This window comes from Bradyrhizobium sp. LLZ17, from assembly GCF_041200145.1.
Classification (GTDB): Bacteria; Pseudomonadota; Alphaproteobacteria; order Rhizobiales; family Xanthobacteraceae; genus Bradyrhizobium.
Map to the genome: position 1 here is coordinate 3,354,379 of NZ_CP165734.1, position 57,228 is coordinate 3,411,606.

At 62.4% G+C, this 57,228-nt stretch carries 42 protein-coding genes, 1 tRNA gene and 17 pseudogenes (1 of these 60 only partly in view); 23 read left to right on the forward strand and 37 right to left on the reverse strand.

Going from position 1 to position 57,228, the window contains the following annotated elements:
• Positions 1–71, reverse strand: a pseudogene (locus tag AB8Z38_RS16470) (xanthine dehydrogenase family protein subunit M); it reaches 990 nt to the left of the window's first position.
• The gene (locus AB8Z38_RS16475) at positions 68–565 is read right to left on the reverse strand and encodes a (2Fe-2S)-binding protein (RefSeq protein WP_369726128.1); all 498 of its coding nucleotides are present in this window, start codon (positions 563–565) and stop codon (positions 68–70) included. Before AB8Z38_RS16475 ends, AB8Z38_RS16470 begins: the two are co-directional and overlap by 4 nt.
• Positions 566–807: 242 nt before the next feature.
• Between AB8Z38_RS16475 and AB8Z38_RS16480 the strand changes: the two genes are divergently transcribed.
• Together AB8Z38_RS16480 and AB8Z38_RS16485 are read left to right on the forward strand one after the other, a co-directional pair.
• Positions 808–1,446: a TetR/AcrR family transcriptional regulator gene (locus tag AB8Z38_RS16480; protein WP_369726509.1), complete on the forward strand. Its 639-nt coding sequence runs from the start codon at positions 808–810 to the stop codon at positions 1,444–1,446.
• Between the two features lie 66 nt (positions 1,447–1,512).
• Positions 1,513–1,917, forward strand: a complete 405-nt coding sequence (locus AB8Z38_RS16485; protein WP_369726129.1) for a DUF4864 domain-containing protein — start codon at positions 1,513–1,515, stop codon at positions 1,915–1,917.
• Here the strand turns inward: AB8Z38_RS16485 and AB8Z38_RS16490 are convergent.
• Positions 1,914–3,179: an MFS transporter gene (locus AB8Z38_RS16490; protein ID WP_369726130.1), complete on the reverse strand. Its 1,266-nt coding sequence runs from the start codon at positions 3,177–3,179 to the stop codon at positions 1,914–1,916. The genes AB8Z38_RS16485 and AB8Z38_RS16490 overlap by 4 nt on opposite strands.
• A gap of 123 nt (positions 3,180–3,302) precedes the next feature.
• On the opposite strand from AB8Z38_RS16490, the gene AB8Z38_RS16495 reads away from it, so the two are divergent.
• The 8 genes and pseudogenes from AB8Z38_RS16495 to AB8Z38_RS16530 all read left to right on the forward strand — a co-directional run bounded on the left by AB8Z38_RS16495 (position 3,303) and on the right by AB8Z38_RS16530 (position 10,657).
• Entirely contained in the window at positions 3,303–3,776 is a 474-nt protein-coding gene (locus AB8Z38_RS16495; protein ID WP_369726131.1) for a hypothetical protein, read from the forward strand.
• Positions 3,777–3,855: 79 nt separating this feature from the next.
• Positions 3,856–4,134, forward strand: a complete 279-nt coding sequence (locus AB8Z38_RS16500) for a hypothetical protein (protein ID WP_369726132.1) — start codon at positions 3,856–3,858, stop codon at positions 4,132–4,134.
• A gap of 9 nt (positions 4,135–4,143) precedes the next feature.
• Positions 4,144–5,585: pseudogene (locus AB8Z38_RS16505) on the forward strand (TolC family protein).
• A 13-nt stretch (positions 5,586–5,598) separates the two neighbouring features.
• Positions 5,599–6,936, forward strand: a complete 1,338-nt coding sequence (locus AB8Z38_RS16510; protein WP_369726133.1) for a copper oxidase — start codon at positions 5,599–5,601, stop codon at positions 6,934–6,936.
• A gap of 32 nt (positions 6,937–6,968) precedes the next feature.
• Positions 6,969–7,424: a cupredoxin domain-containing protein gene (locus AB8Z38_RS16515; RefSeq protein ID WP_369726134.1), complete on the forward strand. Its 456-nt coding sequence runs from the start codon at positions 6,969–6,971 to the stop codon at positions 7,422–7,424.
• A gap of 16 nt (positions 7,425–7,440) precedes the next feature.
• On the forward strand, positions 7,441–7,740 hold the full coding sequence (locus tag AB8Z38_RS16520) for a copper-binding protein (protein ID WP_369726135.1): 300 nt from the start codon (positions 7,441–7,443) through the stop codon (positions 7,738–7,740).
• Between the two features lie 280 nt (positions 7,741–8,020).
• Positions 8,021–10,162: a flagellar biosynthesis protein FlhA gene (flhA, locus tag AB8Z38_RS16525; RefSeq protein WP_369726136.1), complete on the forward strand. Its 2,142-nt coding sequence runs from the start codon at positions 8,021–8,023 to the stop codon at positions 10,160–10,162.
• 294 nt (positions 10,163–10,456) lie between these two features.
• The gene (locus tag AB8Z38_RS16530; RefSeq protein ID WP_369726137.1) at positions 10,457–10,657 is read left to right on the forward strand and encodes a hypothetical protein; all 201 of its coding nucleotides are present in this window, start codon (positions 10,457–10,459) and stop codon (positions 10,655–10,657) included.
• Positions 10,658–10,837: 180 nt separating this feature from the next.
• Here the strand turns inward: AB8Z38_RS16530 and AB8Z38_RS16535 are convergent, their stop codons facing one another.
• From AB8Z38_RS16535 to fliI, 6 genes and pseudogenes are all read right to left on the reverse strand, one after another.
• A complete protein-coding gene (locus AB8Z38_RS16535; protein WP_369726138.1) occupies positions 10,838–12,055 on the reverse strand; it encodes an NAD(P)/FAD-dependent oxidoreductase in 1,218 nt (405 codons plus the stop codon).
• Positions 12,056–12,168: 113 nt separating this feature from the next.
• Positions 12,169–13,128 (reverse strand): AraC family transcriptional regulator, encoded by a 960-nt coding sequence (locus tag AB8Z38_RS16540; protein ID WP_369726139.1) that lies wholly within the window; start codon positions 13,126–13,128, stop codon positions 12,169–12,171.
• Between the two features lie 237 nt (positions 13,129–13,365).
• Positions 13,366–14,411, reverse strand: a pseudogene (locus AB8Z38_RS16545) (anti-sigma factor domain-containing protein).
• A gap of 74 nt (positions 14,412–14,485) precedes the next feature.
• Entirely contained in the window at positions 14,486–15,031 is a 546-nt protein-coding gene (locus AB8Z38_RS16550; RefSeq protein ID WP_369726140.1) for a sigma-70 family RNA polymerase sigma factor, read from the reverse strand.
• Positions 15,032–15,219: 188 nt separating this feature from the next.
• Positions 15,220–15,639 carry a flagellar export protein FliJ gene (gene fliJ, locus AB8Z38_RS16555; RefSeq protein WP_369726141.1) on the reverse strand — a complete coding sequence of 140 codons (420 nt, stop codon included), beginning with the start codon at positions 15,637–15,639 and terminating at the stop codon, positions 15,220–15,222.
• A gap of 121 nt (positions 15,640–15,760) precedes the next feature.
• Entirely contained in the window at positions 15,761–17,086 is a 1,326-nt protein-coding gene (gene fliI / locus AB8Z38_RS16560; RefSeq protein WP_369726142.1) for a flagellar protein export ATPase FliI, read from the reverse strand.
• 408 nt (positions 17,087–17,494) lie between these two features.
• On the opposite strand from fliI, the gene ctrA reads away from it, so the two are divergent.
• Positions 17,495–18,196: a response regulator transcription factor CtrA gene (gene ctrA, locus AB8Z38_RS16565; RefSeq protein ID WP_007600544.1), complete on the forward strand. Its 702-nt coding sequence runs from the start codon at positions 17,495–17,497 to the stop codon at positions 18,194–18,196.
• Between the two features lie 112 nt (positions 18,197–18,308).
• On the opposite strand, the gene AB8Z38_RS16570 is transcribed toward ctrA, so the two are convergent.
• Together AB8Z38_RS16570 and AB8Z38_RS16575 are read right to left on the reverse strand one after the other, a co-directional pair.
• The gene (locus AB8Z38_RS16570; RefSeq protein ID WP_369726143.1) at positions 18,309–19,892 is read right to left on the reverse strand and encodes a hypothetical protein; all 1,584 of its coding nucleotides are present in this window, start codon (positions 19,890–19,892) and stop codon (positions 18,309–18,311) included.
• Positions 19,893–19,963: 71 nt separating this feature from the next.
• Positions 19,964–21,775, reverse strand: coding sequence for a CHAT domain-containing protein (locus tag AB8Z38_RS16575; protein ID WP_369726144.1), 1,812 nt, complete (start codon positions 21,773–21,775; stop codon positions 19,964–19,966).
• A gap of 274 nt (positions 21,776–22,049) precedes the next feature.
• Between AB8Z38_RS16575 and AB8Z38_RS16580 the strand changes: the two genes are divergently transcribed.
• From AB8Z38_RS16580 to AB8Z38_RS16595, 4 genes are all read left to right on the forward strand, one after another.
• Entirely contained in the window at positions 22,050–22,454 is a 405-nt protein-coding gene (locus AB8Z38_RS16580; RefSeq protein WP_369726145.1) for a DUF350 domain-containing protein, read from the forward strand.
• A gap of 1 nt (position 22,455) precedes the next feature.
• Positions 22,456–22,860 (forward strand): hypothetical protein, encoded by a 405-nt coding sequence (locus tag AB8Z38_RS16585; protein ID WP_369726146.1) that lies wholly within the window; start codon positions 22,456–22,458, stop codon positions 22,858–22,860.
• 65 nt (positions 22,861–22,925) lie between these two features.
• Positions 22,926–23,165, forward strand: coding sequence for a hypothetical protein (locus tag AB8Z38_RS16590; protein ID WP_369726147.1), 240 nt, complete (start codon positions 22,926–22,928; stop codon positions 23,163–23,165).
• Between the two features lie 3 nt (positions 23,166–23,168).
• A complete protein-coding gene (locus tag AB8Z38_RS16595; RefSeq protein WP_369726148.1) occupies positions 23,169–24,329 on the forward strand; it encodes a glutathionylspermidine synthase family protein in 1,161 nt (386 codons plus the stop codon).
• A gap of 164 nt (positions 24,330–24,493) precedes the next feature.
• Here AB8Z38_RS16595 and AB8Z38_RS16600 read toward each other — a convergent pair.
• From AB8Z38_RS16600 to chpT, 6 genes and pseudogenes are all read right to left on the reverse strand, one after another.
• Positions 24,494–25,365, reverse strand: a pseudogene (locus tag AB8Z38_RS16600) (protein-glutamate O-methyltransferase CheR).
• Positions 25,362–26,561, reverse strand: coding sequence for a chemotaxis response regulator protein-glutamate methylesterase (locus AB8Z38_RS16605; protein ID WP_369726149.1), 1,200 nt, complete (start codon positions 26,559–26,561; stop codon positions 25,362–25,364). The pseudogene AB8Z38_RS16600 and the gene AB8Z38_RS16605 overlap by 4 nt, the downstream one beginning before the upstream one ends.
• 75 nt (positions 26,562–26,636) lie before the next feature.
• Positions 26,637–27,002, reverse strand: coding sequence for a PleD family two-component system response regulator (locus AB8Z38_RS16610; protein ID WP_008138864.1), 366 nt, complete (start codon positions 27,000–27,002; stop codon positions 26,637–26,639).
• Between the two features lie 72 nt (positions 27,003–27,074).
• Positions 27,075–27,545: a chemotaxis protein CheW gene (locus AB8Z38_RS16615; protein ID WP_369726150.1), complete on the reverse strand. Its 471-nt coding sequence runs from the start codon at positions 27,543–27,545 to the stop codon at positions 27,075–27,077.
• 28 nt (positions 27,546–27,573) lie between these two features.
• Positions 27,574–30,372 carry a chemotaxis protein CheW gene (locus tag AB8Z38_RS16620; RefSeq protein ID WP_369726151.1) on the reverse strand — a complete coding sequence of 933 codons (2,799 nt, stop codon included), beginning with the start codon at positions 30,370–30,372 and terminating at the stop codon, positions 27,574–27,576.
• Between the two features lie 192 nt (positions 30,373–30,564).
• Positions 30,565–31,218 (reverse strand): histidine phosphotransferase ChpT, encoded by a 654-nt coding sequence (gene chpT, locus AB8Z38_RS16625; protein WP_369726152.1) that lies wholly within the window; start codon positions 31,216–31,218, stop codon positions 30,565–30,567.
• 184 nt (positions 31,219–31,402) lie between these two features.
• Between chpT and AB8Z38_RS16630 the strand changes: the two genes are divergently transcribed.
• Entirely contained in the window at positions 31,403–32,230 is an 828-nt protein-coding gene (locus AB8Z38_RS16630) for a 3'(2'),5'-bisphosphate nucleotidase CysQ (protein ID WP_369726153.1), read from the forward strand.
• Here the strand turns inward: AB8Z38_RS16630 and AB8Z38_RS16635 are convergent.
• Positions 32,224–32,708 (reverse strand): annotated as a pseudogene (locus AB8Z38_RS16635) (YHS domain-containing (seleno)protein). The gene AB8Z38_RS16630 and the pseudogene AB8Z38_RS16635 sit on opposite strands and share 7 nt — an antisense overlap.
• Before the next feature lie 140 nt (positions 32,709–32,848).
• Between AB8Z38_RS16635 and AB8Z38_RS16640 the strand changes: the two are divergent.
• The 3 genes from AB8Z38_RS16640 to AB8Z38_RS16650 all read left to right on the forward strand — a co-directional run bounded on the left by AB8Z38_RS16640 (position 32,849) and on the right by AB8Z38_RS16650 (position 35,105).
• Positions 32,849–33,457: a DUF1134 domain-containing protein gene (locus AB8Z38_RS16640; RefSeq protein ID WP_369726154.1), complete on the forward strand. Its 609-nt coding sequence runs from the start codon at positions 32,849–32,851 to the stop codon at positions 33,455–33,457.
• Between the two features lie 120 nt (positions 33,458–33,577).
• Positions 33,578–34,876 carry a hypothetical protein gene (locus AB8Z38_RS16645; RefSeq protein ID WP_369726155.1) on the forward strand — a complete coding sequence of 433 codons (1,299 nt, stop codon included), beginning with the start codon at positions 33,578–33,580 and terminating at the stop codon, positions 34,874–34,876.
• A gap of 154 nt (positions 34,877–35,030) precedes the next feature.
• Positions 35,031–35,105: transfer RNA gene (locus AB8Z38_RS16650), tRNA-Val, on the forward strand.
• A 513-nt stretch (positions 35,106–35,618) separates the two neighbouring features.
• Here AB8Z38_RS16650 and AB8Z38_RS16655 read toward each other — a convergent pair.
• Positions 35,619–38,062: pseudogene (locus AB8Z38_RS16655) on the reverse strand (S8 family peptidase).
• An 18-nt stretch (positions 38,063–38,080) separates the two neighbouring features.
• Positions 38,081–39,067 (reverse strand): AAA family ATPase, encoded by a 987-nt coding sequence (locus AB8Z38_RS16660; RefSeq protein ID WP_369726156.1) that lies wholly within the window; start codon positions 39,065–39,067, stop codon positions 38,081–38,083.
• Positions 39,068–39,689: 622 nt separating this feature from the next.
• Here AB8Z38_RS16660 and AB8Z38_RS16665 point away from each other — a divergent pair.
• Entirely contained in the window at positions 39,690–40,166 is a 477-nt protein-coding gene (locus AB8Z38_RS16665) for an Lrp/AsnC family transcriptional regulator (protein ID WP_369726157.1), read from the forward strand.
• A 132-nt stretch (positions 40,167–40,298) separates the two neighbouring features.
• Here AB8Z38_RS16665 and AB8Z38_RS16670 read toward each other — a convergent pair whose 3' ends face one another.
• The 4 genes and pseudogenes from AB8Z38_RS16670 to AB8Z38_RS16685 form a co-directional block, all read right to left on the reverse strand.
• Positions 40,299–40,799 carry a hypothetical protein gene (locus AB8Z38_RS16670; protein WP_369726158.1) on the reverse strand — a complete coding sequence of 167 codons (501 nt, stop codon included), beginning with the start codon at positions 40,797–40,799 and terminating at the stop codon, positions 40,299–40,301.
• Positions 40,800–41,121: 322 nt separating this feature from the next.
• Positions 41,122–41,526, reverse strand: a pseudogene (locus tag AB8Z38_RS16675) (hypothetical protein).
• A 19-nt stretch (positions 41,527–41,545) separates the two neighbouring features.
• Complete coding sequence (locus tag AB8Z38_RS16680) at positions 41,546–41,746, reverse strand: hypothetical protein (RefSeq protein ID WP_369726159.1); 201 nt, start codon at positions 41,744–41,746, stop codon at positions 41,546–41,548.
• Positions 41,747–42,883: 1,137 nt separating this feature from the next.
• On the reverse strand, positions 42,884–43,723 hold the full coding sequence (locus AB8Z38_RS16685) for a TauD/TfdA dioxygenase family protein (RefSeq protein WP_369726160.1): 840 nt from the start codon (positions 43,721–43,723) through the stop codon (positions 42,884–42,886).
• A 962-nt stretch (positions 43,724–44,685) separates the two neighbouring features.
• On the opposite strand from AB8Z38_RS16685, the pseudogene AB8Z38_RS16690 reads away from it, so the two are divergent.
• Positions 44,686–44,979 (forward strand): annotated as a pseudogene (locus AB8Z38_RS16690) (aldehyde dehydrogenase family protein); the annotation flags it as partial.
• 109 nt (positions 44,980–45,088) lie between these two features.
• On the opposite strand, the gene panC reads toward AB8Z38_RS16690, so the two are convergent.
• The 8 genes and pseudogenes from panC to bioB form a co-directional block, all read right to left on the reverse strand.
• Entirely contained in the window at positions 45,089–45,937 is an 849-nt protein-coding gene (gene panC / locus AB8Z38_RS16695) for a pantoate--beta-alanine ligase (RefSeq protein WP_369726161.1), read from the reverse strand.
• Positions 45,938–46,163: 226 nt separating this feature from the next.
• Positions 46,164–46,211 (reverse strand): annotated as a pseudogene (locus tag AB8Z38_RS16700) (hypothetical protein); the annotation flags it as partial.
• Positions 46,211–46,822, reverse strand: a complete 612-nt coding sequence (locus tag AB8Z38_RS16705) for a 3-methyl-2-oxobutanoate hydroxymethyltransferase (RefSeq protein ID WP_369726162.1) — start codon at positions 46,820–46,822, stop codon at positions 46,211–46,213. The gene AB8Z38_RS16705 and the pseudogene AB8Z38_RS16700, both read right to left, overlap by 1 nt.
• A 1,229-nt stretch (positions 46,823–48,051) precedes the next feature.
• Positions 48,052–49,307 (reverse strand): annotated as a pseudogene (locus AB8Z38_RS16710) (adenosylmethionine--8-amino-7-oxononanoate transaminase).
• Positions 49,304–49,940 (reverse strand): annotated as a pseudogene (gene bioD, locus AB8Z38_RS16715) (dethiobiotin synthase). The pseudogenes AB8Z38_RS16710 and bioD overlap by 4 nt, the downstream one beginning before the upstream one ends.
• Positions 49,937–51,080: pseudogene (locus tag AB8Z38_RS16720) on the reverse strand (8-amino-7-oxononanoate synthase). Before AB8Z38_RS16720 ends, bioD begins: the two co-directional pseudogenes overlap by 4 nt.
• Positions 51,081–51,135: 55 nt before the next feature.
• Positions 51,136–51,489 carry an aspartate 1-decarboxylase gene (gene panD / locus AB8Z38_RS16725; protein ID WP_369726163.1) on the reverse strand — a complete coding sequence of 118 codons (354 nt, stop codon included), beginning with the start codon at positions 51,487–51,489 and terminating at the stop codon, positions 51,136–51,138.
• Between the two features lie 47 nt (positions 51,490–51,536).
• Positions 51,537–52,536, reverse strand: a pseudogene (bioB, locus tag AB8Z38_RS16730) (biotin synthase BioB).
• A 282-nt stretch (positions 52,537–52,818) separates the two neighbouring features.
• Here bioB and AB8Z38_RS16735 point away from each other — a divergent pair.
• Positions 52,819–53,459, forward strand: a pseudogene (locus AB8Z38_RS16735) (GntR family transcriptional regulator).
• Between the two features lie 83 nt (positions 53,460–53,542).
• A pseudogene (locus AB8Z38_RS16740) lies at positions 53,543–53,713 on the forward strand (Dabb family protein); the annotation flags it as partial.
• Between the two features lie 1,071 nt (positions 53,714–54,784).
• Here the strand turns inward: AB8Z38_RS16740 and AB8Z38_RS16745 are convergent.
• From AB8Z38_RS16745 to AB8Z38_RS16765, 5 genes and pseudogenes are all read right to left on the reverse strand, one after another.
• Positions 54,785–54,937 (reverse strand): hypothetical protein, encoded by a 153-nt coding sequence (locus tag AB8Z38_RS16745; protein ID WP_369726164.1) that lies wholly within the window; start codon positions 54,935–54,937, stop codon positions 54,785–54,787.
• Complete coding sequence (locus AB8Z38_RS16750; protein ID WP_369726165.1) at positions 54,930–55,436, reverse strand: triphosphoribosyl-dephospho-CoA synthase; 507 nt, start codon at positions 55,434–55,436, stop codon at positions 54,930–54,932. The genes AB8Z38_RS16745 and AB8Z38_RS16750 overlap by 8 nt, the downstream gene beginning before the upstream one ends.
• A gap of 576 nt (positions 55,437–56,012) precedes the next feature.
• Positions 56,013–56,467, reverse strand: a pseudogene (locus AB8Z38_RS16755) (outer membrane protein); the annotation flags it as partial.
• 212 nt (positions 56,468–56,679) lie between these two features.
• A complete protein-coding gene (locus AB8Z38_RS16760) occupies positions 56,680–56,853 on the reverse strand; it encodes a hypothetical protein (protein ID WP_369726166.1) in 174 nt (57 codons plus the stop codon).
• 22 nt (positions 56,854–56,875) lie between these two features.
• Positions 56,876–57,064, reverse strand: a pseudogene (locus tag AB8Z38_RS16765) (dihydrodipicolinate synthase family protein); the annotation flags it as partial.
• Positions 57,065–57,228 lie beyond the last annotated feature (164 nt).

Below are 57,228 nucleotides of genomic sequence, written 5' to 3' on the forward strand. Positions count from 1 at the left end.
GTGCCCGGCTGGGCCGCGGCGGCAACGGCCTCTGCGACCGTTGCGGGCCTGACGTAATCGAACTGTTTCATGCGGAGCGCCTCTGGTTGGCTTCATCGGTTCCGGCCTGCGCTTCGAGCACGGCATCGACGATGCCGGCATAGGCGCCGCAGCGGCACAGATTGCCGCTCATGCATTCGCGGATACGTTCGGGGTCGGCGCCGGCCTGGCCTTCGCGCATCATGCCGATCGCGCTCATGATCTGGCCGGGCGTACAGAAGCCGCATTGAAATCCGTCATGGGCGATGAAGGCGGCCTGCACCGGGTGCAGTTGGTCGCCGCGCGCGACGCCTTCGATGGTGAGGATGTCGGCGCCGTCGTGACTGATGGCGAGCGCCAGGCACGAGTTGATGCGCTTGCCGTCGACGAGAATGGTGCACGCCCCGCATTGGCCGCGGTCGCATCCCTTCTTGGTTCCGGTCAGATGGAGGCGCTCACGCAGGAGATCGAGCAGCGTCACGCGCGGATCGTCGAGGACGAATTTGCGCGGCGCACCGTTCACGGTGAGGCTGATGGAGTGGTTCATACAAGGCTCCGATCAGAAATGGACATGACTCATCGCGCAGCGCGCCATGCCGTGGCCGCCGTCGATTCTGAGCGCCCCCGAACATGTTCCGGGCCAACGCCTCAGCGAAGATACGGAGGCACCCTCCGCTTAACAAGGGTCGTCAAAGAATTATTTGGAATTCGTCAAAAGCCCGCGGACAGACAACGCGATCCGGCCCTGCAAGGGTTCAATCTAACCAATTCGTGATCTACATTAGGGTGATGGACGATCACGCCGACCAGATCCGCAAGCCTCGCGCCGATGCCGTGCGCAATCGTGAACGCGTGCTCGAGGCGGCAAAGGTCGTGTTCAACGCCGGCGGCCCGGAAGCGAGCCTGGAGGCCGTGGCAAAACGCGCCGGTGTCGGCATCGGCACGCTCTATCGGCATTTCCCGACGCGCGAGGACTTGTACGAGGCGGTGTACCGGCGCGAGGTCGGGCAGCTCAGCGAGTTCGCCGAGCGTCTGCGAAGCGCCAAGGATCCGGTCGATGCGCTGCGGCGCTGGCTGAGTTCCACGGTCGAGTTCATTGCCACCAAAAAAGGCATGTCGGCCGCGCTGGCGCTGACGTTCCAGAGCTCGTCGGAGCTCGCGGCGTTCTCGATGGATCGTCTGACCAAGGCGATCGGCTCGCTGCTCGATCGCGCCTTGGCAGCCGGCGAGATGCGCGCCGACATCAGCCCGGAAGACCTGCTCAGGGCCCTGATCGGCATGTGCTACATGCATGATCAACCCGGCTGGCAAGCATCGGTCCTGCGGATGCTCGACGTGTTCGTCGACGGCCTGCGCGTGCAGGCGGGCAGCCAAGCCAAATCGCGCGCGGCCAAACCGGCGAAGAGGTCGGCAAAGCGCAAGCGATAGCGCGTTCCCGCCCTTCCCAAAGTCGTGCTAGGGTCGCGACCGCCGGACATCAACGCGGAGCCTGCCATGCGCATCGCAGTCTTGCTCGTCGCTCTCACTGTGGCTGTCAGCCCCTCCGCATTCGCCGACGATGTCACAACGGCACAGGGTGTGATCCGCGCCCAGGAGCAAGCCTTCGGCCACGACGATGCGGCCGCCGCCTATTCCTACGCCGCGCCCGCGATCAAGCAGATCTTTCCGGCGCCCGACATCTTCATGTCCATGGTGCAGAACGGCTACCCGCCGGTGTACCGGCACAGGAGCTTTGACTTCGGCGACAGCAAGAGCGAAGGCAACTCGATTGCCCAGCACGTCCACATCATCGATGCCGATGGCGAGGCCTGGGAGGCGCTCTATACGCTCGAGCAACAGCCAGACGGCAGCTACATGATCACGGGTTGTTCGCTGTTGAAAGCCGGACAGGCGGTTTAGGTCGCGAACCCCGGTCCGGTCCTGACTGCATTCATTCGCGAACGGATCAGCAGCGTCAGGACGATCAAGACATTGAGGGCGTTCCACGCCACGCCGTTGGCAAAGGCCGCCGCATAGGATCCGGTGGCATCAAAAATCACGCCGGAGACCCAGCCGCCGAAGGACATGCCGAACACCGACGCAAAGATCACGATGCCGACGCGGGTTGCGGCCTGGCTCGCCGGCATCGCCTCGCGCACGATGATAGCGTAGCTCGGCACGATCCCGCCCTGGAACAGACCGAACATCGCGGAGATCAGATAGAGCGAGGTCAGGCTGTCAAAGAACAGGTAGAACGCCAGCGCAAAACCCTGGGCCACCGATCCGATCAGCAATGTCGGGATGCCGCCGATCCTGTCGGCGAGATAGCCCGAGCCGATGCGGCTGACGATGCCGCAGCCCATCATCAGCGACAGCATTTCGGCGCCGCGCGCGACGCCGAAGCCGAGATCGCCGCAATAGGCGACGATATGGACCTGCGGCATCGCCATCGCCACGCAGCAGGCGACAGAGGCGATCGAGAGCAGCACCGTCAGCGTGTTGGTCGAGAGCTTGAGATCGACCCGCGGCGGCGGCGCGTTGGCGTGATTGCGAACCTTGTCGTCGCCCATCTGCGAACGCAGGACCAGCACGAGGACCGTCATCAGGCTGGCGCAGACGAGACCTATGCCGATGTGAGTATAGCGCCAGCCGATGGTCTGGATGCCGAAGCTCACGATCGGCGGCCATATCGTGCCGGCAACGTAATTGCCGCTCGCGACGATGGTCACGGCAAGCCCGCGATAGCGCTCGAACCAGTGCGAGGCCTCGGCCATGAGCGGCGCGAAGGTCGCCGAGGTGCCGAGGCCGATCAGGAAATAGGCGGCGACGAACTGCCAGAGATGCGTCGACAGTCCCGCCAGCACATTGGCGATGCCAAGGAACGCGATGCTGATCGCCATCGCCTGCACGATGCCGAACCGATCGGTGATCCTGCCGGCGATCACGCCACCGAGCCCGAAACCGAACATCATCAGAGTGAAGGCCAGCGACACCGCGCCGCGCGAGGCAGCGAACTCAACCTGCACCACGGGAATCACGACCACGACCGCCCACATGCCGACGGCACCGATCGAGCCGATCACAAGCGCGATGAGGAGCCGCACCCAGGCCTGACGCGAGTCGGGAGTGAAAGCGGAAGGTTTCTGTTCCGGATGATTTGGTGCGTACACGGCCGGGACCATGTTCGCTGATCGCCTCACGGTCAAGCATCGTGCCGCGATATTGGGCATGCGCGGTGCACTGCGGTAAGAAGGAGCTTGGCGAAATCGCGCTTTGCCATTAGTTTGCAATCCGCGTGTGCGACATTGCCGCGCGATGAGCATGTCGGCGAAATGTTGTTGCAATTGACGCGATCGATGCGGATCAGGGTGGGGCGCCTCGTCGCGCTCGCCTATCTGTTCTGCGTGCTCGCGCCGGCGGCAGCACTTGCCTGGGGCAGCGGTCCGGCGCCGTGCCTTGATGATACGCTGCTGGCCGATCTCGTGCCGGTGCATCATCAGCTGGCGGCGGCTCACAGCCATGAGGGCAATGTGACGCATGACAATACCGGCAAGCACGCGCGTCACCAGGCCGCCGCGCAGGACACACCCGCTCCGCATCATCATGACGGCAAGGGCAAGGTGGGCCCGTGTTGCGCGATGATGTGCGTGAGCGCGCTGCCGGCCGACCTCCCCAGCGTCGCCCAGCCGCTGCAGCCGATCTCCGCCTGCACGCCCGGGATCATGGCCAGCCTGCACAGCCAGGCGCCGCCCCTGCTCTACCGCCCTCCCATCGTCTGACCTGAACAACGTCACGACTTGAGGCGTCGCGCGTCTGCGCGCGCACGCCCGTGGTCCTCGGACAGATCAGGGATGACTCATGCTTACGCTTCTCGGGGCGAGATCCGCCGCCGTATTCTCGGCGCGTGGACGATACTTTCGATTCATTTGGCCGTTGCTAGTAGCGTTTGGACTGGCCGGCTGCATGCCAGCGGCCGTGCCGCTCGCCAGCGGCGGCCCTGCCGATCCAGCGGCCAGGGTTGCGCCTGTCGGCTATCGATCGACGATCGCGCCCTACACCAGCCTGCGACCCACCACGCCGGCACCATGGCGCGAGCGCAATGACAGCGTTGCGCCGCCGCCCAAGCAAGACCAGTAGGAGCGCGCCATGGCACACCCTTTGGCGCGCAGCCTTCTCGTGCTCGCTGCGTTCGGCCCTTTAGAGCTTGCTCTTGCCGGCTGCGCGTCGTTCTCGCCTGACAGCGGCATGTCCGCGGTCTCGGAGCTGACAAACCAGACCATCCACAAGGACGTGGCCTTCGTTCGGTCGCCGGAAGGCGCGGAGGCGGCCGGCGCAACCGTCCGCCGGCTGTTGTCGCGCACGCTGAGCGTCGATGCCGCCGTGCAGATCGCGCTGCTCAACAACAAGGGGCTGCAAGCCGCCTACAACGAGCTGGCGCTGGCCGAGACCGATCTGGTCGAGCAGAGCCTGCCGCCCAATCCGATGTTCTCGGTCTCGCGCATCAGCGGCAATGGCGCCAGCGAGATCGAGCGCCAGGTGGTCGGCGACATCCTGGCGTTGGCCACGCTGCCGTTCCGCTCCGACATCGCGCGCGACCGCTTTCGTCAGGCGCAATTGCGCGCGGCGCTGGCCACCTTGCGCCTCGCCGCCGATGTGCGGCGTGCCTATGTGCGAGCGGTCGCCGCCAACGAGATGGCCGCGCTGCTGACGGATGCGAAGTCGACGGCGGAATCCACCGCGCAGCTCGCGGTCAAGCTCGGCGAGACCGGTTCGATCAACAAGCTCGACCAGGCCCGCGAGCAGGTGTTTTACGCCGAGACCACCGCCGATCTCGCCACCGCGCGGCAGGCGGCGACGAGGGCGCGCGAAAGGCTGGCGCGGTTGATGGGACTGTGGGACGACGGCCTCGATTTCCGTCTGCCCAATGCTTTGCCGGCGTTGGCGCGGCGGCCGCAAGCGCTGCCTTCGATTGAAGCCGACGCGGTGGCGCATCGGATCGACCTCCAGATCGCGCGGCTGGAGCTGACGGCGCTGGCAAAATCGTTGAACCTCACAGAGGCGACGCGCTTCGTGACGCTGCTCGATCTGGCCGGCATCTCCCGCCGAACCAGGGATCCCGAAGGCGCGCCTTTTTCTCGAGCGCGGTTTTGACGTGCAGTTCCAGATCCCGATCTTCGACGGCGGTGAGGTGCGGGTGCGGCAGGCGGCGGAGACCTACAATCTCGCGTTCAATCGCCTGAGCGAGCGCGCTGTGAATGTTCGCTCGGAAGCGCGCGATGCCTACCGCACTTACCGATCCGCTTACGAGATCGCGAGCCACTACCAGCGCGAGATCCTCCCCTTGCGAAAAATCATCACCGAGGAAATGCAGCTGCGCTTCGCCAGCATGCAGGTCGACATCTTTGCGCTGCTGACCGAAGCCCGGCAGCGGCTCGCGTCGCTGCGCGGCGCGATCGACGCGAAGCAAAATTACTTCCTCGCTCAATCCGACCTGCAAACCGCCGTCAACGGAGGCGGCAACGCCTGCGGCCGGCCGCGACAATCCAACCACCATCGCCGCGGCAGCGCCTGCCGACGGCGGCCACTGAGATGGAGGACAACATGTTTTCCCGCCGAGGATTCTTGGGCACCGCCGCGTTCGTCGGCGCGAGCGCGATTCAGGGCCGCGTCCAGGCCGCGGGCATCCCGGAAGCCGCGCATATGGACAAGGCGGTGATGCAGCCGCCGTTGCATCCGGCCAGCGGCCCGGACTACCGCCCAGTCGTCACGCTGAACGGCTGGACCCTGCCGTTCCGCATGAACGGCGACTGGAAGGAATTCCATCTCGTCGCCGAGCCGGTGGTGCGCGAATTCGCCGAGGGCATGAAGGTCAACCTGTGGGGCTATAACGGCCAGTCGCCGGGACCGACGATCGAAGCCGTCGAAGGCGACAAGGTCCGCATCTTCGTCACCAACCGCCTGCCCGAATACACCACCGTGCACTGGCACGGCATGATCATTCCAAGCGGCATGGACGGCGTCGGTGGACTGACCCAGCCGCATATCCAACCCGGAAAAACCTTCGTCTACGAATTCGAGATGAGGAAGAGCGGGACCTTCATGTACCACCCGCACTCCGACGAGATGGTGCAGATGGCGATGGGCATGATGGGCATGGTCGTCGTGCATCCGCGCGATCCAAACTTCCGTCCCGTCGACCGCGACTTTGTCTTCGTCATGAGCACCTACCTCGTCGACCCCGGCACCTACCTGCCGAAGGTCAACGAGATGACCGAGTTCAACATGTGGACCTGGAATGCGCGGGTGTTTCCCGGCATCGATCCGCTCCCGGTCAGGCTCGGCGACAAGGTGCGCGTGCGCATGGGCAATCTCAGCATGACCAACCATCCGATCCATCTGCACGGCCACAGCTTCGCGGTGACCTGCACCGACGGCGGCTGGATTCCGGAGAGCGCGCAATATCCGGAGACGACCACCGACGTGCCGGTCGGCGCCGTGCGCGTATTCGATGTCCTCGCCGACAATCCCGGCGACTGGGCGTTCCACTGCCACAAGTCGCATCACACCATGAATGCGATGGGCCACAACATGCGCAATTTGATCGGCGTGTCGCGCAAGGACCTCGCGAAGGCCGTCGGCAAGCTCGCGCCCGACGGCATGGCGATGGGATCGACCGGCATGGCGATGGGCAACATGGAGATGCCCGCGCCCGACAACACGCTGCCGATGATGACCGGCACGGGCCAGTTCGGCCCGATCGAGATGGGCGGCATGTTCACGGCGATGAAGATCCGCGACGGGCTTGCGCGCGACGATTATCGCGATCCCGGCCCCTACCAATTCCCGCAAGGCACCGTCGCCTACGAGGTTGCTTCGCCCGCGGCGGAGCCAGCACGGCAGCAACCCGGCGCCGCGCCGATGCAGAAGATGAAGATGTGAGCGTTTCGATCAACCACCAACTGGAGAAGAAGATGAAGACGACGATTAAACTCGCTTTGGCGCTGGCCGCGCTTTCGATCGCGCCTGCGCTCGCGCATGAGCATCACGCCCACGAAAGCTTCGCGGCCGGTGAACCCGGCGACCCCAACAAGCCTGCACGCACCGTCGAGATCGCGATGAGCGAGATGTCCTACGAGCCGTCGAACATCACGGCGAAGCGCGGCGAGCAGATCCGCTTCGTGCTGCGCAATGTCGGCAAGGAGGACCACGAATTCCTGCTCGCGACCACCAAGGAGAACCTCGCGCATGCCGAGGTGATGAAGAAGCATCCTCATATGGAGCACGACGACCCGAACGGAGTGCGGCTTGCGCCGAACAAGACGGCCGAGATGGTCTGGAAGTTCACCAAGGCCGGCACCTTCGAATTTTCCTGCCTGATCCCTGACCATCGCGACTACGGCATGGTCGGCCACGTCACCGTGAAATGAGCTGATGGAGAGAGCCATGAAACCGACCATCCGCATCACCGCGGCGCTCACGCTGACGCTGGGCTTGACCGTGAGCGCAATCGCGCAAGCGTCCTCCATCAGCGGCGAGGTGAAGAAGATCGACGAGAGCGCCGGCAAGATCACGCTCAAGCACGGAGCCGCCAAGAACCTCGGCATGGATCAGCCCATGACCATGGTCTACCGCGTCAAGGACCCCGCCCTGCTCAAGCAGGTGAAGGTCGGCGACAAGGTGACCTTCGAAGCCGAGGAGGCGCCGTCGGGGTACACGGTGACGAAGCTGCAGAAGGCAAAGTAGGGCCATCCTGGTCATTCCGGGTTCGCCCTTCGGGCGCCCCGGAATGACGACCTGAGAGCCGGAAATACCCCGCTCTGACCGCCTGCCTCCCCCGTTGTTAACCCTTTGCTAACCATACACCGGGCAAAAATTGCCCAGTGGAGTCGAGTGTCGTCAGCCGCGTAGAACGGGAGCTCCCGTGGACGCCAGTGCGGTGCCTCACTTTCGGAACGGCGGCCCTTCGGCCGCCGCGCAGACGTTTGGGGCGCGTGGACGGCAGTCGCGCGGGGGAGCAGCTACCATGGTCGACGTCACCGCGGGACAGGGCGTAGGCAGCACGAACGCCGGCATTCCCACCCTTGCCGAGATCGGCAATATCCTCAAACGCGGCGATATCGCGCTGGCGCTCGGCGTCCTCACCATCCTGGTGGTGCTGATCCTCCCCTTGCCGGCGATCGTGCTGGATCTCTTCCTGGCGATCTCGATCACGCTCTCAATCCTGATCCTGATGACGTCGCTGTTCATCCAGGCGCCGCTGGAATTCTCGGCTTTCCCGACCGTCCTGCTGATCTCGACCATGCTGCGGCTGTCGCTCAACATGGCCTCGACGCGGTTGATCCTGTCGCACGGGCACGAGGGCACGGACGCGGCCGGTCACGTCATCGAGGCCTTCGGCAGCTTCGTGATGGGCGGCAATTTCGTCATCGGCATCATCGTTTTCGCCATCCTGATCATCGTCAACTTCGTCGTCATCACCAAGGGTTCGGGCCGCATCGCCGAAGTCGCCGCCCGCTTCCATCTCGACGCCATGCCCGGCAAGCAGATGGCGATCGACGCCGACCTCTCGGCCGGCCTGATCGACGAGAAGGTCGCCAAGCAGCGGCGCAAGGATCTGGAGGACGAGAGCGGCTTCTTCGGCGCCATGGACGGCGCCTCCAAATTCGTCCGCGGCGACGCCATCGCCGGCCTTCTCATCGTCTTCATCAACGTCGTCGGCGGCATGATCATCGGCGTGGCGCAACAGGGCCTGTCCTTTGCCGACGCGGGGCGCAGCTACACGCTGCTGACCGTCGGTGACGGTCTCGTTACGCAGGTGCCGGCGCTGATCGTCTCGACCGCGGCCGGCCTGCTGGTCTCCAAGGCCGGCGTTTCCGGCGCCGCCGACAAGGCGCTGATGAAGCAGTTCTCCGGCTATCCGCAGGCGCTGGCGATGTCCGCGGCCGTCATGCTGGTGCTGGCGGCGCTGCCGGGCATCCCGACCCTCCCCTTCCTGGCGCTCGGCTCCGGCGCCGGCGCGCTCGCCTGGCACGCCCGCAACCGCAACCGGGCGACGGCCAGGGCCGACGAAGCTGCAAAGGCCGCGCCCGCGGCCGGGACGCCCGGCGCGCCAGGATCCGCCGCGGCCGAGGAGCCGATCTCGGCGGCGCTCAAGATCGACGACCTCAAGATCGAGCTCGGCTACGCGCTGCTGCCGCTCGTCAACGGCCCCGACGGCACTGACCGCCTCACCGAGCAGATCAAGGCGCTGCGCCGCTCGCTGGCGATCGAGATGGGCTTCGTGATGCCGGCGGTGCGCATTCTCGACAATGTCCAGCTCGAGGCCAACACCTACATCATCAAGATCAAGGAGGTCGACGCCGGCACCGGGAAGATCTGGCCGAGCCAGTTCATGGTCATGGACCCTGGTGGAAGCCAGGTGCAGGTGCCCGGCATCCACACCACCGAGCCGACCTTCGGCCTTCCCGCGACCTGGGTCGATGCCAGCCTCAAGGAAGAGGCTTCGCTCAAGGGCTACACCGTCGTCGACGCCGCGACGGTGCTCTCCACGCACCTCACCGAGCTGCTCAAGGCCAACATGTCGGACCTGCTCTCCTATGGCGAGGTGCAGAAGCTGCTCAAGGAGCTGCCGAAGGAGCAGGGCGAGCTGGTCAAGGACATCGTGCCGGGACAGGTGACCGTGTCCGGCATCCAGCGGGTGCTGCAACTCCTGCTCGCCGAACGCATCTCGATCCGCGACCTCTCGACGATCCTCGAAGGCATCGCCGACTCGCTCGCCTTCTCGCGCAATCCCGCCACCATGGTCGAGCATGTCCGCGCCCGGCTGGCACGGCAGATCTGCGCGCAGAACACCTCCTACAGCGGTTATTTGCCGCTGATCGCGCTGTCGGCGCGCTGGGAACAGGCCTTTGCCGAGTCCATCATCGGCCAAGGCGAAGAGCGCAGCCTCGCCATGCAGCCCTCAAAGCTGTCGGAGTTCATGACCGCCGTGCGGGAGGCGTTCGAGCGCGCCGCCCGCGAAGGCGAAGCGCCGGTGCTGGTCACCTCTGCGGCAATTCGTCCCTTCGTCCGCTCTCTCGTCGAGCGGTTCCGCGCCCAGACCACGGTCTTGTCGCAGGCCGAAATCCACCCCAGGGCACGGTTGAAAACGGTCGGAAGCATCTGATTTGCCTTAAGAAGCCGTGTGTTTTTTGGCCACAGGCAAATGGTTTTTGGGTTTTTGACGCCTCCGCGCTCGAATGTGCAAAAGGCGACCTATAAGCGAACTAGAACTTTGAAATTACTGGAAAATCTCACGATCGACGGTCGCTTTCGATCGCGACTCTTCACGTCGTGTCACGCTCTTGTGATCGCCCCTTGGGAACGAATCCCCCCAATACTAGGTTGTTGGGCACCGGAAGCATGAACCTGCCTAAACAAGGCGGCGACTACTTCGGGTAGATGGCGGCAGGAGCCTTCCATGAACCACTCGATTTACAGCGCAGATCGCTCGACCCACCTGAAGATCGTGGTCGTGGCCCTCGTCGCAGGGATCGCGGTGGCAGGCTTCGGCATCACCTCGCGCTCGGGTTCGGACGATGGCCTGACCCAGACTGCCCGTGTCATCAAGGCCGGCAAACCGGTTGTGATCACCAGCTCGAACGCATCGCTCGTTCGCTAAGGAGTTTTGACGAGTTTTTCGAATTCACGCGGCTCTTTACCAGCCCCCCAAAGTCGCCACGTGGATATGTAGACGACCCCAACCCCAAGTCGACTACAGAAAGCGCCCGCCCCCCACGGGCGCTTTCTCATGTCTGGCCCCCTCGTCATTGCGAGAGCAGCATCGCGACGTCGCCCGATGCTACCGCGCCCCATAAGTCGGCGGCGGCGCCTGCACCGTCGGAGCTGCCGCGGCGAACAAGTCCGCCTTGCGTCCCGAGAGCGGCGGATAGATCCGCTGGCGGTTGATGGTCTGCTTGGTCGCCTTCGCGGCCTCGCCAATCGTTCGCACCTCCCGGTCCCACCCTTCGGTATAAAGCGCACCCCAATCGCCGAGATCGAGCACGGTCACGTACCAGTCGATCTGCAGCGGCAGCATCGGCTGGCCTGCTAGATCGGCCACGACATTGTGGCCGGCGAAGCGGCCCATCGGACGGGCGAACTGGCAGGACATCACGGTCGGATGCGAACCGTCGACCAAGCTGCAGGCGACGTCGCCAGCCGCAAAGACGCCGGGCAAGTCCGCAACCCGCATGAACGGGTCGACCAGGATGCGCCCGAGGCGGTCGCGCTCGCCCGGAAAGCTCGCCGCGAGCAGACTCGCGCGCATGCCGGCGCACCAAATCACGGTTTGCGCGGCGATGAACTCGCCGGAATCCAGGCTGATGCCCGCGCCCTCGATGGACATGACGCGGGCGCCGAGACGCATCTCCACTCCGAGTGACGACAACGCCGTCTCGATCACGGGCCGCGCATGCGCGCCGATGGTGGCGCCAACTGCAGAATTGGGATCGACCAGAATGATGCGACGGCTGCCGCTGACACCTGCACGCGCGAGCCTGTCCGGCATCTCGGCCGCGACCTCGATACCCGTAAAGCCTGCGCCGACCACGACGACCGTCGAACGCCCAGGCGACGGCGCGCTGCGTCCGAGCGAGACGAGATGCGCCTCGAGCCGGAGCGCCGCGGCATAGGTGTCGACATCGAAGGCGTGGTCGGCAAGGCCGGGAATGTCCGGACGCATCACTTCGCTGCCCAGCGCAAGCACGAGCCGGTCATAGGCCAGCGTCTCCCTGCCGCTGCGCGTGTGCAATGAGATCTGGCGCTCTGCCGGATCGATGGCCTCGACCTCGCCGAGGACATGGCTGACGCCGATCGGATCCAGCAGTTGCGCCAGCGGCAGCGCGACGTCGCTGAGATCGACCTCGTAATTGCGCACGCGGATGTTGTGATAGGGATTGCGATCGACGACGCAGATCTCGATGTCGTCTCCAGCGCCGATTTCGTCGCGCTTGCGCGCGGCGCCGATGGCCGCCCACAGACCGGCAAATCCGGCGCCGAGCACAACGATACGCGCCATGTCCGCCTACCGTGCTTTCCAAGGAAATCCCGCGGCCTGCCCGCGCGGGCAAATATAGCTCAGGTCTCCCGATCGACCAACTGCGCCGCCGCGCCGCTGAACAGGCTCGCGGCTCAGGCCTCGCGCAGTTCCGAAGGCGTCGTGGCAAAGCGCTTGCGGAAGGCGCGGTTGAAATAGGACAGGTCGGAGAAGCCCGAGGAGTGCGCGATGTCGCTGATCTTGCGCGTTCGGGCGCGGGGATCGCAGAGCAGCTTGCGCGCGAGCAAGAGGCGCTGCTCCAGCACGAATTCGGTGAAGGTCGTGCCCGCCTGCTCGAACAGCCGCTGCGCCTGGCGCGGGCTGAGGCCCGAGCGCGTGGCGACTTCGGACAGGCAGAGGTCGTTGCGGCTCAATGCCGCCATCACGTCGGCGCGCATGAGATCGAGACGGGCAGCCGCCTGTCCCCGACCGCGCGCGAGCGCTGCGTGCTCGGCATCGGTGCCGAGCAGGAGACCGACGAGATCGACCATGTGCTGCGCGGTGAGGCGCTGGCCGACGGCATCGAGATGCGGCGCGTGATGGGCGGCAAGTGCGTGGTAGCGGAAGATGGTTTCGGCGACCGCACCGTCGCTGAGCACTTGCGACAGCTTCTCCTCCGCGCGCGGATTGATGTCGAGCAGAGCGCGGCGCGGCATCCGGATGCTGGTGAAGCGATCTTCGTCGGTGTGACCCACGCTGCCGGTGATGCTCATGTCGACCAGCACCATCTGTGCCGGCGCGAGCTCGACACTATGACCGTTCTGCGCGACACGGACGAGGCCCGCATGCGCGGCGATCAGCACGAGATCGTCGCTGCCGTCGGCAAGCCGGCTCTGCGTGCGCGAATATTGCGCGGAGGCGCCTTCGGGGATGGCGAGCGCGATATTGTCGACCACGCTGACCTGGAGCCGGCAATCGATGCTGTCGCCATGGCTCGGCCCGATATCGAGGCCACAGGGTCCGCAGGCCCTGTCGCGCCAATGCTCGAACGCCAGGCCGTGCGGCGGCCCGGCATATTGGTGAATGAAGATGCCCGGCGACTTGACTGCATCCATTTGATTTCTGGCCCCTCTCCGGCATCACGGTCGGCAGGGCCGACCTTAAAGTCCGGGCATTTGACGCCACGGATTGCCGGAAGGTTCAAATCGGCGACGGATTCGGCTGGACTTGTCGAATTACGATGATGGAGCGGACCCTGGCGACAATCGTGCGCGCCTGTGGCCCGCACGGAGCGCAGCGGAATGCGGGACGATTCCCGGATTGCGCTGTGCTCCATCCGGGCTACGACAGCCCTACTTCTTCGCGGGCGGCTGCGTCGGCGGCACGGTCTCGATCAGCTTGCCGGAAAACACCGGCGCCGAGGTCGGTTGCCCGTTGGGCGAGCCGCCCGGCTGCTCGACGGTGACCGCATAGGTCGCGCCGTTGACGACGTCGGAATCGAAGCCGGCGAGCACCGGACGCGCGGTGAAGTCGCCATTGCCGATCACACCGAGCGAACGCGGGCGCGGCAGCTTGTCGGAGATCAGCCACAGCTCGAAGCTCTTGCCCGGCTCCGGCGTGGCGCCGACCTTGCGCACCGTGAAATTCCTGGTCGCGCCATCGATGGTGAGGATGAAAGCGGGTCCGCCGCTCTGACCCTGCAACAGCGCAACATATTGCGCCGGCGCGGCCAAGGGCGCGGCCGGCGTCTTCACTTCGACCGTCTGGATGCGCGGTGCGGGACGCAGCGCACCTGGCAGTGCATCGGGCATCAGGATCTGGAGCGACAGCGTCACCAGCAGCGCGGCCGCGAGCGCGCCCACGGCGGCGGCGACATTGCGCCAGCGCTTCACGCGGCTCTCGAGATAGATCACGTTGGTGTCGTCGACGATTGGCGCCTGCGTCATGGGCAGGACGCTCGGGTCCGGCGCATGGGTCTGCGGCATGAATTGCGGTGGGAAAATCGCAATCGCATCGGACTCGGATTGCCGCCCCGGGGGTGCTGCACATCCAGCGACGGCGGCTCCGGCGATGCGGACTCCGATGACGAAAGCTCCGGCGCAGGAGAGACGGGCAGTGGCGGCGGCGCGTCCGACGTCGCCGCCGGTTCCGGAGCCGAGTCCTGCGATGATGCCGTCCGCGCGATCTCGAGCCTGATGTTCTCCCACACGATCGGCCGCGGCTCGATCGTGCCAACCATCTGGTTGAGGACGCCGAGCCGGAATTCCCAGGCTTCTACGATCGCGGCGAACTCCGGGTCCACCGCCATCATGGTCACGACCTGCGCGCGCTCGTCGGCGTCGAGCGTGCCGAGCGCATATTCCGCGGCGAGCGCGATATGGTCCTCGCTATAGGCCATCAGTGTCCTTCATCTCTCCCTGCGGAAGAGGCGAAGTGATAACGCCGCGGTTGCATAGTCACTCTCACCATCATCTAGAGTCCGAGGCACTCGCGGATATCCAACATGCTGCGCCGGAGCCACGTCTTCACCGTGTTGACGGGTGCGGCGAATTTCTCCGCCAATTGCTCGCGGCTCCAGCCGTTGTAATAGGCGAGAAGCACGAGCCGCTGACGGTCCGGCTCGAGCCGGCCAATACATTCCAGGAGCCGCTTCAGCTCCTCCGACATCTCCCGGCGCGCCAGGGGATCGGGACTGTCGGCGGCAACTTCCATCGCCTGAGGCTCCTCCTCGATGGAGGCTTCCGTCTTCTTTCGCACCACGTCGATGGCGCGGTTGCGCGCGATCGAGGCCATCCACGTGATCGGCGAGGACAGTGCCGGCTTGAACTGTCCGGCGCTGTTCCAGATCTTGACGTAGGTCTCCTGAATGACCTCCTCTGCGAGATCCTGTCGGCGCAAGATACGGAGCACGACGCCAAAGAGTTTCGCGCGCGTGGCGCCATAGAGGCGCTCGAACGCGGCCTGGTCGCGCTTCGCCACCTCCTCGATCAGCCCGACCAGCTCTGCTGGCGTCAGCATTCGGCCCCCCAATGCGCGGCCCCGTCGCATCCCGCGCGGACCCCGGCACCCCTGCCTCTACCATAGCGCGCGGCAAAGCGTGCCACCAAGGGGGCGACGCGCCACACTGTGGACAGCACATGCAAAAACCCGGACCTTGCGGGTCCGGGCTTCGCGAATTGTCGGCGGCTTGGCCGCGGGCTGTGCCTTTAGGCGATGGCGCCCATGCGGGCGCGCATCAGGCCGATGCTGTCGAGATCGGCCTGTTCGCGGGCATTTTCCTCGGCCCGTTCGCGGGCCTGGTCGCGCTCGTCCAGGAGCTCGACCTTCTTGAGTTCCTCGAAGGCTTCTCCGAGCGCAGCCTTGGCTTCCTCGAGCTGGCCCTTCAGCTCGTCGGCCGAGCGGGTCAGGTTCTCGCGGCGCTGGATCGCGGCCTTGGCATAGGTCGGATAGGCGAAATGCGAGGGATCATTGATCCCGGCGCGGTCCTGCTCGGTCTGGATCTCCCGTTCGAGATCCACCGACATCCGCTGGAAATCGGCAATCATGGACTCGATCTGGGTGACCCTGCGGCGCTTCTCGTCGACCTGAAATTTCTTCAGGCGGATGAGGGTATCACGTGACTTCATCGACTCGTACTCCCCAGAAGTCCCTTGGCTGCACGTGGGACAACACCGCTCTCCCCACAGACCCGATTTGGGCCCAGACCGGCGTGACTACTCTGTGGGGTCGGATGATGACCGGACAAAGTTAGCGTTCCGTTTCCAAATTACCGAGGATTTGCCCCAACTGGCGGTAGCCGTCGGCGAGCGAGGCATTTTCGTCCTTGCCCTGGCGCAGGAACGCCTCCAGCGGCTCGTGCAGGCGGATCGCCTCGTCGACCTCGGGGCTGGAGCCGGCCCGGTAGGCGCCCAGCCGGATCAATTCCTCCATATCGGCGTAGGTCGCCATCACCTGACGCGCCCGCTGGATGATCGGCCAGAACTGCGGATCGGCCGATTTCGGCATCGTGCGCGAGACGGATTTGAGGATGTTGATGGCCGGGTAGCGGCCGCGCTCGGCGATCGAGCGCTGCATCACGATGTGGCCATCGAGGATGCCGCGGACGGCGTCGGCGATCGGCTCGTTATGATCGTCGCCATCGACCAGCACGGTGAAGATCGCGGTGATCGCGCCTTCGCCGAGACCGGGGCCGGCACGCTCCAACAGCTTCGGCAACTCGGTGAAGACGGTTGGCGTGTAGCCCTTGGCGGTCGGCGGCTCGCCGGCCGAGAGCCCGATCTCGCGCTGCGCCATGGCAAAGCGCGTCACCGAGTCCATCAGGCAAAGCACGTCCTGATCCTCGTCGCGAAAATATTCGGCGACCGCAAGCGTCAGATAGGCGGCCTGCCGCCGCATCAGCGCCGGCTCGTCGGAGGTTGCGACCACCACGACGGAGCGCGCCAGCCCCTCCTCGCCGAGGTCGTCCTGCAAGAATTCCTGCACCTCGCGGCCGCGTTCGCCGATCAGGCCGATGACGCTGATATCGGCATCGACGTTGCGCGCCAGCATCGACAGCAACACCGACTTGCCGACGCCGGAGCCCGCGAAGATGCCCATGCGCTGCCCGCGACAGCAGGTGAGGAAAGTGTTCATGGCGCGCACGCCGAGATCGAGCGGGGCACCGACGCGCTTGCGCGAATGCGCTGGCGGCGGCGAGTTGCGGAACGGCATCGGCGAGGCGCCTTGCGGCAACGGGCCCTTGCCGTCGATCGGCTCACCCAATGCGTTGACGACGCGGCCGAGCCAGGCCGACGACGGACGCACCTGATTGGCGGCATTGGCGATGACGGCCTTGCAGCCGCGGCGCACGCCCTCGAGGCCGGCGAACGGCATCACGACGGCATTATTGCCGGAGAAGCCGATCACCTCGCAGGGAATCGAACGGTTGGCACCGGTCTCGATCACGAGCCGCGCCCCGACCGACATGGCGTGAATCGGGCCGGCCACCTCGACCATCAGGCCGCGAACGCCGACCACGCGGCCGTATATATTGACGCCGTCGATGTCGCCGATCTGTTCGGCAAGAGCCTTCATAGTGTGGCCTTCATGGGGTGGCCTTCATAAGCAGCGCGTGGCGAGACTCTTAAGTTTCGCCATATTTCTGAACGGGGCTTAACTCCGTGTTTACCCGCATCGTTAATCATTGCGTCACTGTCTTTGTGACTGAGCGCTTCTCCCCTTCAGAAGAAGGTTGAGTCGCGGGAGTCGGTTAGGCCCGTCTCTTAAAGTGGACCTTGAACGGAGCCGGATAACGAAAGCTGCTTCCTGCACAAGACCTTAGGGCGATTCGACTAAAATTGCACTGGGGGGACTTGCGTTCCAGAATCAGAGTTTGTTAACCATCTATCGTCAGGATCCGAATCAGTTGTTCAAAGGCGTTTTGTTGAGTGCCGCGAATGCGGCCGACCTGACGCCCAGGAGCGGCGACTATGGGGAACTGGCATGCGCGTTTTGCTGATTGAAGATGACAGCGCCGTCGCGCAGTCGATCGAGCTGATGCTGAAGTCTGAGAGCTTCAACGTCTACACGACCGATTTGGGGGAAGAAGGCGTCGATCTCGGTAAATTATACGATTACGACATTATTCTTCTCGACCTCAACCTGCCCGACATGTCCGGATACGACGTGCTCAAACAGCTCCGGGTCTCCAAGATCAAGACACCGATCCTGATCCTCTCCGGCCTCGCCGGCATCGAGGACAAGGTCAAGGGTCTCGGCGTCGGCGCCGACGACTACATGACCAAACCCTTCCACAAGGACGAGCTGGTCGCCCGCATCCACGCGATCGTGCGCCGCTCCAAGGGCCATGCCCAGTCGGTCATCCAGACCGGCGACCTCGTCGTCAACCTCGACACCAAGACGGTGGAAGTTGGCGGCCAGCGCGTGCATCTGACGGGTAAAGAATACCAGATGCTGGAGCTGCTCAGCCTGCGCAAAGGCACCACCCTCACCAAGGAAATGTTCCTCAACCACCTCTATGGCGGCATGGACGAGCCGGAGCTGAAGATCATCGACGTCTTCATCTGCAAGCTCCGCAAGAAGCTCGCCAACGCCTCGGAAGGCCGCAACTTCATCGAGACCGTGTGGGGCCGCGGCTACGTGCTGCGCGAGCCGCACGAGGTCGAAGAGCGCATCCCCGCCTGATCCGTTTCAAGTCGCAAGCCCTTCGGGGCTTGCTCCTCCCAGCCTGGATGAACCCCGCCGCAAATGGCGGGGTTTTGTTTTTGGGCGCCTATGAGGTCCGGCGCAGCAACGATCAGGCCCTTGCGAGAGACGGGGCCGCCAGGTCCTGCTTCCAAACCGGACAACGCGCCGCCGCCTCGCGGAGCCGCCCGATCATCGCGTAACCGATGATGAAGCCGAACGCGAAGGTCGGAAGCACGAAGGATGCAAAGAATGCCCATCCGGAGACGTGGTCGACGATTTCCATCACCGGCACGGGGACGATGTGGTGGATGATCATCAGCACCCACAGCATCACGGTCATGCCGCCGCCGAAGACGAGACCATCTCTCACCTGCCGCGTCTTCCGCGACCGCCTGCCCCAGGTCGAATCCTGCACCAGCAGGGCGGTCATCGCGCCGATGCCCCACGGGAAGATCAGCAGCGGCAGCTCGCGCAGCACGACGTCGGGATAGGCTCGATCGGGAAACTGATAGAAATCGAATATCGCCTGGATCGGTAAGAAGATCAGAGCACTGCAGAGACCGATCGAGAGGATGAACCCCACCGGAAGCCGGCCGAAGATCGTCTCGTTCGCAAAACCGTAGTACCTCTTGAAATAGTAGATCAGCCAGAAATTCAGGATGAACTGCAGCGGCGTCGTGACCAGGGTGCGCAGGACACCGGCGGCTTGATCTCCCGGGACTTGAATGATCTTGCCCGATCCGAGCAGCCACAGCAGGCACCAACCGAAGGTGAAAGCCGCAACGGTCGCCACGAACTTGACGATGCCCGGCGGGGACGGCTCCAGTGTGAAGCCGATCGCGCCCAGCCTTCGCTTGCTGCGGCCGAGCGACCATTCGCCGGCGAGCGCCGCGCGCGCGGCAAACAGCAGAAGATTGTTGAGCAGCGAATCCATGTCCTTGCGAACATCCTCGAGCATGCATCCCGCCGCCGTCTGGGCCGCCAGTTGAAGCTGGCTGACCACGCTATGGCGGGTCGAGAGCTGATCGAGTGCCTGCCAGTCGTCCGGCTCGACCTGGCTGTCTTCCATGATCGCGCCGTAGATCTCGGCGCTGCTCTTGAGCACCCGCACCGTGCGGAAGCACAGCGCGTCATACACCGCCAGCAGCTCCGCATAGACGTCGGAATTGCGCTCCATGAAGCTCTCGCCGTTTCCGGCCCAACCCTCGAGGTGCAGCATGAGCGCCGAGATCTTCAGCAAGCGCGACTGGATGGCAGTCGATTGCACGGCACGAAAGTCATCGATCTGGTAGCCGACCCTGGCGAGCTTGCGCTGAAGGCTCGGCATGTCCTCCGAATGGACCTGGAAGGGCGCCGCGGCCAGCATGTCGCGCAGCGCGAGCGCGCTTGCCGGAATTCCGGCCAGCCCCTGGCAAAGGCTTCGCCACCACGCCGGAACAATTGGAATGCGCCAGACGAAGATGAGGAGCCAGATCGTGGCCAGCGGCGACAGCTTGTCCGGAAGCAGCGCGTAGAGGATCATGAACGGCGTGATGAAGGCGGCGACGCCAAACACGAACAAGGGCTTTGTCGTGAAGGAGCGGGTGCCCTTGAGCGTGTGGAATCTGAACCAATAGAACAGGACGACGAGAAGCGGTCCGCCAAAGGACCCGAAGAAGGCGTTCAGGGGGTCTACGACATTGTCGAGCGTCACGGTGAACTCCTATTGCCAGGGTTCGCTGATGAAGACGCATCGGACGCCGCAGCATCCGGCGGTCATGCGAATTAGGCAGCCTGGGCGACCATCTTGGCTTTCTGGACCAGGAGATCGATGTTGTCGGGCGCGAGCGCAATCGCGCTGTCCATATCGTTTTGGGCCTTCACTACGTCCTTGATCTGGGCATAGGCATTGGCCCGCGACACCAGATATTTCGGCTCGTTCTCGTTCGTCGCAATGGCCATGCCGAAGGCCTTGATCGCCTCCTCAAGATAGCCGCCCTTGTCGTCGGTGCCGGCGGCCGTCATGCTGACGATGCCCTTGATCCAGTAGAATTCCGCGTTCTTCGGCTTGAGCTTGATCGCCTCCGCGATGTCGTTGAGCGCATTCTCGTATAGACCGACCGTCACGTTGAAATTGGCTCTGCGCACGAAATACTCGGGCTTCGCCGGATCAAGCTTCAGCATGTAGGCGAAGCTCGCGGCGGCCTTGGGAATTTGCTTCTGCTTGTGCTGAAGCGTGCCGAGATCGAAATAGACTTTTGCCAGCCGGACCGAGAGTTCACTGTCATCGGCAAGCAGGCTATGAAGCTCCTGCCCGCGCCGCGTCAAATCCTCCAGCGCCTCGATCGTGGTCGCGCCGGCGGCAAGCGCCTCCATGAATTCGTCGCGCCGCTGCCGCAGCATTTCCTTCGAGGGCCGCGCCGCCTCGGGCGGGATCGGCTGCGGCGCCTCGACCTCGAAGATCCGGCCGTCGGACGAACGCATGTAGAGGACCGGGATTCCCCATTCGACGCGGGACTTCTCCTGGATGAATTTACGCGCGAGCGTGACGGCATCGTCGATCGGACGGTTGCCGGCGAGCGCAGCGTAGAATCCTTCCGACATCGAAATCGCGGCATTGTCGGTAATGGGAAACTGCATCGCCACCACGGCGGGCAGCCATCCCGTCTTCATCAACCCGATCGCGGGATTGCCGAAGCGATCGCCGACATTGATACGCGCGCTCTCGCAGCAATTGAGCACGATCAGGCGAAGGCTTCGCTTTGCCCCTGTCAGCATCATCGCAAGGTCGGAGGCGAATTTCTTCACCGGCTTGCCGTCCTCGTCGACCATGACCACGAAGCCGGTCGCACCGGCGCCGGGCGAGGCTTCCTCGACACCGCCATGCCCGATGAAATGGAAGATGTGCCAATCCCCCTCGAGCAGCTTCTTCATCAGGTCTTTTCCAGTCCCGCCGGGGACCCACTGGAAATCGACCTTGCCTTCGTGCTGGAGCGCGTCGATGCCCTTGTTGATGCGATCGCGCTCCTTGACGACATTGAGCTTCGGCCATTCGCTGGTCGAAGGATCGGAGATCATGCCGAGGATGCGCAGCGGTCCCTTGACGCCCATCCGGCCGACGGCGCCCGCCGTTTCGAGATAGCGCACGATGGGGCGCGTGAGACTGACGAAGCCCGGCATGTCGTCTTCGTCGTAGAGATATTCCCAGGGCAGCCCGGCAAGGTCGGCCGCCTCGATCCGCAGCTTGATCCTCAGGTCCTGGGCCGCGCCCTTGCTGCGTTCATAGATCCGCTGGATCGACGGGACGTCGGTGAAGACGCTGCGAAACACCCCGCGCCCGAAATCCCGCAGCACCTGCTCGCCGCGCGTCGTCGGGCCCTGCCGATTTTTGTCGTCGATCTCCAGGACGGCGTTTTCCAGTTCGCCCCGCAGCTTGGCCAATTCGCCGGGAGCGGAAAACCAGAACTTCACCTGGCTCTTCGGCGCCTCACCGGCCGGTGACCTGACCACCCGCCCGTAATATTGCTGAGGGCCGCCACCCACCGGCAGATCGGAGCCGATCTCGAGCTCGAAATCTTCGTATTCGGCAACAGGCATTTTGAGCCCTCACTCAACAAGATTTCCAGCTGCGAAGAATTCCTCGAACTAGCAGTGGCCGATAGCAATGGGACCACCGCGACATCATTGGGCCGGACTATCACACACAACCTCGAGACGCATTTGTGAAGCATGTCTCATACGGCAGGTGAATTTGTGCGGTGCCCCAGCACCCGCAGAGAGCCGGCCTCGTTTCTGGGGATCGAACCCAGCTGCCCGGTGCGGTGACTAAGCGATCGTGCCAGAATTCGCGCGGTAGAAATTGGACCTCCCCATGATCCTGCAATCGCTCGCCGGCCTGCCCGCTTTCCTGGTCTATTTCTGCACCGGCCTGATCGCGATAGTAGCGTATCTGTTCGTCTACACGCGGATCACGCCGCATAATGAGTTCCAGCTCATCCGCGAGAACGATCCGGCCGCAGCCATTGCGCTCGGTCTCAGCCTGCTCGGCTTCGTGGCGCCGCTGTTCAGCGCGATCGCGCATGCGGCCAATGTGCTGGACTGCCTGATCTGGGCCTTAGTCGCGCTGATCGTGCAGGTCGCCGTGTTCTATCTCGTCAAGGTGCCGGTGCCGAACCTGTCGGGGCGGATCGCGGCCGGCGAGCTTGCCCCGGCGATCTGGCTCGGGCTGTCCTCGCTCGCCGCGGGCCTCCTGAACGCTGCCTGCATGATCTACTGACATGGTCGCGAAGCCTCCCACCAAGAAATTTGGCAAGCGCCGGCCGGCTGTCATAGCCTCGGAACCGCGAGAGCCGGTGAAACGCTCAGGCCATGTCGCGCTGCTGGTGATGGGCACGATCGCGGTCGGCACCACTGCCTACACGCTGATGCCGCGACAGAGTTGCAGTCCCCCTTCGCCCGGAGCGTCAGTGCCGGGCGCGGCGGCGCCGGCACAGGCGAGCACCAATTGCGGCAGTCGCACTTGGTCGGGCAGCGGCAGTTCAGGATCGTCGTCGCGATCGAGCTTCTTCAGCAGCGACTCCTCGAGCCATTCCTCGTCGGGAGGCTCGTCCGATTCAGGCTCTGGCGGCGTCACGCGCGGCGGCTTCGGCTCGTTTGCGCATGCGTTCTCGGGCGGCAGCTGAGGCGCGGGTTTGTGGGTTCACCGTATTCTGCGGCCCTGCTTAGGTAAGCCCGCGGGAGGAAGCGCATGAAACGTTCGCGAAGGGTCGTGCTCACCCTGATGGGCACTGCCGCGCTCAGTGCGGTCTCGATGGGATTTGTGAAGCGCGAGCGCCCGTGCGGTTCCGGGCTCAAGGCTGTGCCCGGTATCGACGGCAGGCCCTATTGCCGGCCGGCCTATGGCGGCTTCGGCGGCACGCTGCATCAGATGCACGGCCATGGCCATTCCGGCCAAGGTCATGGCGGCCACGGTCACGGCGGCGGCTGACACATGCAACGCATCGTCCGTCCCGAACGCGACGATTGGCGGCAAACCGCCGAGCAATGCGGCTTTGCCTTCCACACCTTCGACGGCGAGCGCTATTGGGACGAACGCGCCTATTACGCTTTCACACTCGACGAGATCGAACGCGGCATCGAGACGCCGACCGGCGAGATCGACGCGATGTGCCTTGAGCTTGCCGGACGGGTGATCGGCGAGGAGCGGCACTTACGGCGGCTGAAGATTCCGGAAGCATTCTGGGGCTTGATCGCGGAGAGCTGGGAACGCGACGACCGCAGCCTCTACGGCCGGCTCGACCTGAAGTTCGACGGCGAGACGCCCGCCAAGCTGCTCGAATACAATGCGGACACGCCGACCTCGATCTTCGAGGCCGCGGTGTTTCAGTGGACCTGGCTGGAGCAGGCGATCGAGCGGCGCATCATCCCCGCGCGCGCCGACCAGTTCAACTCCATCCACGAGCGGTTGATCGAGGCATGGAAGACGATTGGCGCTGGCCGTCATCTGCATCTCACCGGCACCACGGGCGCCGAGGAAGACGCCGGCACGCTCGCCTATCTCGAGGACACCGCGCGCCAGGCAGGGCTAACCACCACGCTGCTCGATGTCGAGGAGATCGGATGGCGCGACGGGACGGGCGGCTTCGTCGATCTCGATGATCGCGACATCGCACTCGCGTTCAAGCTCTACCCTTGGGAATGGATGTTCCACGACGCCTTCGGCGCCAAGCTCGCAGACGCGCCCACGCGCTGGATCGAGCCGCCGTGGAAAGCGGTGCTCTCCAACAAAGGCATCCTGCCGCTGCTCTGGGAGATGTGTCCGAACCATCCGAACCTGCTGCCGGCGTTCTTCGAGGACGACCCACGCGCGGTCGAGCTTGGCAGCTCCTATGTACGCAAGCCGCTGCTGTCGCGCGAAGGCGCCAATGTCACGCTGGTCTCAGCTGGCGTCCCGCTTGACGCGCACGCGGGCCCTTATGGCGCAGAAGGCTTCGTGCGCCAGGCGCTCTCGCCGCTGCCGAAATTTTCAGGCTTCTATCCCGTCGTGGGAAGCTGGCTGGTGGACCACGAGCCGTGCGGCCTCTCGATCCGTGAGGATGAGAGTCCGATCACCGGCAACGGTTCGCGGTTCTTGCCGCATGCGATTTTGTGAGGGATGCTTTTCTTCCCTTCTCCCCTTGTGGGAGAAGGTGGCGCGAAGCGCCGGATGAGGGGTTCTCTCCACTCGCAAGACCGTTCCGAGGATAGAGACCCCTCACGCGGCTTCGCTTTCGCGAAGCCACCCTCTCCCACAAGGGGAGAGGGTCAGCAAACACCTCACTTCGCGGCGGCAATCTTCAGCGGCTGCGGCATCAATCCCCCATCGGGCGGCCGGAGCGCGCTGGATTGAGCTGGTAGAGGCCACGTCGCTCGGTCACCGGACGGAAGGCGTCGGTGATGCCGACGACGGATTCGGCTGCTCCCAGCAGCAGCGTGCCGTCCGCCTCGAGGACCTTTGTCATGCGCTCGAAGATCACGGCCTTGGTGTCCTGGTCGAAATAGATCAACACGTTGCGGCAGAAGATCACGTCGAACGTCCCGAGATGAGAGAAGTCCTGCAACAGATTGAGCTGGCGGAACTGCACCATCGCACGGACATCGGCATTCAGCTGCCAGACGTCGCCGATTTGCGTGAAGTATTTCATCAGAAGCTGGATCGGCAGGCCGCGCTGCACCTCGAACTGGCTGTAGACGCCGGCCCTGGATTTCTCCAGCACCTCCTGCGAGAGGTCGGTGCCGACGATCTCGATACGCCAGCCGGCGAGAGCAGCGCCCATTTCCTTCAGGCACATCGCGATCGAATAGGCCTCCTGCCCGGTCGACGACGCCGCCGACCAGATGCGCAGCGATCTGCGCGCGGCGCGGGCCTGGATCAGGCCCGGCATGATGGTGTCGCGCAGGTGATCGAACGGGATCTTGTCACGGAAGAAGAACGTCTCGTTGGTGGTCATCGCTTCGACCACGTCGGTCGCGAGCCGGCCGTCGCCGTTCCTGATCTTGAGAACGAGATCGGGGATGCCGGGCAGGCTCGCCTTGCGGGCGAGCGGCAGCAGCCGGCTTTCGACCAGATACTGCTTGTCGGGGGAGAGATCGAGACCGGAGCGTTCTTTCAGAAACTTGCGCAGATACTCATAGTCCGCGGGCGTCACGAGCGGTCTCCCGCAAACAGGCGATTGACCTTGGCGCCGATCTGGTTGAGCGGCAGGATTGCCGCGCAGATGCCGGCATTGGCGGCGGCGCCCGGCATGCCCCACACCACGCTGGAGGCTTCGTCCTGCGCAATGACGCTGCCGCCGGCCGCGACGATGTCCTTGCCGCCGCGCATGCCGTCCGAGCCCATGCCGGTCAGGATCACGGACAGGATGGCGCCATGCCAGATGTCGATGGCGGAGCTGAAGAGTGGATCGACCGCGGGCTTGCAGAAGTTGACAGCGGGGCCGTCGTCGAGCGCGATTGCAGCCTCGGCGCCGTTACGCACGACGCGCATGTGCTTGCCACCGGGCGCGAGGTAAATGCGACCCGGCTTCACAGGCTCGCCGTCGACCGCCTCACTCGCCGGCTTGCGGCTCGAACGCGCCAGATGCTCGGCGAGAATGGTGGTGAACGTCGGCGGCATGTGCTGGGTGATCAGCACCGGGACGCGGTCGATCACCGGGCCGAGTTCGGTGACAAGCGCCATCAGCGCCTGCGGGCCACCGGTCGATGAGCCGATCAACAGCACCTTGGGTGCCTGGGATGAGAACGGACGCGTGGTGAGCGGCCCCGACGACAGGGCATGCAGGGCTGGAGGGGCTACGGGCGCAGCTGGGCGTGCGACAGCCGGTCCGCGCGCGGCCGGCGCCGGGGTCGCTGGTGCCAGTGGCGGGCTTCCGACCGCTGACTTCCTGCGCAGACGCGCGCCGAGATGACGGATCTTCTGGATAAGGTCGTGGTGGAAGATGTCGGCGGCGGACGCTTCGCGCGTCGACTCCGGCTTCGGAATGTAGTCGGCGGCGCCCAGCGACAGTGCCTTGAAGCTGATCTCCGCGTTGCGGCGGGTCAGGGTCGAAGCCATGATGATGACGAGGTCGCGCTTCTTTGCCAGCAGTTGCGGCAGCGCCAAGATGCCGTCGAGCTCGGGCATTTCGATATCGAGCACGGCGACATCGGGATTGATGCGCTCGATCTGGTTGACGGCCTCGAGCCCCGTGCGCAGCGAGGCGGCGACCTCCATGTCATGCTCGGCGCCGACCCAGCGCGAGATCAGACCGCGAATGACGACGGAATCGTCCACGATCATCACGCGTAGCGGCCCGGCTTCGCGCGACGGACTCGTGGTCGAACTACCTGCGAACGCAACACTCATTACTCACCAACTCAGACTGAAACGGTTCAGTGGAAAACAAACGCCGAAGGATCCGTCCAGCCTCCGGGGCAGTCGCTAGATCAGGCCGACTTCCTGGAACTTCGCCGTCACGATGTCCTTGTCGAAGGGCTTCATGATGTACTCGTTGGCGCCGGCGTGCAGCGCGCGCGCGATATGCGCGACATCGTTCTCGGTGGTGCAGAACACCACCTTGGGCTGATCGCCGCCGGGCATGCGGCGGAGATGGCCGAGGAACTCGTAGCCATCCATGATCGGCATGTTCCAGTCGAGCAGCACCGCGTCGGGCAGTCCGCGCTTGCAGGCTTCCAGCGCCTTTTCACCGTCCTCGGCCTCGAGAATCTGAAAGTCGAGGCCCTCCAGGATCCGGCGCGCAACCTTGCGGATGACGCTGGAATCATCAACGACGAGACAAGTGCGCATGTGAACCTCTGCTTCCTCCCCTTTTCCCGGGGGCACTTCAATTGCAAGTCCGCCGGCAGCGATGCCGCCGGATCAGGCCGCCATCATCTCGGGCGCAAGCTCGAGGACGCGATCGACGTCGAGGACGACCATGAGCTGACCGTCGAGGCGGTGGACGCCGCCGGCGAGCTTGGCCATGCGGGGGTCGAGGTTGACGGGGTTGTCTTCCTTGCCGTCCTCGGACAGGCGCAGCACCTCGCCGATCTGGTCGATCAGCAGGCCATAGGATTCGCCGCGCAAATCGACCCCGACCGCCATCGGCACCTTGCCGTCCTCGGGCTTGGGCAGGCCGAGCCGGGCGCGCATGTCGACCACGGTGACGATGCGGCCGCGCAGGTTCAGCACGCCCGCGATCTCGCGCGAGGACAGCGGCACGCGGGTGACGCGCTCGGGCATGAACACGTCCTGGACCCGGGAGATCGGCAGGCCGAACAGCTGGCCGCCGATCATCGCGGTGACGTATTCGACCATGGCGCCTTCGCCGGACTGGGTCTTCTTGGTCATGTGCGTCTCTCCTGATCCATCCCGCTGGTTACGCCGCTGCCCGGCTCAGCTCGGAGGCGCCGGCGGCGCCCGCGGTCTGCTCCTTCAGCGCCGCGATCAGGCCGGGACGGTCGAACTTGGCGACATAGTCGTGGAAGCCGGCCTGTCGGCCGCGCTCGATCGCGGCCGGCGACACCAGCGCCGACAGCCCGATGATCGGCATCGCGCCGAGATTGCTGTCGGAGCGGATGGTCTCGGCGAACTCGAACCCGTTCATGTCGGGCATCTCGATGTCGGTCAGCACCACGTCGAAGGTCTGCGCGCGCAGCGCGGCCAGGCCCTCCTGCGCGGTCGGCGCGGTGCGGACGCGGTAGCCCGCGGCCTTCAGCACCGGCGCCAGCATGTTGCGGAAGAAGGCACTGTCGTCGACCAGCAGCACCGATTGCGAGTGCAGCGACGGCTTCATCTCCTTGCGGGTGAACCAGTCGGCGAACGCCATCGGCAGGAAGTGGCCGACGTCGATCACCTCGGTGGCCTGGCCCTTGATCACGGCCGAGCCCAGGATGCCCTGGCTGGAGCCGCCGACCTCGATGTTGAGCCGTTCCTCGACAATGTCGATGATCTCGTCGACGACGAGGCCCATGGAGCGGCCGTCGTCGGAGAACACCAGGATCGGCTGGGCGCCTTGGCTTGCAATGGTGACGCTCTCCATCGCGACCAGCGGCATCAGCTGCTCGCGGTACTGCACCATGTAGCGGCCGTTTGAGAACTCGATCTTGTCGGCGGGCAGCTCTTCCAGGCGGGTGACGAGCCCGAGCGGGACCGCCTTGGGCTGGGACGAGCCGGCGCGGAACACCAGCAGCGAAGTGGTCTGCTCGCCGCTTCCGATGCTGTGAGCCCCGTTCTCGCTGTTCATGTCATGGGCCGAGGAGCCGGCGGCGCCGAGCGCCTTGGCGATGCCGTTGGGGTCGATGATCATGATGACCGCGCCGTCGCCCAGGATGGTATTGCCCGAGAACATGTCGATGTGACGCAGCTTGGTCGACATCGGCTTGACCACGATTTCTTCGGTGTGGAACACGCCGTCGACCACGATGCCGAAGGTCTGGCTGCCGACCTGGGTGACCACGATGAAGCCGTTCTCGGGATCGGAGACGGCGCCGTCGTCGATCTTCAGGAGCTTCTTGAGGTGGATCAGCGGCAACAGCTTGTTGCGCAGCCTGAGAACGGCGGTGTCCTTGATGCGCTCGATGCGGTGCTCGGAGTTGGCGCGGGCGCGGACCAGCTCGACCACCGAGAGCTGCGGGATGGCAAAACGATCGCCGGCGGCTTCCACGATCAGGGCGGAGACGATCGCCAAGGTCAGCGGGATCTTGATGGTGACGGAGGAGCCCTCGCCGGCCACCGACTTGATGTCGATGGTGCCGCCGATCTGGTCGATATTGGTGCGGACCACGTCCATGCCGACGCCGCGCCCCGACACCGAGGTGATGGCGGCAGCGGTCGAGAAGCCCGGCGCGAAGATGAACTTGTGGATCTGGGCTTCGCTCATCTTCTCGAGCTCGGCCTCGGTGACCAACCCTGAGGAGATCGCCTTGGCCTTGATCCTGTCGGTGTTCAGGCCGCGGCCGTTGTCGGCGATGCAGATGATGATGTGGCCGCCCTCGTGATAGGCGGACAGCCGGATGGTGCCCTGCTCGCCCTTGCCGGACGCGAGCCGCTCGGCGGGGGTCTCCAGGCCATGGTCGGCGGAGTTGCGCACCATATGGGTGAGCGGGTCCTTGATCAGGTCGAGCACCTGGCGGTCGAGCTCGGTGTCGGCGCCGTGCATCTCCAGCTCGATCTGCTTGCCGAGTTCGCTCGAGAGGTCGCGCACGATGCGCGGCAGCTTCTGCCAGGCATTGCCGATCGGCTGCATGCGCGTCTTCATGACGCCTTCCTGCAGTTCGGCGGTGACGTTGGACAGCCGCTGCAACGGCACCTTGAACTCGGTGTCCTCGTTGCGCCGGCTGATCTCGAGCAGCTGGTTGCGGGTCAGCACCAGCTCCGAGACCATGGTCATCAAATGCTCCAGCGTATCCACATTGACGCGGATCGACTGGTTGGCGATGCGGTCGCCCTCGCTGGCGCCCTCGTCGGCGGCGATCGACTTCTTGGGCGCGACCTTCTCCTTGGGCGCCTTGGTCTCCTTGGCGATGTCCTTGGCAACAGGCACTGGCGCTTCAGCGGCCGGCGCGGGCTCGGCCTTGACTTCAGCTTTGGCAACGGGGATCGGCGCTTCGATCGCGGTCTCGCGGAAGGCGCGCTCGAGCTCGTCGAGCGAGACTTCGCCCGGACGCAGCGGACGCTCCAGGGTCTGGTCGGCCAGCACGCCGGAGGTCGGCGCGGCTTCCACCGCAGCCGGCGCGTCGGGCGCCAGCGGGGGAGACTCCGCAATGGGAGCAGCAACCGCCCCGGCAGCCATTGCCGCCATGCCCTGCTCGACCATCGCTTCCAGCTTGTCGATCAGATCGCGGTCGGTGCCCTCGGGCTCGGCTTCGCTCGCCTCCAGCCCGGCCAGAATCTCCTTGATGCGGTCGATCGAGGACAGGATCACGGTGACCGCCTGCCCGGTCACCGGCATGCCGTCGCGGAACTTGCCCATCAGGGTCTCGCCGGCATGCGCCAGCGCTTCCAGACGCGGCAACCCGAGGAAGCCGCAGGTGCCCTTGATGGTGTGGACCAGGCGGAAGATGTTATCCAGGATCTTGGCGTTGTTCGGCTCCTGCTCGAACTTCACCAGCTGATTGTCCACCGTGTCCAGGCTCTCGCTGGTCTCCGTCAGAAACTCCCGCAACAGATCATCCATGAAAACAGGCCTTCATACAGGGAGGGCGCGCACGCCGCGTGATGCGCCTTTCAGAATGGGGCCAGCTTCACCGCAAAGCGTTTAATATTGGTTGAGTATGTGCAAAAGAACGGAACCAACAAAGAGATAAGGCGCTCCGGACAAGCCGAAGCGCCTTGTAAAGAATCGATTAACTCTCTGAGGACCGCGCGTCTACGAAGCGGTAATGATGATGGCTTCGCCTTCAGGCTTGAGCGTCACGGCCAGTCCGCAGGCCTGCGCCAGAAGCCGCGTGTAGTAAGGTTGGATCGCGTGTGCGTCCGCAGCCGGACCACGCTCGCCGCTCAGCAGTTCGGCAATGTTCTGCGGCAAGCGCGCATTGTGGCCTGCCGCGGTAATGCGGAAGCTCATAGTCTCGCCCTCACCGATCGGGTCAACTATCAGCGTGCCGCCGCGCGGGATCGTATGCTGGGAGACGATCAGCATGTTGAGCAGCAGCTTGACGCGATTCTTCGGCAGCAGCAGCCGCGGCAAATTCCACGTGATCGTACATTTGCCGTCCTCGATTTGACCGCGCGCCATGGTCTGCGCGTCGCCGAGGTCGATCTGCGCGCCTGAGGAGCCGGCTGCGCCGAAGGCGAGACGGCAGAACTGCAAGCGGGCCGATGCGGTCTTGGCGCTCTTGCGAATGAGATCGAGCGCGAATTCGCGGTCCTCGGGCTTGGGATCGTCGTCGAGCACCTCGAGCCCATTGACGATGGCGCCGACCGGGCTGATGAGATCATGGCAGACCCGCGAGCACAGCAGTGCGGCGAGTTCGAGCATATCGGGAGCAGAAGCGGTAGCGGGTGACGGAGCGTCAGACATAAAGGGTTCCTGGAATTGCACGGCGCGGACGCGGCGAATCACGCATGCTTGACGGATGCCGCAGGTTCTAACATTCGCCAGCCCGTGGCAGCTAGCTTGCGATAGGTTCGAAGCGGCCATAAAGCTCCGGCGAGCGATCGGGGCGAATCAACCGAGAGAGATGAGATTTGCCGATGAATGAGGCATGCAGGTGAGGATCATCGACGACGAGGCTGCATCCCGGTTGATGGCGCCACTCACGGCGCTGGTGGTGCAGGCTGGTGAGGCGATCCTCGCGGTCAACCGGGCGGCGATGCGGGTCGAGGGCAAGCAGGACGGCTCGCCGGTGACCGAGGCCGACCTCGCCGCCGACCGCATAATCGCCGAGGGCCTGGCCCGGATCGCGGGCGACGTGCCGTCGCTCTCGGAGGAGCGATGCCAGCTCGCCTCGCCGCCGTTCCGCGACAGTTTCTTCCTGATCGATCCGCTCGACGGCACCAAGGAGTTCGTCGCCGGCCGCGACGAGTTCACCGTCAATCTCGCTCTCGTCACTCAGGGCGTGCCGCTGCTCGGCATCGTCAGCGCGCCGGCGCTTGGGCTGCTCTGGCGCGGCATTGTCGGCCGTGGCGCCGAACGCGTGAGCTTTGACGGCGCGACCATCGGCCCCGCCGAACCGATCCGGACCCGCAAACTGCCCAAGCAGGGCGAGCCCTGGATCGCGGCCGTGAGCCGCTCGCACGGCGACAGCAAGAGCGAGGCGTTCATCGATCGCCGCCATCACGCCGTAAGGCGGACCGTCGGCTCGGCCGTCAAATTCGGCCGGATCGCGGAGGGCAGCGCCGACATCTATCCCCGCTTCGGGCCAACCTGCGAATGGGACGTCGGAGCCGGCTGCGCCGTCGTGACGGCAGCCGGAGGCCGGGTGACCGACGGCCAGGGTGGCGAGCTCCGATTTGGCGAGCGTCGCGACACCGGCTTCATCGTTCCGGAGTTCATCGCCTGGGGCGACCCGGAGGCGATAGAGCCCTACTGACTGAGCTTGTCCTCAAGCGCCGGCCAGCGCTTGCCGACTTCATACAGGAAGCGTTCCGGATCGGCCGCGAAGGCGTCGCGGTTATCTTCCCGGCTGAACAGATAGAGCCGCTGCGCCGCGATCACGAAGAAGCGCGGATTGCCGGCGGTGACCACGCCGCGGGCGATATCGGCGGGGTCGTAGCCGCCGAATTGCGGCCCGTAAACCTCGGGATGGGCAAGGAAAGAAGCCCGGTTGCCCTCGTTGCGGAAGCGCCAGACCGCGCCCCAGAGGTTCGCCTCGAACTCGGCCGTCCCCGCATGGCGCCGCCATCGACGAAATAGGCCACGGGGTCGAAACCTTCGATGGCCACACCGCTGAAGCGATTGACCACGATCCGCTCGGTGGTGGCCGCCTGTGCGGGCACCCCGGCGCAGGCGATCCAAATGCCCGCCAGCAGGCAGACCAGAGGGCCGATCAAGGCAATTCCGGGGCGCAAAGGGCTATCTTCCTGCCGTTCTGCCGTCATAGTTGCTGCGGATAACATTTCGAGTCGAGGGGACATTCGGTGCAACCTAGAGCGTGCCTGTTGGCGTCAGGTTAAGGGAAGCGACCGAGTTCGATACCAGGGGTTCTTTTATGACTTTCGCATCACGTCTCGCTGCGGTCGCGCTTGCCGCGCTGATCGGCTGGATCGTGCCGGCCTCCGCCCAGACGGCGGCCCCGCCGCCCGATCTGCCGCCGCCGCAGCGGAGCCCGACGCCCAACACCTATGGGCCGGACGAACTCGTGAACGCCGGCCACCGCTTCTTCGGCAACGTCTCGCGCGGGCTCGCCTCGATCATCGAGAAGGCGGTCAGCCAATGGGGCCTGCCGAACGGCTATATCCTGGGCGAGGAAGGCTCCGGCGCCTTCGTGGCCGGCCTGCGCTACGGCGAGGGCACGCTCTACACCAAGAACGCCGGCGACCTGCGCGTCTATTGGCAGGGGCCGTCGCTCGGCTTCGACTGGGGCGGGGACGGCGCGCGCACGATGACGCTGGTCTATAATCTGCCTGCCACCAACGCGATCTACCAGCGCTTCGCCGGAATCGACGGCTCGGCCTATATCATCGGCGGCTTCGGCATGACGGCGCTGACGTCCAACAACATCGTGCTGGTGCCGATCCGCTCAGGCCTCGGCCTGCGGCTGGGAGCCAATATCGGCTATTTGAAATTCACTCCGCGCGCGACCTGGAACCCGTTCTAGCCTCCGCGCTTTCCCTTCCGGCGACGGATCAAGGTTAACGACGTGTCGGGGCTGGCTTTTTGCCGGCCTCGCATGCAATGTCGTTGGTAAATTTTTCCTTAGCTCTGGGAGTTCTGGCCCATGGTCGAACCGATCATGTACCTGGCGATCGGTTTCCTGCTCTCGATGCTGTGCGGGCTTGCGATCGTGCCGTTGGTGCATAATCGTGCGGTGCGCCTGACCACGCGCCGGCTCGAGGCCGCCACCCCGCTGTCGATGGCGGAGATCCAGGCCGACAAGGACCAGCTCCGCGCCGAGTTCGCCATGTCGGCACGCCGGCTCGAGATGAGCGTCGACCAGCTCAAGAACAAGACCACCAGCCAGCTTGCCGAACTCGGCAAGAAGAGCGACGCCATCAACCGCATGAAGATCGAGCTCGGCGAGAAGAACGCCACGATCTTCGCACTGGAGGCGCGCGAGAAGGCTGTGAAGGAGCAGCTCCGCGCCACCGAGGAGGAATTCAACACCAAGACCGCGGCCTTGCGCGAGGCCGAGATTGCGCTGAGCAACAAGCAGGGCGAGCTCGCAAAGATCAATTCCGAGCTGTCCGACCGCTCGATGATGGCGGAGAGCCGTCAGGTCGAGCTGGTCGTGGTGCGCGCGCAGATCGAGGAGCTGAAGAACCGGGTCGGCGACGCCGAGAAGGAATTTGCCGCGACGCAGGCGCGGCTGGCGCAGGAGCGCACCGAATCCGAGACCGCCTCGCGCGAGCTTTCGGACGCGCGCGGCCGGGTCGAGAATCTGAGCCAGCGCGTCACCGAGCTCGATCGCCAGCTCATCGTGCAGGTCAAGGAAGCGGAGATGCTGTCTGCCCGCGTCACCGATCTCGAAGGCCGCCTCGCCACGCAGGGCAAGCTGCTCGCCGAGCGCGACTATGAGAACAACCAGCTTCGCCAGGTCAATGACGGTAACGAGCGCACCATCAAGGAGCTGCGCGTCGAGATCGCCGCGCTGAGCGGCGGCAAGTCATCGGCCGTGGTCGAAACGCTGCGCGCGGAAAAGGCCGCGCTGGAGGAGCAGCTGCGCAGCGCACGCGACGAGCGCGCGAAGCTCCAGCGCGACATCAACGCGATCCAGCAGCAGGCGGAAAGCTCGTGGGCGACCGAGCGCATGGAGAACGCGCTGTTGCGCGAACGCATCAACGACATCGCAGCCGAGGTGGCCAAGCTCGCGATCCAGCTCGAAGGCCCGAACTCGCCGATCGAGGCCCTGCTTGCAGCCGAGGCCGGCCAGCCGCCACGGCCGGCGCCGCGCCCGGCCAACGACGCTGCGACCAATGGCGCTGCGGCGCCCAGCCTGCCCGAGGGCGGCGGGACGCTGGCCGAGCGCATCCGCGCACTCCAGGCCCACGCCTCCCGCGCCCGCCAGCAGGGCGCGTAAGGCCCGAAACGCGGTTTCCCCGCAAATTGCGTGGCAACGCTAAGGTTTTCAGGCCGCAGGGCGCCTGAAAACTTGACAGCTTTGGCCCGCACTTCTAAATCGCGGGCTCCGATGCACCGGCCGGCCGAAGTCCGGCCGCCTGCATGATGGTCCCGGGCGCATAGCTCAGCGGGAGAGCGTTCCCTTCACACGGGAGAGGTCCAAGGTTCGATCCCTTGTGCGCCCACCATTAGCAGCGCATGATCAGCGACTTACAGAATTCGCTCCCTGCAGGTGTGCCCCAGAAAAGCCAGGGCACAACGGGGGCACTCGGCTCCGCAGCACGAAAATCACCTGCGCCATCGTGCTACCCTCACCGCCTCCGATCACCAGATTTTGGCTGAACACACGACCCTTGTCCGTCGAGCGGATCGTAGAGCGATAAAGGAGTTCTGGAGCTAGAAGAGGTCGCTTTTGTATGGCCGCGGGTCGCGAGCGGTCCGGTGACCATGTTGAGGAAGGAGATGAGCACGACAAAATCATGCGCGGACAATGCGGACAATGGAGAGCCCCCTACATAGTGGACGCAATGTTTGGGGAGCACCTGGAATGTTGTCGGCCCAAACGTTGCGATTAGCCCATCAACAGGCTCTCTTTTTGGCTTACAGCAAATCGAACCGAGGTGCGGGTCGGCTTGGACCAACTTGACTGCCGGAGGTGTCCGATCGTATCGAGTGGAAGCTTTTGCTGCGGAGAATTCCGATCAGACTTCGATCTCGCTGGCGACAGCGACCGCATTCTCAACTGGCGTGAAGATGTCCACATTTGCCCCCGGAGCTCTGATTGTCACGATCAGCGCATAGCGGGCAGTCCCGTCAAATCGCTCCAGATAGGGCTTTTCTTTCCACCAACCTCCGACCGGAAAGACGCCAATGGCATCACGCTCGGCGAGGTCAGCTGCGCTCCCAGACCAAAAATCGGAATGCACGGATCCATTGTCGCGAAATGTTCCGAGCAGCCAATCCTCGCCTCCACCTGGAGGCGCTCCCTGCTCCTCGTCGCGTGCCGCCTGATTAATGCGGGCTCTGAACTCGTCGATCGTCTCGGTCCCCGATTTCACGCGGAAGCGAAGACCGTGCGAGGCGTACCGATTTCGTCTTGTCCACCCACGCTCTCCCGGGTTGGGTTCGATGAAATAGGATAAAGTCGCTCGTAGCTCTACCTGCGCGGCCCCAAGTGCGGCCAGCTGCTCCTTCGGCCAAGGCAGGCGATGGAGTTTCATGTCGCGGGTCTTGGCAGCCGCACTCCCCTCTCGCTGAAACGGATTAAGTTCATCTTCGACGATGAGCGTTAAATCGTTCACTGTCGAAAGGAGCGCCCGGTCAAGATCTGGAACTCCATAACCATAGCGACGTACGAGCGCCTGTAATTGCCCCTTTACACCGTTGCATGCGTCGATTCTGAGCGCGCATCTGTGGGGTCCAGTCAGCCGAATGCACAATCAAAGCCCTGACCGTTTCTGGCCAGAGGCCCGGGCGCGCGACCAAAATTTGTCCCGCCAGCCGGGCGGCATGGGCGGTGGCCGCGCTCGTGTCGCCGAGGGTTGTGAAGTGACGTAGCTCGGGGCGGAAATAAGTCGTGAGGATTTGCAGATCGTCAATCGGTTCGCCGGGGAGGACTCCGTCATGCGCGAGGTTGCCCCCTTCGAACACGACGTCGGGCTTCACAGGCCATTGCCGGTCCCAAACAACAGAAGTCCTGCTGCGCGGCGATAGCTCGCCCGCCGGTGCGACCGGTGCGTAGCCGGCGAACTCAGGATCGATGATATCCACTTTCTCAGTGTAAGCACCAACCGTCAGCGCATTCCACGCCTGTGCCGGATCCTCAACGCCTTCAACATCATTGCGTGTGAGATGGTCAGCCGGCGTCAAATCCTCGGCGATATTTCCTGCGGACAGAATGATTAGGCGCCGCTGCTCCTGCTCAAAACAAAGTTGGTCGATCGCGCGCAGGATTTGAACTGGTAACTGCCATTGCAATGGCGCGGCGACGGGTCGGCGCCTGAATTTCGGCTCGAGCAATTGCCTCTCCGGTGATCGCACCATAGAGCTCGGGATCGTTCGCCTCCTCCTCGGGCGGCAAAATGCGCACGCTCTCGAGCCGATAAGACAAGGCAATTGGATCATTTCCGGCGAGGACGGGGACAAGGTCGCCGTAGAGTCCAACACCGGCCATTCGCGTCCCATGACCTCGCCACGCCGGGGTGTCGTCGCTGCCCCAGTCGGGCTTGATTGTGTGACAGTCTTCGGCGGCAAGCGCAGGTTCGATCAAGGGGTGAGTTCGACGCACCCCGCTGTCGAGAACACAGACAGCGACATCGTTGCGCGGCGGTGTCACGCGGTGGAGCAGTTCACCGCTCCAATCGCGCTGCTCTGCGCGCCCGAGCCCCATGAAGAAAGACGGTGTATCCTTCGCGCGCCGCAACTCGGCCACGACGTCGCTGTGAGCCACAAGCCGGTCCAGCGTTGCTACGGTCGCAAGCGCAAGCATGACCTCTCGCTCGGGAAATTTGACCGCATGTGCGCGCAGGGTGACATTCAGCGCTTGGGCGATGCGCTCGAAATTTTCCCGACGCCCCCTGCGCAGCCAGATCTCCCACCAGACCTCTTCATTGGGTAGCTGCGGAAAGAGCGTGTCATCGTCGGTGTAGAGCGAACGTGCTGTAGCCAGCCGGATAGTGTCAATCCGCGACACCAACGGCTCATTCCGCGGGCTGCCCTTCTTGGTGTCGGAGTCGCGATAGGCCTCGACTTTTCGCAGATAGTAGTTCTCAGCCTGTTGTGGCACGAAGACCGAAGCGCGGAGCGGCTCACCTTCTCTTATGGGATCATGGACCGCGACAACTTCCATCTTTTGTCGTCGATCGGCCAATTGATCCAGGGCGATGCGCTCGCGCGCCGGCAATTCGATATCAAAGTATGACCCTGCTAGCCCTACGGCGAGGTTGAGATCGCGAGCGGCGATCTGCGCTCGAGCCGCCTGAATTGCCTGTCCAACAGCCTGGACCAACGCCGCTGCATGGCCTGCACGATCGCGTTCAGGCACCGCGGGCGGTTCGATTTTCTGCTTGGGTCGCCGATAAGGCTCTCGAACACCGTTGCCGCGAAGATGGATGTGGGGTCGATCCCGAGGAAAATCGTCTGTCATTATTACCTGTACTGTCGCTTACTCAGACAGCGAGGCCCGCCGGCGTTCCATCAGCGCTTGACTGAGCGCCTCTGATGTTATGCGTTTCCCGCCCTGCAAGAGTATCGCTTTAGCCGCATCGTCCGCAGCTCTTACAATTTCCGCCTGAGATAAATTATGGGCCTGCTCGACGGCATGCTTCCAGGCGATTCCGCGCGTGTCGAAGCGATCGAGGCGCGCTTGCAGCAAGGCTTCAGCCAAGTTCAGATCAGGCAACGCGTATTCAATAACGTCGTCAAATCGACGAAAGAGCGCCCTGTCCAATAGCTCGGGATGGTTGGTCGCAGAAACGACGAGGCCGTGGCTTTCATCCTGCTCCAGAAATTGCAGGAAAGAGTTCAAGACACGGCGAATTTCGCCGACGTCCTGTCGCTCCCCGCGCCGGGCACCAATAGCATCGAACTCGTCGAAAAAGTAGACCCCGCGTGTTGCCTGCATAGCGTCGAAGACCAGCCGTAGCTTTCCGGCCGTCTCGCCCATGTATTTCGTGATCAGGCCATCCAGGACGACGGTGAACAATGGGAGATGGAGTTCGCCCGCCAGGGCGGCAGCCGTCATGGTCTTGCCCGAACCAGGCGGTCCCACCAGCAGCAGTTTGCGACGTGGCTTCAGACCGTGCTGGCGCAAATTCTGCTGCTGCCGCTGCTCAGTCAGCACGCGTTCGAGCCGATGTCGCAATTCGTCCGGCAGTACCATGTCGGTCAGACGCAGGTCCGGATAACCGGCGTGCAGCACCCCAACCAATTCGCCTTTAGGCTGCACTAACGGAACGGGGCGCGCCGTCTTGGTCATTGCAGCGTCGCTTGTTTTGGCCTGGTCAATCAGCTCTTTGAGTTCCTGCGCCAGCTTCCCATGCCCCTGCCGCGCCTCATGCGCGGCAAGCTGCATTGCGGTCGCGAGGAAACGCTCACCGTCGCCGGCAATGTGGCTCTTCAGCAAACTAACAATATGGCGAGCGGTCGACATGGTCTTCAGTATGATCCTATCAACGCCGGCTGGTTGCGTTTGCCTGCGTGATCCACCTTGACGTCTTAGCAAGCGATTGTACCGCGAATTCGTGTCTATTCCATTGCGATTCCTCAGAAATGGGGCTGCAGGCACATTTTTGTACGATTTCCTACGGCACGGCAGCGGTGGATATCTCGCCTCCCTACTCTGCGGGTGCAGTTCCGCTGGGCTGCGAAATCACTGAGTGCAGCGGGCTAAACCCTGGCAAACTGGTCAAAAGATATTCGCTGGTCTAGCGCGGATTGTCGCGCTCTGACCGCGATGCTGGCGGTCTGCTCGTTGCACCAGAGCGCCGAATTGGGAGTTGAATGCCTCAGCTTGGGATTGCCTCATGCGCATTGCGGCGCTGCAAGTAGCTCATCGCCCCTTCGCTGCAGGCGCACAGCCGCAGAGCTTCAAAGCAGTAGCTGTTATCGTCGCCTTATCGTCTCCCGCGATGCCGGCAAGGTGGCTCGCTGAGCGAAGGGGTGTCCGTAAGCGGTCATTGTTGAAAACATAGCGGGATGTGCTAATCTCGGGCGATTTCCTGCGCCGCGAACGGATATCGCGGTGAAATTCGCCTCAAGATTGAGGTCCGATTATGCAGTACGATCGGATTGATGCCCGCATCCTCGAGATCGTGCAAAAAAACAATCGTATCACTTCCGAAGCAGTCGGCGACCTGGCCGGACTTTCTGCCACCGCGTGTCAGCGGCGACTGAAGAAGCTCCGTTCTGATGGGATCATTGAGGCTGATATCTCGATTGTTTCGCCGAAGGCGGTAGGCAGACCCATTCAGATGCTTGTGCTTGTTAGTCTGGAGCGCGAACGGGCTGATATAATCGACAAGTTTAAGAAGGCCGTTAAATCGTCAGTTGAGGTCGTCAACGGCTTCTACGTAACTGGGGAAGCGGACTTTGTCCTATACATTACCGCCCGCACCATGGAGGATTATGAGGAGTTCACGCGGAAATTTTTCTATGTGAACCCTGACATAAAAGGCTTTAAGACGATGGTCGTGTTGGATCGCATAAAAGCGGGCTTTGCCGTACCGATCGAGGTTCCCTCCGAAGATTGACCGCGGGTTCAGGTCGACCGCAGATCGCTACGACTATCTTTGTTCGCCAGTGCACGTCTGCGGGACTGAAGGGCAGCAAATTGAGACGCGCCCACGACAAGGCCGTTGCCTCCATCAACGCTGGTCGGAGTTTCACTCGGGGGCGAGCGGCACGCCCCCGACCGAGACGGGCCCTTCGGGTTTGGGCGGCTGGATCACTCTCTTTACCGGCCTCAAGACGGGATGGGGTGCAGGCGGCGGAGGAGTCGGGGGCACAGTCATGGCGAGGGGTAAATTCTGCAGAGACACGATGTTCGCGGTCAGCGCCTCGATCTGATCCGCCATCCGTGTCAAATCGGCCTGCTGCGCACCGATACTGCGATTGAGCTCTGCCATCTCTTCAATCGCTTGCCGTTGCCCCGATCGAATCTCTGAGAGAGTTTCCCTATCTTCAGGTGATAAACTCGGCACAGGCACCGGTTCATGCGCCGATAACGTCGCGAAAGCTGTTTCGATGTTACTCCAACAATAAGCTACGCCGGCGCACAGAGCGATGGAGACGGCTACGAGCGCGAGACTCCAAGAAAAACGTCTTGAGGATTTGTGCAGGACGGGTGGCAGCTCCGAGGCGTTCACTTGCTCAATCACGTCCATGATCCCCAGCTTCTCATTCTGACCTATTGGGTTTTCTCGTTGACCTGAGAGGGGGCAAGGGTCAAGAGCGCGGCCGCAGACAGCACAGTTTTACGCAACTTTGTCGTCACTCGCCGCTCTTCAGTGCTGTGACAGCGGGGCGCAGCGACTCGTCCGAGAATTTTGAGCCAGGGCTTCTGCCCGCGGACCTTCTCTCTGCACCGGACGCGCTGCTGGATAGCAGCGAGACAATGTTGCTCGCGGGGAGCCGCGTGCGTTGCGCTGTGCCCAGTTTAGGCAGCTGCGATATCAGCAATCGACGGTGGCGTTCCGCAGAGCAGCCTTACTGAATCCCGCCCGCAATCCGTTCGCCGGCGGCGCGGCGGCACTGGCGGCGTTCGTTCCGCCGCCACCATTTGCTCCGGGGGCCTGAGTACTAGCACTGACGGAGCGGTTGACTGGCTAGGAGCCTCTTCGGTCAGAGGCTCTGGACGGCGCGAGCGGGCTTCCATGAACTCCAGAACTTCCCGTCCCTTGCCGATGATGCGCCACCCGCCAGTTAGGCGCTCGACCAATTTCTGCGAGAAGATATCCAGATCCGGCACATGCGCGGCCATCGCTTGGTGCGATCGGTCCAGTCGTATCCGCTGGTCGCAAGTATTGCCATGTCGCGTTTGATATCCGCCATCACTGCGAAGCCGTCCGGATAGCTTACCAGGATCTTCAGAACTGTGACCTGGAAATTCACGTCCACGCGCCTTTCGCGACTATCGCCACATCGTTGGCGCCTCCATGAGAGCCTCACGTGCGATTTGCTTGAGCCGCTCGGGCGACGTGTCGCCTCGGCTGGCTGCTTGTAGAATTTTTGAGGCAACATGAGCACGGGCGCCCGTATCGTTAGTGGAAATGTGAACGCAGACCTCATCAAGGACGGCGCGCAGAAGTGCGGTGGTTGCAGGATCAAGCATAGGACCCCCGAGGGAAAACCTATCGTAGCGAAATCATACTGGTCCACAATTCAAGAATGTTAAAGCTTGCAAACGTCATAGAGAGTCTAATTTCAATCTTCGCAGTTGGCAAATCCGGAAAATGCTCACGCGCTGCAGGGCAGCTTTTCCTAGATCGACTCTACTGAAACTTTCCGCCGAGCCCGTGGGGCTCGCCGGGCCCGGTACTTCCGCTCGCACCATCCAGAATGAGCGTGTGGATTGACGCATAACAACTGAAGTGTGGCCAGACGGTGCCTCTGACTGGAAGGCATGAGAACTAAGAGGCCCCGTCGAGCGGAGGTTGGCCATTTAGACCTGCGTCCTCCCCCAAAGCATCCGGTGGATCGGACCTGTTTTCCAAGCACGTCTTCGCTGCCGACGAATTTACCTGCGTCACAAATCCACCGTTTGCGGTGGCGAACGAGGCGGCAGAGCCGACGCCGGTCGGCCCTCCATCCTTCATCGCTTCGTAACGCGACGTCATAGCAGCCCCTCTTCTCAACATAACGATGTCTTGCCTAGTCTCTGAGAACAACAAGGGGGCCACGCGCGAGCTCTGCACGTCGGCAGCCGGGCTATGCTGGCCTTCTCGCCAGGTTCGGTCGCAAGTACAGGAATGGCCTCATGGTGCGATCCCGACCACAGGTTGGAGATCCGCGACCGACACATTTCTGTGTCGCCTTGTTGCGTTCCTCTATTATCGTGAAAAGCAATGCAGACTCTGTAGCCATGATTTTCTCAACAAACCGCCCCGGTCCGTCTCAAACAATTAGTATCGGGGCTAGGAAGTTGTATTTTGCCTATTTCCTCCAAAAAGAGCAGCAATTGTGCGTTCAAGAGCCAAAGTCTGACGTAGCTCGTCAGAAGGGAAACCGTCTGCGTGAGTGATTGTCTTGAATGATTTGCCTTGGCAAAGCAGGCGCTACCGACGAATGTACACCACCGATCCCGGGACGCTCCTGCGCGAACGGGCGGATCGGCGGCAGCACCCTCGTCGCGAGCGCGAAGAGGGGCTTGATTGTTTTGGCTGCGCGACGAGCCATAGTATCAACTCGAGAGAGCATCGCTTTGCTCCGGCATCGGAGTTCGACTCCAGCAGATCCGGAACCGGCCGAATCAGGCAGCCCTGGCTGCCTGAGGCCCTGGTGCGTTCCCGCGCCGGCGGCCGCGACCAGTCGACAGATCGCGAGCGAGATTGTCGCGACTCGTTGCGCCATTCTGCTTGTCATCGATCGCATAGTACTGGGCCGCACGATTGTCCCAAATGGCGATGTCTCCGAGCTTCCACTTCCACCGAACCGCATTTTCCGGCGCAGTGATATAGGACTGGAGCAGACGAAAGAGCTTCTGGCCGGTATCCTCCTGCAGTCCGACGAAATGGGCTGCGAAATCGCCGAGTGCGAGAATGCGCTCACCCGTCTCGGGATGGATTCGAACCACCGGGCGGCCGATTTCACGTCTCGCTTGAACGACCCCTTCGTCCGGAGACTTCGTGTTTGCCTCCGCAGCTCTTGACACTCCCGCTTCCGAAAAATCATTGCCATAAGTGGCCCATAGGTCGTCAACCAGCTTACGCAGCGGCAGCGGAAGGTCGAGATATGCGGCTCGCATGTTCGACCAGGCCGCCTCACGGCCACCGGGCGCGATCGCCGCCGACCGTCGAAGGGAGAGTCCTGAAGCGACGTGGGCGGTGATAGTTGTGGACGAATCGCCATCTGAACCAATGGCCTGGCCGAGCATAGCCAACAAGCGCTCGTGCCCAAGGTGATCAAGATGCTTCTGGTCACGAAAGAAGATCACCTTGTGCTCACGCACGAGTTGGCGGATGGCGCAGAGAACGTCCTGAGAGATTTTGGCAGAAAGTCTGACGTTCACTATCTCGGCACCAAGCCGAGGCGAGAGCGCTATGATGTTCGCCCGCGGATTAAACGTGTCAACGATTGGCGCAGTTCGCATGTTTTATCCTCATCCTATGATCCAGTAGACAACACTCCGCGATCTCCGATCGCTTGAGCGATCGTCGAGTCGGCGTTTCCAGGTCCAATCGGAATAAGTATCTTTTCCGAGCAACGCCGCCCGGAGTTTATTGGGGCATGATGCCTTCGCTCTGACGTCGAAAATGTAAGACCCATCTTTGCCTAGTCAATGAAACGAATTCGTTTTTGTTTCTGATGACGTGCAATGTTTCCTTCACGACCGTTGCTGTCGGTGCAATATCTGTTTGGACCAGCGCGGAAGCTGCGCCGACGATATTCATTTCTTCCTGGGTTTGACTGTCTCCGGCGTAACGATCTCCGCCCCACACGATCTGAGCTACCGATAAACTGATACAGATTCATGACGAGAGCACAGGCAGTCTCATCAAGTTGAACGTCAAGGCGATCACTTCGTCCGGTCGGAGCCAAAGACACGCCGTCACGCGCTGAATCGGTCGTGGCCCTTGGCACTCGCGGGATCTTTATTCTTGCGGCGCCGGCAAGCCGGTTCGTCACGAATCGAACTCAGTCAAGACCAGCGCTGCATTACCCCACGCCGAAAAAACCGAAAGCAACTCCACTGGGTCGGATCCGGGAATACACGAGCGACGTGTCCGATGCGGTCGACCAACAGCGCTCGAAATTCGAACAAGTAGCAGTTGCTGCGACCCCGGGAACATTTGCGCATAAAAACTGCAGCATATCGCGGCGAACGCAGCCAATGATCCGAAAGAAATGATTATCCGATGTCCGCTTGCACGATTTGACGACGTTTCGTGCAGGATTGGAGTGCCAGGGAGTTCATTTACTCGCTGGGCTCCTATTCAGTGCCCTTCGGGGCGTTTTCCTCCCTGACTCGGCCGCGCGGTTTCTCGCGCGGCCTTTTTTCGCCAGTTTCGGAAGACCGGATAGCTCGGATTCGACAGCCTTAGGAGTAACGCGATGACCCCGACCGCCTCCGCACAAGTCAAGCAAGGCTCGTCGAACCTGCGCGACCGCCTGAAAGACCCATTGCTTCTGCGGGAGGCCTGCTACATTGATGGCGCTTGGGTCGGCTCACCTGCCCTTGCCGTAAATAACCCGGCAACCGGCATCGAGCTTGCCAAAGTGCCGCAGCTCTCCAGCCACGATTGCACGAGAGCGGTGGAGGCTGCTGAACGTGCCTTTCCCATATGGGCGAAGCTCACGGCTAAGCAACGCTCCACCATTCTGCGCAAATGGTACTCTCTCCTGGTGAACGGGTCCGCTTTGTCGGCCATCGCGGCCTATAATCTGGGCTAGCGACTCACGACGTTGCCGTCCGCACCTCGCTTGCACCTAATTATCGGGAATCTAGGTGAGAATGTCACGTTGGTAGCGGCATTATGATATTGTCGATCAGCCGAGTTGAGCCGACATAGGCAGCAACGCACAGCAGCGCCGTACTCCTCAAAGGGCTGTCAGCAGGTTTAAGATCACCGCAATCGACTAGGTCGAGGTACTCTAGCCGATCAACGGCAGTCAAATGCTGTTTTGCGATCGCGAGCAGCCGGCCTACGTCTCGTTCTCCTGCTTGAAATTTTTCCGCCGCAGCGAATAAGCCGCGACTGACGGCGAGCGCCCGCTGACGCTCTTGCTGACTGAGATAACGATTGCGGCTACTCAGTGCCAGCCCATCGGCCTCCCGCACCGTCGGTATGGTGATGATCTTTATCGGCAGATCAAGATCAACAGTCATGCGGCGCACCACCGCGCATTGCTGAAAGTCCTTTTGTCCAAAAAATGCAACATCTGGCTGTACCATGTTGAACAGCTTGCAGACGACAGTCGCAACTCCACCGAAATGTCCCGGTCTAAAGGCTCCGCAGAGCGGCTTTGCGATCTCGCCGGGCTCAACGAAGGTCTCAAATCCAGCCGGATAGATTTCTGTTGTACCCGGCGCAAAGAGGATTCCGACTCCGGTATCTTGACATAATTGTTCATCGCGCAGGAAATCGCGAGGATAGGTGCCGAGATCCTCGTTTGGACCGAACTGGATAGGGTTCACGAAAATGCTCACGACGTTGACATCACACTGCGCTCTGCTCGCTTCGATCAGGGCCCGGTGTCCCTCGTGCAGATAGCCCATTGTGGGAGCGAAGCCGCCCCGCTTGTTCGGCCTGCGAGTTTGGATTACTGCTTGCCGAAGCTCCGCGACCGTCCTGATGGTTTGCATCTGTAGCTCTTACGTCCGATTGGAAGGCGTCCATTGTGCGATCGGCTCGCCAAGGCCTCAGCAAGCCAGGTAGGATTCGTCTGGGCTCGGATACGAACCCTCTCGCACATCGGCGACCCAGCGCGACAACGCGTCTTGCAAAAGCCCAAAGCCATCCGCATAAGTGCGAACGAATTTGGGGCGGTGACCGGGCGGTCAGACCCAGGAGGTCATGGAATACGAGCACCTGGCCGGAACAGGAGGGGCCCGCGCCGATTCCGATCGTTGGAATCATCAGGGTTTCGGTCGCACGCGTTGCGAGATCGGCTGGGATACCTTCAAGGACACTAGGGCGAAGCATCCGGCTTCCTGCAAACTATGGGCGTCATCCAGCAAGCGCAGGGCTTCATCGGCCGTTCTCCCCTGCACCTTAAATCCGCCCATCACATTCACGCTCTGCGGGGTGAGGCCGAGATGACCCATCACGGGAATTTCGCAATCGGCCAAAGCACGGATCATTTCGACGCGCTTGGCTCCCCCTTCCAGCTTCACAGCGTCTGCGCCACGCTGCAGGAATCCGCCAGCGTTTCGGATCGTCTCCTCCGGGCTGAGGTGAAAGCTGAGGAATGGCATATCCGCCACAAGCAAGGCACGAGGCCTCGTGCGGGCCACTGCCTCCAGATGGTGGTTCATCATTGCCACGCTGACTGGGAGGGTGTTGTCGAACCCGAGACAGACGTTGCCAACGCTATCCCCCACTAGAAGGATATCAACGAGGGGATCGGCGATGCGCGCCGAAACGGCGTCGTAAGCAGTGGTCATCGCTACACGACGCCCCTCCCGCTTCCAGCGTCGTAAGACTGGAATGGTGACCCTTTCCGCGGTTGGAGACGAAATGTGACCCATTCTTCAAATCCATGTCCTTCGATCACCCGTATTTCGGAATAAGCCTTCGCAAGGAGGCGCATCAAGCTGGTTGCGACGACCACGACCCAACGCATCCCAGGCTTGTTCGGGGTCCCTTGAGCCGCACCAATTTCGCGAATGATGACGGCCTTTTCGACCAGCCGCGAAGCATGACGCGTTGTCAACCGGGTGGATGGTCCGTCGCCAACTTCACAGGGATGTGCCGGTGGTCTCTTGGTCCGCCGCAGGCAATGCCATTAGGCAAAACGGCATCCAAGCCAAGAAAAGCGGAAAAAAGAAGAGTGGCGCGACCGCGCCTTCGAGCGCTGTCGAGGGCGGCGCGTGGCCTGCTGTTCTACACGAGACCCGCCTGTGGACCTTGAAAGTGCCAAAATCGATGATTGTCGCCGACATCTCTTACCTGTTGCTTCTGTGCTGCTCTCAACCATGAGGACGAGTTGAGACCTGCTCGATTGTAGCTGTGATCACGTGCCGCCCGCGCGCGCTGCACGCGAGCGGTCGGCATCACATTGTTCTGGACGATGTCCTCAAAGGCCAGGGCTTCGCCCGCCACCGCGACCAGACGCCCGCGCGAACAGTTTTGCGCAACCTGCGCTCGAAATCCGCGCTATCAATTTCCATGCGTGATCCCGCACCTGAGCGAAGCGCCACAATCAAGCAAGTCGCTGCGAGCGTAACCATTTGAGATTGGCTACCTGCCGCGCCTTGAGGCGATTAACGCATTTTCTGGAGCAAAGAGCCGTTCGCCAATTGTAGTAGCGGACCAAGCCAAACTTTCCTCCGCAAATCGCGCAGCACCGGGCTGAACCGTGGCGGGAATTATCGGAGCCATTGCGCATTCTCGCCTCCTGTAGACGTTATGCCTTCGACACTTCAAACTGCTTACATCGCGCCCCGATTTGCTTCGAAGCGGCTGTGACAGGGGTGCAGCATGGTCCGCCCGATTGGGCTCGCATCACCGCTTCTCCCGCGTGGCTCGATGCGCCGTCGGCATGCTCCACTGGTCTCGCCAACTTTACTCCCCGGCGACTCCCGATTGTTGCAATTAACGGGTTTGCGACGAATAAATCCTGCTCTCTTCACCGCATCTTCGATGGATTTAGATCGATTGACCTCTATGGCGTATGTAAAGCCGCAAACCTTTCCGATCACCAGCACAAACCTCTGTGGCAGAACTCTCTGTTGCGGCTGAATTTAAGCGCACGTCATCAAGCCAGAAAATCGGCAGCTTCACTGATGCCGGCGTAGATTTCGTCAAGATCTGCCGCTGTCGCACAACAAGGGGGCATCACATAAATCGTATTTCCTAGCGGCCGCAGCAGCAGATTCCGGTCTCTGAACAGGCGCTGAAGCTTCGGACCAACGCTCGCGAGATAACCGCTATCAGCTGATTTCAGGTCGAGCGCTGTGATAGTCCCCCTCTGACGGACATTTTCAAACCGACAGTCAGTGCGGAAGGGCGCGATCGCGCGCTCCTGCATGTTCGCGACCGACCTTACGCGCGCGCTAGGCTCCTCGTCCCGCCAGAGCTCCAGATTAGCCTTTGCGGCTGCGCAAGCGATCGGATTGGCCGTATATGAACTCGAATGAAACAATGTGCGCGTACGATCTGTTGAGTAATGCGCATTGAATATATCGGCCCGGGCATAACGTCACGGCCAATGGCAAAGCTCCGCCCGTCAGTCCTTTTGAATAGCAGGCGATATCAGGCGTCACATTTGCCTGCTCGCAGGCAAATAGAGTACCGGTGCGGCCCCAGCCCGTCATCACCTCATCGGCAATGAACAGGACGCCCGAGGCTTCGCAAATTAGATTCATCTCGTTGAGTACCCAACCCTGGTACATCAACATTCCGCCTGCTCCTAATATCAGTGGCTCAACGATGAAGCAGGCGAGGCTCTCGGTTCGACACGCAACCTCGAGGGCATCCAGCGTCGTCTGCTCACGGCCCCTTTTAGGAAATGGGACTACACTCACGTCGAACAGCAGGGACTCGTAGGCCGCGTTAAACACGCTACGGGCGCCGACCGACATCGCCCCAATGGTGTCGCCGTGATACGAGTGTTGCATCACCGCAACACGCGTACGCGGCTCGCCGATATTGAGCCAATAGCCGAGTGCCATCTTCAACGCGACCTCGACACTCGTGGAGCCGCTGTCGGAGAAAAACACGTAATCCAGTCCGCTAGGCGTGAATTTCAGAATCAGCGCGGCAACATCCTCGGCTGGTTCATGCGTATAGCCCGCGAAGATCACCTGATTGAGCTTGCTCGCCTGCTCCCGGATCGCGCGCACAATAATGACCATGCGTGACAACCCACCACGATGAAATTGCATCGATGATACGGCGACCATCATCGGTATAGAGGTAGGCGCCCTGACCGCCCAGCACCCGTGTCATCTCATCCTGAAGGGCGTGCTGGGTGAATGGATGCCAAATTGGCGAGCGCGTCTCTCGCGTCATAAGGTCAGGAAATCATCGCGAAGAAACGACTCTCTAAAGGCGAGCTGGAGAGCTTCGGACGGTCAGGGGAGAAAACCACGGCAGTCGCCCCAACCACCGCACCCGTCCAATCTCGCAGATCGCGCTCTCACTCTCCGGATTCCTTTCACCAATGAATGCAATCCCAAGAATGCGAATCTGCCGCTTTCGAAGCGCCTCTAGCGAGAGCAGCGAATGATTGATCGTGCCCAGTCGAGTGCTCGCGCACAGCACGATGGGAATCTGCCATTGCTCAAACACGTCGCTGAACAGTTTGCCGTAGCTCAGTGGCACCATCACGCCGCCAGCGCCCTCAATCACAAGCGGCCGCTCGCTCTTCTTCGGTAGCTTGAGCAACTCGGTATCGATCCGAATGCCTTCTAGTTCCGCCGAATGATGAGGCGAGGCCGGTGTTTGAAGCCGATAGAGCTCGGGAATGATTCGATCTGCGTCCAGACAGCCCAGTCGCTCGACAAGCTGCGCGTCCGTCTCTCCCTCCAGGCCTGCTTGAACCGGCTTCCAATAATTCGCCCCAAGACAATTGGCGAGCCCGGCTGAGAAGACCGTCTTACCGACGCCGGTATCCGTGCCCACCACAACGATCTGCCGACTCATCGCGCTTCACCTGTTGTCTCCTCGAACAAAGCGTCGAGCATTGCACGCACGTCATCCTCCACCACGTTGAGCGTCAGCGATATTCGCAGCCGAGCGGTCCCCTCCGGCACAGTAGGCGGGCGAATTCCGCGGATATCGAAGCCGCGCGCCTGCAGTCTTGACGCCAATTGCATCGTGCGCGCAGTATCGCCGACTAGATGTGGTACAATTTGTGATGCCGAAGGATTTCGCCAAGCCCGCAGACGCATTTCCGCGACCAAACTTGCCAGTCGTTCTTGAAGCTGCGGCTCCTGTTCAAGGACCAACAGCGCCTGCCGCACCGCTACGGCCACCAACGGGGAGGGCGCGGTCGCGAAGATGAAGGGACGACAACGGTTCACATGAAGTCGCGCAACACACCCGCGGCCGTCACAAGCGCGCCGGCGGCGCCCAGTGCTTTACCGCAGGTGTGGAGGACCAGGAGATTTTCGCGTCCTGCATACGATGCTGCGAACCCTCTCCCATGGTCGCCGTACACACCGGTCGCATGGGCCTCGTCGACCAGCAAGAACGCGTCATATCGCTCGGCTATTCCAACCAGATCTTCGAGGGGCGCGAAATCGCCGTCCATGCTGTAGAGACTTTCGACAACGATCCACACGCGGCCGATTCCGCCTTGCGCCCCTCCAGCGACGAATGGTGTCTTCGATGATCTGCGGCTCGTTGTGGCGAGACAGCTGGTAGCTCGCTCGGCCGGCGCGTGCCCCCTCATGGACACTGGCGTGCACGAGCAGATCCAGGACAAGCAGGTCGACCCGCTGCGGCAGCGTGGTCAGAATTGAGTAATTTGCGATGTAACCACTACTAAAGAAGAGAGATGTACCGGCTCGAAAAAACCGGGCTGCGTCCGGCTTCCAGAGCCTCGTGCTCCTCGCAATTGCCCCTCAGAAGCCGCGAGCCCCCTGCACCAAGGGGCGTTCCGCCCTCGAGCGCTGCGGTCACCGCCCTCTTGATGCGCGGCGCATTCGACAGCGCAAGATAGTCGTTCGAGGTGAAATCGATGCCCGCGCGCGGCTTTAGGCTCCGCAGCCGGTGGTCGCCCGCGAGGCTTTCCAGATCCGCGACGTAACTATTTAATTTGAACCCGCAGACCGGCAGCATGCTAACTCTTGGAACCTTCGCGCAGTTTCAGCGGGACCGACAATGAGATATTTTGTCAACCCGACAAAATCCGGTTCTCCCGATCAACTCTCACGACACGCGGGCTGAACGTTCGCGCCTCGTTGTCGTTGAACGAGGCGTACGCCACGATGATGAGCTTGTCTCCTGGTATGGCCAGCCGTGCCGCAGCACCATTCAGTCCGACGACTCCCGAGCCTGCTGGCGCCTCGATGACGTAAGTGCCAAACCGCGCGCCGGTCTCGACGTTGTAAATCTCCACGTGCTCGTTAGCTACAAATCCCGCAGCGTCCAGCAAGCTGCGGTCGATCGAAATCGCGCCCTCGGGATGCAGATCGGCCTCGGTTACCGAGGCGCGATGGATCTTCCCCTTCATTAATGTAACGTGCATGTCCTACCTACGATGAAAATTCGTACCCGACCGGTTGCTGCTGTAGCTCACCGGGACAACCCAGAGGTCATACCAAGCCTGCTCAACAAGTTTGCGTCCCGATGAGCTTGCGGATTGTTCGTGGTCAACAGCATGTCACCAATGAAAATGGAATTAGCCCCGGCCAAAAAGCACAGCGCTTGCAGCTCATCGCTCATATACTGCCGCCCGGCCGACAGACGCATGACGCTCCTCGGCATCATGATCCGGGCGGTTGCGACCAGACGGATACTCGCGATCGGATCTGGGCGCTTCGCAGTCGCGCTGACCGGAACGCCCTTCACCTCATTCCACAGGTTGATCGGCACGCTTTCCGGATGACCAGGCAGGTTGGCGAGCAACAGCAGCATCCCTATTCGATCTCCGATGTCCTCGCCCATCCGGACAATGCCGCCGCTGCAGATCTTGATGCCGGCCTCGCGAACGTGTGCCAGTGTGTCAATTCGGTCCTGCAGGCTTCGCGTGGTGATGATCCTGGCGTAGAACTCCGGCGAGGTGTCGACGTTGTGGTTGTAGAAATCGAGCCCGGCTTCGGCCAGCCGTTCCGCCTGTCGTATGTCCAACATGCCGAGCGTGACGCACGTTTCCAGTCCAAGAGCCTTGACCGCGGCCACCATGTGGCAAACCTGATCCAGATCGCGATCTTTCGGACTGCGCCAGGCAGCGGCCATGCAGAAGCGGCTCGCCCCAGCTGTCTTTGCAGCTTGAGCAGCAGCGACCACGTCGGACGACCCATCAGGCGAGACGGTTGGACACCTGCGTCGTAATGAGCGCTTTGCGAGCAATAACCGCAATCTTCCGGACAGCCGCCGGTCTTGATGCCCAGTAGGCTGTGGCGGTTTCGACGTGGTTTGCATCAAAATTCTCGCGATGAACGCTCTGCGCTTGAAACACCAGGTCGGCGAAAGGCAAGCTATACAGGCCTTCGACCTCTGCGCGCGTCCAATCAGTGCGAGCGGACTGACTGTCGCTGCCCGCTTCGGCTCCAGCTGCGACAGCGACTTTCATGAGGCTCACTTCTGTATCCAGCACCAGATTGGTAGATATTCGCCGATATTTATCGATAATCTCCAATCCGACTGATGCCGGCAGAGTTTGCGAGGAACAACCTTCGGCGAATGGGCTGGCCCAAAGTCTTGGTTCGGCGCGCGGTGAGCCACCGATCGGCCACTTTAAGGGTAGCGCGCTGCGAAAAGACCGCGAAAGCGGGTCAAGCATTGCAGAAATCCTGCGCGACGAAGCGTCTCTCGCTCTTCCGGCGCTGCACCGGCAAATGATAGATAATCTTAAATGAACGAGAATACGACAATCGCTGAGCGCATCGCCGATGCGCTCGGGGAGCGGATCATCAACGGGGCTCTGCGTCCGGACGCACCGCTGCGACAGGATCATGTCGCGCGGGAGTTCAGTTCGAGCCACGTTCCGGTACGCGAGGCATTTCGACAGCTCGAAGCCAAACATCTGGTTATCACCGTCCCGCGCCGCGGCGTGCGAGTGGCTTCACTGGATACCAAGTCCGTGAAGGAGATCGCCGAGATGCGGTCAGCGCTCGAGGTAGTCGCCCTACGCAATTCAGCCTCGAACCTCACGCCTCAAGGCTTGGCGTGATCGAGCTGGCTCTGAGCGATGCAGAGAACGCCCGTACCATTGAGGAGTTCGAGAGGGCCAACCGCGCGTTCCATCACGCGCTCGTCGCTCCCTGCGGGATGCCGCGACTGCTTGCGAGTCTTGATGGATTGCAGCTAGCGAATTCACGGTTGGTGTTCGCGATGGCCCGCAGCGGCGGCTGGCGACCACGATCAAATCAGGATCACCGCCTGATTTTACAGGCGCTGCGCGCGTGCAACATCGATCGAGCTTGCGATCTGCTCGCCCGCCATATTCAGACGATCGAGCGGCTTTCACTGTCCGCGTCCGCAGTACAGGAATGACTTTGAGCGCGAGCGATTCGATCGCTATAGCACCTCTCCGAAGACCGTTATCTCAGCTTCTTGCGGCATCAAACCAGGCTTCCATGATTCGTCACATCGTCCTGTTCAGCGCCAGAGAAGACGCCGCTATAGAGCAGATCATCGCGGGACTTTCCATTCTCACTCTAATTCCGCATGCACGCCGGCTCGAGATTGCCCGTAACCGCAAGAGCGACCAACTCGGTAACGATATCGACGTTGTCGTCTATGGAGAGTGTTTGATACTAGCGTAGGTTGCATTCGACTCCGCCAAGCTCGGTACGCGAAACACGTCGGCGGATTTTATCTGCGAAGGTGCCAGTTTAGAAAAGATCCTTCATCAAATTAATGAACCACTCGCCCTTCAACTCGGTGCGGCGCCTGTTGATGCGAGGCCAACTGTTCTGGCAGAACGAGTCGCGTTACCGTCCATTCCAGAGGGTGCGCTAAGTGCTCCCGCCAGCCGTGCACGAATTCAAATCGATGGGCGCGAACGTCGCCGACGGCATCGGCGGCCCCGCTGACTGCGATTTCGGATTTCAGTTCCAGATATTCGAGCGCTAGCGCGGAATGCTACCGGCTGTGTCAGCCGACAGTACCGCCCTGCTGGTGTCATTCCCGCATACGCGCGCGCATAGTGCACGGGTTCGTTCAACTTTTGGCGCGCTCATGAGCGTCGCCAACAGCAGGATACGTCTGGCTAGTCCAATTAGGGCGCAGCGGCAGGCGCGCCGCAGGGCAGGATGGTGGCCTCCTGCAAGCGTCTGCTGATGTCGGCTACCGCGTGAACGCGGGACTCCGATATGCCGCTCGATGGCGTCGAGCGAATTGTTGACCGTGCAGCCGCTTGGCACCCCCCGCGACTCCGGCCGCGAAAAAGGGACGCCGGGATAGAACCGGCGAGTTTGCACGTCACCTCGGGATTCAGCATCCTACAACTCAAACGGTCCGAGTTCAGGATAGGAACGCGTGTCTACAAAGACATTGACGGTCAGTTCAGAAACTTCACAGCGAGACGGCGCTCATCACGCCATACAACGGAGCAATCAATATCCAAGCCAGCACCTGGAACACGCAGGCCGAAAGCCGCGGGCACGAAAGGCGCGTTATCGATTTGGACGATCGCAGAGGAATCCGTGAGGTGGCGGACCTTGCACCGCACAGGACTGCCGTCCACCAATATCTGCGCAGCATAGATGTTACGTCGCCGCTCGTTCGCCACGTCTCGCAGTCTCCCCCGCTCTAGCGCGCGGGAGATATTGATCGACGATTCCAGTCTCAAATGAGGCTAGACCGTGGTTTCATTGCTAGGCCGGGAGCTTTTTCTCCAGCGCGGCCGACTCCGTCAGGGCCAGATCCTGCGCTGCCACGGCCTTGTGCTCACCGGCTTTGCGATCGCCCCAACCGCTCGCAGCGGCGATGCCGCGCGCGGTCAGGCTATCGAGAGAACGCTCAAGCACATGGAAGTATTCGCCAAGCTCCGCCCTGCTTCGGCGCGTCCAGCCCGGCGATCAGGACGTGCTTCGCCAGCTCAGGGAAGAGGAGAGCGAGGTTATCCGCGCTTCGGCACTGCAGCTCGGCGTCCATGTCGCTGTGTGCGCCGCTCTCGACGTGGCTGACGAACCCGGGTTTCGGATGTGGTTCAACTTCGCGCTTGAGGCAAAGCGACGCGACATGACCGGGCTGAGCTTCAAAAAAATGATCCTGCCAGCCGAACAAGACCGCCCCGGCGCCGCCAGTAAACGGACACGCCGGAAGGACAGCAAGGCAAGATTGATGCTTCACGCGCCCAGCTTGTTTAGCGCTAAGCCGGCCGGGATCATCGGGCTCTGTAGGCCAACTGCGGCCGAGTATCCCTGTCCGATTGGGACAAGCACGGCTGGCAACCCAGAAGGACGACGGACTGGGATCGCGCAGGCGCGCTTGAATGTCGGCCTTGCCTGCCTGGCCGGCCTGCAAGCGGGCCTCCCTTTCTTTCCTCATCACGCTGCGATGGCGCTCTCAGCGCTCCCCTCCACGTCCGTCCCAGGGGCCTTCTTCACCTCCCTTATTGCCGGCGCTTCTCAGCCCCTCCCCTGCGGCGAAAGCGAAGTCGCCGTCATCGCGCGCCTGTTACCAGGCCAGCCTACGGGGCGTAGCGACGGACGACGGCCACAGCGCTCCCGCTCGTCACCGAAATCATCGAGCGCGCCCTCCAGTCACGAGATCGAGCCGAGCGGCCTGACCGTGACAGGCACCTCGATCTCCCCTTCGCGGGCGCGTGCAGCGCGATAAGGGAGATACTGTTTCGCCTTCCTGCTGGAGCTGAACGACGGCGCGCTCGATGCTCAGGTCTCTGCCTTCCTGAAAATAACTGCCGCAGCTACCCTTGGTATTGTCGTTAGTGCCGCGCTGCTAAGCGCTTTGCGGGTTGCAGAAGTAGATGTGGATACCGCATCGATCTTGAGACGATCGCGCTGAGCGATTTTCGGCTCCCTAGGTCAGCGCCCCCGGCCGGTGGGCCGGGGGCGTTCGATCCACCAACGCAAGTACCGATCAATATTTGAGCAAAATCGGACCACCGAACTTATAGTTCAGACGTGCAGTCATAAGATCTAAATTTTGGCGGATGCGATCGCCGCCCACTGGACCAGTAGCCGTGACAAAGTTGACGTCGGCATCCCGCATGAACAAGTGGTCGTATTCGACGCTCACCGACCAGTTCGGCGCGAACCCGAATTCGATCCCGGCGCCCACAGTAGCGCCCCAAGGGCTGCTATTGGAGCTCGCGAACTGCACGCCCGCGACTACGGAGTTGACCTGATAGGTATTGCTCGTCACTGCGGCGCCACCTTTGACGTAATGCCGATCTGCCATCGATAGCCGATCTGTCCACCTATGGTCATGCCGGTCGCATCATGGCAGCCCTCAGGCGTGCGGCCATTGAAATCCCAGCAATTCGAGCTTGAGCCCAAGCCTCCGTTCATACCTACGTAGAGGCCGCTCCAGTCCTAGATTGCAGCCGCGACCGCCTGCGGTCGAAACGGATATTGCACGGAATCTCGGACTCATAAGTATATCTATTACCGGAGGATTTGTTTCTGAGTTGCGCTTGCGAGCGGCGCATCCCGACTACACAATCAACAACCATCATGAGCTGTTGCCAATTCTGCAAGACCATGGCTTTTTCCGGAACGCATAAATCATGATTGGCGAGGAATGATCACACAACGTCGCTCCTAAGACAGCGGGACAGAGAATAGGCCTTATCGAAGTTGGACACATGGGACCGGGTATTGGCATCAGCATGTTGCGTCAGCAAATCGAGTTGCATATCAAAGCCAACAAAAATCGCTTCGGCGCCGATCGCTTGACTGGAGCGGGCGCCCATGATCATCCTTCAATCGCTGGATTGGCCCAGCATGGGCGGCCGCAGCATCCCGAGCGAGTGTCACGGCGTCGTCCGTGCGCAAAGCTCCAACACCGACCAGGATTGGTGCGCGCCCCGCAGCTTGGTCAACTACCGTTTCGACAGCGCGGCGCCGCTCTTCACGCGTGAAATAAGGGTACGAGCCGGTGCTGCCAAGGAGACCGACGGAGTTTCGGATATCTAACCGTTACTTCAGAGGACATTGAGGTGTGGACGCGCTACCCCGACGCGACATTCACCTTGATCGCCCGGCCGACGACTGACCAATCGTCGGGCGAAGATTACCGTCTAGGCGCGTTCGACATCGGCAATCCTCAACAGTAGGACGGTCGGCCGTCGTCG

Excerpts from the sequence above, each read along its gene's own strand:
- AB8Z38_RS16475 (WP_369726128.1), bottom strand. The coding sequence starts at position 565 with ATGAACCACTCCATCAGCCTCACCGTGAACGGTGCGCCGCGCAAATTC.
- AB8Z38_RS16480 (WP_369726509.1), top strand. The coding sequence starts at position 808 with ATGGACGATCACGCCGACCAGATCCGCAAGCCTCGCGCCGATGCCGTG.
- AB8Z38_RS16485 (WP_369726129.1), top strand. The coding sequence starts at position 1,513 with ATGCGCATCGCAGTCTTGCTCGTCGCTCTCACTGTGGCTGTCAGCCCC.
- AB8Z38_RS16490 (WP_369726130.1), bottom strand. The coding sequence starts at position 3,179 with ATGGTCCCGGCCGTGTACGCACCAAATCATCCGGAACAGAAACCTTCC.
- AB8Z38_RS16500 (WP_369726132.1), top strand. The coding sequence starts at position 3,856 with ATGCTTACGCTTCTCGGGGCGAGATCCGCCGCCGTATTCTCGGCGCGT.
- AB8Z38_RS16510 (WP_369726133.1), top strand. The coding sequence starts at position 5,599 with ATGTTTTCCCGCCGAGGATTCTTGGGCACCGCCGCGTTCGTCGGCGCG.
- AB8Z38_RS16515 (WP_369726134.1), top strand. The coding sequence starts at position 6,969 with ATGAAGACGACGATTAAACTCGCTTTGGCGCTGGCCGCGCTTTCGATC.
- AB8Z38_RS16520 (WP_369726135.1), top strand. The coding sequence starts at position 7,441 with ATGAAACCGACCATCCGCATCACCGCGGCGCTCACGCTGACGCTGGGC.
- flhA (WP_369726136.1), top strand. The coding sequence starts at position 8,021 with ATGGTCGACGTCACCGCGGGACAGGGCGTAGGCAGCACGAACGCCGGC.
- AB8Z38_RS16530 (WP_369726137.1), top strand. The coding sequence starts at position 10,457 with ATGAACCACTCGATTTACAGCGCAGATCGCTCGACCCACCTGAAGATC.
- AB8Z38_RS16535 (WP_369726138.1), bottom strand. The coding sequence starts at position 12,055 with ATGGCGCGTATCGTTGTGCTCGGCGCCGGATTTGCCGGTCTGTGGGCG.
- AB8Z38_RS16540 (WP_369726139.1), bottom strand. The coding sequence starts at position 13,128 with ATGGATGCAGTCAAGTCGCCGGGCATCTTCATTCACCAATATGCCGGG.
- AB8Z38_RS16550 (WP_369726140.1), bottom strand. The coding sequence starts at position 15,031 with ATGCTGACGCCAGCAGAGCTGGTCGGGCTGATCGAGGAGGTGGCGAAG.
- fliJ (WP_369726141.1), bottom strand. The coding sequence starts at position 15,639 with ATGAAGTCACGTGATACCCTCATCCGCCTGAAGAAATTTCAGGTCGAC.
- fliI (WP_369726142.1), bottom strand. The coding sequence starts at position 17,086 with ATGAAGGCTCTTGCCGAACAGATCGGCGACATCGACGGCGTCAATATA.
- ctrA (WP_007600544.1), top strand. The coding sequence starts at position 17,495 with ATGCGCGTTTTGCTGATTGAAGATGACAGCGCCGTCGCGCAGTCGATC.
- AB8Z38_RS16575 (WP_369726144.1), bottom strand. The coding sequence starts at position 21,775 with ATGCCTGTTGCCGAATACGAAGATTTCGAGCTCGAGATCGGCTCCGAT.
- AB8Z38_RS16580 (WP_369726145.1), top strand. The coding sequence starts at position 22,050 with ATGATCCTGCAATCGCTCGCCGGCCTGCCCGCTTTCCTGGTCTATTTC.
- AB8Z38_RS16585 (WP_369726146.1), top strand. The coding sequence starts at position 22,456 with ATGGTCGCGAAGCCTCCCACCAAGAAATTTGGCAAGCGCCGGCCGGCT.
- AB8Z38_RS16590 (WP_369726147.1), top strand. The coding sequence starts at position 22,926 with ATGAAACGTTCGCGAAGGGTCGTGCTCACCCTGATGGGCACTGCCGCG.
- AB8Z38_RS16595 (WP_369726148.1), top strand. The coding sequence starts at position 23,169 with ATGCAACGCATCGTCCGTCCCGAACGCGACGATTGGCGGCAAACCGCC.
- AB8Z38_RS16605 (WP_369726149.1), bottom strand. The coding sequence starts at position 26,561 with ATGAGTGTTGCGTTCGCAGGTAGTTCGACCACGAGTCCGTCGCGCGAA.
- AB8Z38_RS16610 (WP_008138864.1), bottom strand. The coding sequence starts at position 27,002 with ATGCGCACTTGTCTCGTCGTTGATGATTCCAGCGTCATCCGCAAGGTT.
- AB8Z38_RS16615 (WP_369726150.1), bottom strand. The coding sequence starts at position 27,545 with ATGACCAAGAAGACCCAGTCCGGCGAAGGCGCCATGGTCGAATACGTC.
- AB8Z38_RS16620 (WP_369726151.1), bottom strand. The coding sequence starts at position 30,372 with ATGGATGATCTGTTGCGGGAGTTTCTGACGGAGACCAGCGAGAGCCTG.
- chpT (WP_369726152.1), bottom strand. The coding sequence starts at position 31,218 with ATGTCTGACGCTCCGTCACCCGCTACCGCTTCTGCTCCCGATATGCTC.
- AB8Z38_RS16630 (WP_369726153.1), top strand. The coding sequence starts at position 31,403 with ATGCAGGTGAGGATCATCGACGACGAGGCTGCATCCCGGTTGATGGCG.
- AB8Z38_RS16640 (WP_369726154.1), top strand. The coding sequence starts at position 32,849 with ATGACTTTCGCATCACGTCTCGCTGCGGTCGCGCTTGCCGCGCTGATC.
- AB8Z38_RS16645 (WP_369726155.1), top strand. The coding sequence starts at position 33,578 with ATGGTCGAACCGATCATGTACCTGGCGATCGGTTTCCTGCTCTCGATG.
- AB8Z38_RS16660 (WP_369726156.1), bottom strand. The coding sequence starts at position 39,067 with ATGTCGACCGCTCGCCATATTGTTAGTTTGCTGAAGAGCCACATTGCC.
- AB8Z38_RS16665 (WP_369726157.1), top strand. The coding sequence starts at position 39,690 with ATGCAGTACGATCGGATTGATGCCCGCATCCTCGAGATCGTGCAAAAA.
- AB8Z38_RS16670 (WP_369726158.1), bottom strand. The coding sequence starts at position 40,799 with ATGGACGTGATTGAGCAAGTGAACGCCTCGGAGCTGCCACCCGTCCTG.
- AB8Z38_RS16680 (WP_369726159.1), bottom strand. The coding sequence starts at position 41,746 with ATGCTTGATCCTGCAACCACCGCACTTCTGCGCGCCGTCCTTGATGAG.
- AB8Z38_RS16685 (WP_369726160.1), bottom strand. The coding sequence starts at position 43,723 with ATGCGAACTGCGCCAATCGTTGACACGTTTAATCCGCGGGCGAACATC.
- panC (WP_369726161.1), bottom strand. The coding sequence starts at position 45,937 with ATGCAAACCATCAGGACGGTCGCGGAGCTTCGGCAAGCAGTAATCCAA.
- AB8Z38_RS16705 (WP_369726162.1), bottom strand. The coding sequence starts at position 46,822 with ATGGGTCACATTTCGTCTCCAACCGCGGAAAGGGTCACCATTCCAGTC.
- panD (WP_369726163.1), bottom strand. The coding sequence starts at position 51,489 with ATGCACGTTACATTAATGAAGGGGAAGATCCATCGCGCCTCGGTAACC.
- AB8Z38_RS16760 (WP_369726166.1), bottom strand. The coding sequence starts at position 56,853 with ATGATCATGGGCGCCCGCTCCAGTCAAGCGATCGGCGCCGAAGCGATT.